Origin of the sequence: Microtetraspora fusca (genome assembly GCF_001570365.1) — a bacterium.
In the GTDB taxonomy this organism is placed as follows: Bacteria; Actinomycetota; Actinomycetes; order Streptosporangiales; family Streptosporangiaceae; genus Microtetraspora; species Microtetraspora fusca.
In genome coordinates, this window is record NZ_BBYK01000039.1 from 339,484 (window position 1) to 393,063 (window position 53,580).

Genomic DNA, 53,580 nt, shown 5'->3' on the forward strand with positions numbered 1-53,580 from the left:
TTGCGGACCATCTCCTGGAACGCGCCGGGCACGTCGAACGCGTTCCGGCCGATCATCACCGGGGCCAGCTCGTCGTGGGCGACCGCGGCGCACGCGGCGGCGCCGTACGTCCAGCCGAGGCCGCTCTGCCCGCCGCCGGTGACCTGGACCACGACGACGGTCGTCCGATCCCAGGCCAGCGTGCCGTCGGCCTCCGGCCGGTCGGTCGGCACGGTGTAGGCGGTCGCGCGCAGGCTCCGGATCGGCGTCATCGCGAGCCGGGGGTCCGATCCGCCGGCACCGGTTCCGGCCGCCGCGCCTGCCGGGGCAGCGCGCCGGAGACGGCCTCCCGCCATGCCTCGTCCAGCGCCTCGGCGAGATGGATCGGCCGCCGCCCGATCTGCGCCTGCTCGATCTGCGTACGGCAACTGAACCCGTCGGCGAGGACGAGCGCGTGCGGCGGGGCGGCGCGCAGCGCGGGCAGCAGTGCGTCCTCGGCGCACGCCATCGACACGGCGTGGTGGCCGTCCTCGAACCCGAAGTTCCCAGCGAGCCCGCAGCATCCGGCGTCGAGCACGGTCAGCCGCGCCCCGGCCGCCTCAAGCAGCCGCCGGTCCGCGTCGAACCGCATGACCGCGTGCTGGTGGCAGTGCGGCTGCGCGACGACATCGCGGTCCATCGGGGGCGGCTCCACGCCGTGCTCGTCCAGCAGCTCGGCGAGAGTGCGCGTCTGGTCGCGCAGCCGCCTGACGTCGAGGTCGTTCGGCATCAGTTCCGCGGCGTCGGCGCGGAACACGGCCGTGCAGGACGGTTCGAGGCCGACGATCGGGAGCCCCGCCCTGATCTCCTCGCGGAGCACCCCGAGAGTCCGCTCGATCACCTTGCGCGCGACGCCGAGCTGCCCCGTGGAGATCCAGGTCAGGCCGCAGCACGCCGCCGCGCGCGGCAGCCGTACGGTGAACCCGGCCCGCTCCAGGACCCGGACCGCGGCCACACCGACCTCCGGGTGGAAGTTGTCGGTGAAGGTGTCCGGCCACAGCAGCACCTCGCCGCGGTGGCCGTCGCCGTGCGGCCCCCGGCGGCGGTAGGACCGGCTGAACCTGGCGGCGGCGAAGGGCGGGAGCGCCCGCTCCCGCGCGATGCCGCCGATGCGCTTGACCAGGGCGTCCAGCGGAGGCGTCCCGGTGACGAAGTTGACCAGGTCGGGCGCGATCGCCGCGAGCCGCGCCCACACCGGCAGCCATCCCATCGAGTAGTGGGCGCGCGGGCGCAGCCGCCCGGCGTAGTGGTGGGCCATGAACTCGGCCTTGTACGTCGCCATGTCCACGTTGACCGGGCAGTCGCTCTTGCAGCCCTTGCAGGCCAGGCACAGGTCGAGGGCGTCCATCACGGCCTCGGAGCGCCAGCCGTCGTCGATCACGCCGCCGTTCACCATCTCGAACAGCAGCCGGGCCCGGCCTCGGGTGGAGTGCTTCTCCTCGCGGGTCGCGCGGTAGCTCGGGCACATGACGCCGCCCTTCTCGTGGCGGCACTTGCCGACGCCCACGCAGCGCAGCGCCGCCCGCGCGAACGAGCCCCGGTCGTGCGGATAGGCGAAGTGCGTGTCGAGGTGGGGCGGCGCGTAGTCGGTGCCCAGGCGCAGGTTCTCGTCCATCCGGTACGGCTCGTCACCCGAGAGGCGGATCAGCTTCCCGGGGCTCATCCGCTCGTGCGGGTCGAAGATCGCCTTGAACTCGGTGAACGCCGGCATGAGCTCGGTGCCGAACATGGTGGGCCACAGCTCGCCGCGGGCCTGGCCGTCGCCGTGCTCTCCGGACATTGAGCCGTTGTAGGAGACGGCGAGGTCGGCCGCCCGCTCCACGAACTCCCGATATTTCCTGATCCCCTCGGCCGTGACCAGGTCGAACGGGATCCGGGTGTGCACGCACGCCTGCCCGAAGTGTCCGTACAGCGAGGACGCCTCGGCGTAGTCGTACTCCTCCTGGAGCCGGTGCAGATCGCGCAGGTAGGAGCCGAGATCCTCCGGGGCGACCGCGGAGTCCTCCCAGCCGGGCCAGGTGTCCGGTTCGAGCGGCACCCAGGCGGTCGCGCCGAGGCCGGCCTCGCGGATCTGCCACAGCTCGTCCTCGCGCCGGGGGTCGTCGAAGAAGCGCACGGCGTGGCCGAGCTCCTCGGCCAGGTCCCGCGCCCTGGCGTCCGCCTCGTCCTGGGTGTCCCCGCTGAACATGACGATCAGCCATCCCGCGCCCTCGGGCAGCAGGCGCAGCGCCTCGGCGTTGAGGTGCTTGCGCTTCTCGAAGCCGATCAGCTTGTCGTCCAGCCCCTCCAGGACGAGCGGCTTGTGCGGCAGGATCGAGGGCACCGCGTCCGCCGCCTCGAAGATCGACGGATAGCCGAGGACGACCATCGCCCGCGCCTTCGGCCGGTCCACCAGCCGCATCCGCGCCCGCAGGATCGTGACCAGAGTGGACTCCGACCCGACCAGCGCGTTCGCGAGGTCGAAGCCGTTCTCCGGCAGGAGGGCGTCGAGGTTGTATCCCGAGACCCGGCGCGGGATGGCCGGGAATCGACGCCGGATCTCCTCGCCGTACCGCTCGGCGATCGAGCGCAGCCGCGCGGTCATCTGCGCGGGCACGCCGTCGCCGCCGCCCGGCCCCGCCCAGAAGCGGTCGCCGTCGTACGTCAGCACGTCGAGGCCGAGCACGTTGTCGGACATCTTGCCGAACGCCTGGGCGGTGGAGCCGCAGGAGTTGTTGCCCAGCATCCCGCCGATCGTGCAGTGGTCGTGCGTCGCCGGCCGGGGCCCGACCATGAGGTCGTGCTCGGCGATGCGCGCGTTGAGCGTGTCGAGCACGATGCCCGGTTCGACCGTCACGCTCTTGGCATCGGGATCGAACTCGACGACCCGGTCGCAATACTTGGACCAGTCGATGACGACGGCCGCGTTGCAGCACTGCCCGCCGAGGCTGGTGCCGCCGCCGCGCGACAGCACCGGGACGTCCTGCTCGCGGCACACCGCCACCGCCTCCACCGCGGCCTCCACGGTGTGCGGGACGACCACGCCGACCGGCACCTGCCGGTAGTTGCTCGCGTCGGTGGAGTACAGCGCGCGGCTGCCGTCGTCGAACCTGACCTCGCCGTCCACGCGGCGGCGCAGCTCGCTTTCGAGCAGGAGGTTGCGGGAAGCCATGATCTAGTCGCCCATCTGCTGGATCCGGTCCTTGAACAGCGTGGTCGCGATCGCCACCTTGTGCGGCTGGCCACGGAGGAACGCCTGGGTGAACTTCTTGGCCTGCTGATAGGTCACCTTGCCCGGCATGGGCGGTTCGTTCGGGTCGACGTTCACGTCGACCAGCGCCGGCCCGTCGTGCGCCAGCGCCTCCGCCACGGCCGACCCGACGTCGGCGGCGCGGGTGACCTTCGCCCCGAAGCCGTGGCAGGCGCGGGCCCAGATCGAGAAGTCGGGCCAGGGCTCGTCGAAGCGCACCCCGTGCTCGGGGTAGCCGAGCACCATCTGCTCCCACAGGATCTGGCCGAGCGAGTTGTTGTTGTTGATCACGACCTTGATCGGCAGGCCGTGCTGCGCGGCGGTGAGGAACTCGGCCATCAGCATGGCGAAGCCGCCGTCGCCGACGAACGCGATCACCTGCCGCCCCGGGAAGGCGTGCTGCATCGCGACCGCGTACGGCAGGCCGGGCGCCATCGTGGCGAGGTTGCCGGACAGGTAGAAGCCGCGGTTGCCTCTGATCGTCCAGTGCCGGGCCGCCCACGTGGCGATGGTGCCGCTGTCGCAGGTGAGGATGGCGTCGTCGCTCGCCTGGTCGTCGATGACCGACATGAGGTACTGCGGAGCGATGGGGTCGCGTTCCGGGTTCTCCAGCGCCTCCATGTCCGACCGCCAGGACCTCATCTTCTCCTGATATTTCTGGAGATGGGCGTGGTCGTGCTCGTCGAGCAGCGGCAGCAGGGCGCGCAGGCCCTCCTTGGCGTCCCCGATCACGGGCACGTCGGTGGGGATGCGGACGCCGGCCCGTGACGGGTCCACCTCCAGTTGCACCACCTTGACCTTGCCCGCCGGCGGCAGGTGCTTGGTGTAGGGGAAGTTCGTGCCGACCATGAACAGCACGTCCACGTCGTCGACCAGTTCCTCGCTCGGCCGCGTGCCGAGCAGCCCGATCCCGCCCGTCGTGTACGGCGAGTCGTCCGGGATCACCGCCTTGCCGGGGAGCGTCTTGATCACCGGCGCGCCGAGGCGTTCCGCGACGGCGAGGACCTCGTCGCGCGCGTGCAGCGCGCCCGCGCCGACCAGCATCCCGGGCCGCACGGCGGAGTTGAGCACGCTCGCGGCCTGCTCCAGGTCGGCCTCGCGCGGCCGTCCCGGCGGTCTGAGGTAGATCGGCGCCGTCTCCGGCGGCCGGGCCGGGGCCACGTGCTCCCAGGGGTCGGCGCCCGCGGGCGCGACCTGGATGTCGTTCGGCAGGGTCAGGTGGGCCACCCCGCGCCGCGCGTACGCCGTCCGGATCGCGATGTCCACCAGCGCGGGAAGCTGCACCGGGTTGTAGATCATCTCGTTGTAGACCGTGACGTCCTCGTACAGGCGCTCCAGGTGGACCTCCTGCTGGTAGCCGGTGCCGAGCACGGAGGTCTCCTGCATCCCGGTGATCGCCAGCACGGGCACGTGGTCGAGCTTCGCGTCGTACAGGCCGTTGAGCAGGTGGACGCCGCCGGGGCCGGATGTGGCGAGGCACACCCCGATGCGGCCGGTGGCCTTGGCGTGGCCGGTGGCCATGAAGGCCGCCGCCTCCTCGTGATGGACCAGGAAGAAGCGCACTTTGTCCTGGTGGCGTCTCAGCCCCTCCATGATCCCGTTGATGCCGTCGCCGGGCAGGCCGAAGACCGTGTCGACGCCCCAGGCGGCCAGCCGTTCGATCAGAGATTCCGACGCTATTTGGGCCATGGGCCCGCACTTACCCCTGTCGGCCCACGTCATACCCGCGCGTACGTCCGGGGCTGTGCCGTAGGGATTCCGATGCCTACGCTCGCGGCCTCACCTAGATTGCGATCCTAACTAGCTTGTTCTACGGTTTAGATCGTCACGCAACAAGTGAAGGGATCACCGCGATGACGATCTCCCCCGAGTTCTCGCCCTTGGCCGCCTGGCTCGCCGTCCCGCTGGTGGCGTACCTGCTGTTCGTCACCCCCTGGCTGGGCAAGCGCGCGTACGAGAAGCTGGCCCGCCAACGGGATCGCGACCCCCGGGCACTCGTACGGATGTTCCGCTCCTGGATCGCCGAGACGTGGGCCCTGATGGCCGTCGCGCTCGTCCTCGCCGCCATGTCGCCGGGCGTCGGCCTCGCCGACCTCGGCCTCGTGGCGCCGTCCGGCGGTGGTTCGCGGGTCACCGGAATGGTCGTCGGGGCGACGATCGGCCTGGTCGCCGTGACCCTGGTGTTCCGGCGCCGGGCGAAGTCGGGCCGCGCCGTCCCCGGCCAGGCCGCCTTCAGTGCGATGCTGCCGCGTACGACGGCCGAGCGCTGGGCCGCGGCCGCCATGGCGGTGACGGCGGGCGTCTGCGAGGAGGTGCTCTACCGCGGCTTCCTCATCGCGCTCGGCGTGGGCGTGCTCGGTCTCGACGTGAAGGTCGCGGCCGGCGCCGCCCTGGTCGTCTTCGTCGCCGGCCACTGGTACCAGGGGTGGAAGGGACTGCTGATCGTGACGGTGGCCGGATACGGCCTCACCGCGTTGTACCTCGCGCAGGGCAGCCTGCTCCTCCCGATCGTCGTTCACGTCCTCGTCGACCTCCGCGGGCTGCTCTTCGTGCCCGCTCCCGCAGGGCCGGTCGGCGCCGACACGGGATCGGTCGAACCGGTGCGAGGATGAGCGCATGGCCACCGACCGACGCGCGAGCTGGCTCAAGGGCGTCCTCGACCTCCTGGTGCTCGCCAGCCTTACCGAGGGCGAGAGCTACGGATACGAGATCGCCAAGACGTTGGCGGGGACCGGGCTGGGCCAGATCAGGGGCGGCACGCTCTACCCCGTGCTCAACCGGCTGGAGGAGGCGGGGCTGGTCGCCGCGGAGTTCCGGGCCACCGAGCGCGGACCGGGCCGCCGCTACTACCGCCTCACCGAGGAGGGGCACCGGACCCTCGACGAGCAGGGCCGGCTGTGGCTGGCGTTCGACGACTCGGTGCGCGCCGTGCTGTCCAAGGGAAAGATCGGATGACGGACCACTCTGACGACTACTTCGAGGAGCTGGCGGAGCGGCTGCGCGCCGCGGGCGTCCCGGCGGACCGGGTGGCCGCCACGATCGACGACCTGGCCGCCCACCTCGACGAGACCGGAGCCGAGGCCGAGGCCGAGTTCGGTCCCGCGGCCGACTTCGCCGCCGAGCTCACCGCGCGTACGGCCGACGAGGGCGAGGCGCCGCCGCAGGCGAGCGAGTGGCGGTGGACCGCCGACATCTTCCAGGACCGGCAGATGCTCGATCACTTCGGACGGCAGGGCTGGGAGGTCGAGCGGGTGGACGGCCTCGGCCGCTTCGTCTGCCGCCGTGACGCCGAGCGCCCGCTCCAGTGGGAGTACCGCCGCGAGCGGGTCCCCGTCGGAGGACGCCGCGTCCTGAGTGACCGCCTCGCTCCTGACGGCTGGGAGCCGTGCGGCTCCTGGATGTACTTCGAATACTTCAAGCGCCCCGCCTCCGCCAGCGCGGGCCCGGCCGCCGAGGTCGTCTCGCCGCCGGACGCCCCGGGGAGGCGCACCTTCTTCAGCCGCCGCTTCTACGTCTTCTCCGCGACGTATCTCGCCTTCCTGGCCGTGGTCGGTGTCGTCCTGATCAAGACCGGCGTGAGCGACGGCGGGTCGGGCTTCCTCGTCGGGGCCGCCTTCGGAGTGCTCCTCGCGGCCGCCTTCATCGCCGTACGCGCCCGCGGCGTGCGATAGCCGTACGCCGGAGTTCTGCCGATTCGGTATATCAGGGGCATTGCCGGTGCATGTACCGATGCACGTGCAAATGTAAAGAGTCGTATTCTTGCCCATGATCAAGAGAGAGTGAGGCATGGATGACCGATTTCCCCAACGGAGTGCCGTGCGCCGAACTGGGCGACCTTCCCTGGCGCAAGAGCCGGTACAGCAACCCGAACGGCAACTGCGTCGAACTCGCGCCGCTGCCCGGCGGCGGCGTGGCGATGCGGAACTCGCGGCACCCCGAGGGACCCGCGCTCGTCTACCGAGCCGCGGACCTGCGTCTCTTCGTACACGCCGTCAAGGCTGGCGAGTTCGACGATCTGCTCGGCGGCTGAGCTTTCCTCAGCCGATTGTCCGCAGGACGTGTCAGGTGGCCCTCGTCGGTAAGTAGAAGTAACGGCAAAAGAGACGAAAGCCGCAGACGGCGAGAGGCGGTGATGAGGTGTCGGCCACCCTCCTGAGCCTGGAGTTCGACCGCAGCACGATCACTATGGTCCGGCACATGGTCACCGACTCGGCCCGCAACGCCGGCCTGACCGGCATGGCGCTGGAGGACTTCGTTCTCGCCGTCCACGAAGCGGTCACCAACGCCGTCCGGTACGGCAACGCCCCCCGAGGCATCGCCATGTGGAGAGAGCCGGGCGTGCTGCGGTGCGAGGTCACCGACAGCGGGCCGGGCATCCCCGACCGCACGCTGCACCGCAAGCGCATGGCCCGGTTCGACTTCGGCGGCCGCGGGATCTGGCTGATGCACCGGCTCGCCGACGTCACCATTCGCACCGGCCCCGAAGGTACGAGGGTGCTTCTCTCCACCCCCATCTCCTGAGAACGTTTTTTGCTCAGGGCGGATCCGGTGATGGCTGTCCGAAAAACCGGGGACCTCGCTCGCGTCGCCGGGATTAGCGCGTCCATGACCTGGGCAATCTCACGTAGTACACCGTGCGTCGCGAGTTGTACGGCCTGCCATACGGACCGATCGGGCCTTGAGATAAGGTCCAACCGGTTCCATGGTCGGCAGGGCTGAACGTCGATCCCTTGCTAGGCTGCAGGGAACCGTAGAACCGGGGCGTTGTCTCACCCGGCAGGTGAGACCGTCAAGAAGTGGGGTCACACCGTGAAGAAGCTGCTCGTTCTGGCGCTGGTCGCTCTTGGGGGACTGCTCGTCTGGCGCAAGGTGCAGGCGGACCGCGCCGAGCTCGACCTGTGGACTGAGGCCACCGGCAGCGAGAACTGACCACCAGAGGTGGACATTGATCGTGGGGAAGGAGCGGGCATGACGCCCGTACGGCTGGTCTGCCTGGACCTGGCCGGCACCACGATCGGCGACATCGCGATGGTGGAGAGGGCGTTCGCTGAGGCGATCGCCACCCAGGGCATTGTCCCCGGGACCGGTGCGTACGCACGCGCCATGGTGCACGTGCACAGGTCCCGGGGCTGCCCGACGATCGACGTCTTCCGCGGCATCTTCCCGGGCAACGAGGCCCAGGCGCAGGCGGCGAACCTCACGTTCGAGCGCGCCTACGAGGGGGCCATCGAGCGGACGGGACTGTTCCCGCTTCCCGAGGCCGTCGAGGCGCTGCGACAGCTCCGCGAGGCCGAGGTCAAGGTCGCCTTGATCACCGGCTTCAGCCGGTCCACTCTCGGACGTGTCCTCGGCACGCTTGGCTGGGCCGCAGAGCTCGACTTCGCCCTCTGCCCCGAGGACTGCTCCGGACGGGGCCGCCCCTTCCCGGACCTGATCCTCACCGCCCTGCTACGCGCCGGCCTCGAGGACGTACGCGAGGTGGCCGTCCTCGGCGACTCGGAGAACGACATGCTCGCGGGCAGACGCGCGGGCGCCTCGATCGTCGCGGGGATGCTGTCCGGCGGTCACAGCCGTGAGCGCCTCATCGACGGCGGCGCCACCCACATCGTCGAGTCGATCGCGGAGTTCCCCGCTGTGCTCACCGCCACCGACGGGGTCGGCGCGCACCACGTTGCCACTTCCGCCCGGTAAGCTTTCCCTAGCACCAGGGGCCTTAGCTCAGTTGGCAGAGCGCCTGCTTTGCAAGCAGGATGTCAGGAGTTCGAATCTCCTAGGCTCCACCAGCCAAAACGCCGCTTCCTCGATCAAGAGGAGCGGCGTTCGGGCCATTAGCGGGCCATTAACCCTTGGAGACCGGCACATCGGCCGCGTCCTCTTCGTCGTTCTTCCGCTCGGCCTCGACGCGAGCACTTAGCGCGTCGGCGATCTTCTGGTCAGCGTCGCGGGTCGCGTGCTGGTAGATCAGCGCCGCCCGGTCGCTGTCGTGCCCCATCCGGGCCTTGAGGTCGGCGAGACTCGCCCCTGACTGCGCGGCGAGCGTGTTGCCGGTGTGCCGAAGGTCGTGAAAGTGCAGGCCGGAGACACCCATCTCCTTGAGCGCGTTCGCCCACTTGGCCTCACGCCGAAAATTGCCGCCACGCAGGAACGCGCCCCGCTTGCCGAGGAAGACGAACGCGTCCTCCGCCTCGTCGACGTACTTGGCGAGATGCTCGGACAACGCCGGAACGATCGCCGAGGGGATGCTGATCGTGCGTTTCCCCGCCCGCGACTTGGGCGGGGCGAGCACCATCTCTCCCCCGTCCAGCTCGATGAGCTGCTCCCTTACCCGGACGGTGCGCGCCTTGAGGTCGAGGTCAGACCGGCGCAGCGCGATCACTTCGCCCCATCGGAGGCTTGCGAAGGTGGTGAGCAGGATCAGCGCACGAAAGCGGCGACCGGCCATCCGATCGGACAGCTCGAAGACCTGGGCCACGGTGAGGATGGGCCGTTCCGGAGTCTGCTCATTGTCCGCGCCCTTGATACGGCAGGGGTTCCGGCTGATCAGCTTGTCCTCTTCTACCGCCGTCATGAGCACGGCCCGCAGCAGGCGGTACGCCTTGGCCGCGGTGGACACCGAGACGCCTTTGTCGATGAGTTCGGCCCGCCATGAGCGCACCATCGGTGTGGTGAGCTTGCCGACCGCCACCCCACCGAGGCCGGGAACGATGTGCCGCTCCAGGAGCCAGGTGTACAGCTCGACCGTCTTGGGGCGCAGGCCGGGCCGCTCTTTGATCCACATCCGGGCGTAGTCTCCGAGGGTGATCTTCCCGCGCTCGGGGTCCGTCCACTCCCCTGAGATCATCTGCGCTTCGATGAGGGTGAGTGCCCGATCGGCGTCCGTCTTCGTGGCGTAGGTCGTGGTGCCGCTGTGCATACGGCCATCCGGGCCGGGATAGCGGATCTGATAGCGCCCGGACTCTCGTTTCCTGATGTTGCCGAAACGGCGGCGACCGTCTCTGTTCGCCATTACGCGGCCCTCCCGCGCTTGGAGGTCACGTCAGTGGCGTGCATCGGCGCGACAGTGCCGGCGACGACGAAGGCCATCAGCGCCGACTCGGGGATACGCACGTGTCGGCCGAGCTTGACGAACTCGATCCGCCGTTCTGCGACCAGTCGGCGCACGAACCTGACCGACGTGTGGAGAAGGTCCGACGCCTCCTCAACGGTGAGCAGCTTGTCCATGTGGGGCCTCCTCTCTACGCGGCTTCCGGAGTTGCCGAAAGTTCTTGTCCGTCTGCTTGGGCTTGGAGTTGGTTCATGTGGTTGCGCCATCGCTGGCGTTCGTGGACCGACCGCAGGAGCCGAACGCTGATGGGGTCGAGGCCGGGGTCACCGGGCTTGACCGTCCGCCAGACATAGCGGTGCGAATCGATCGGCTCGTCTGGCAGGCCGAGGGCTTCCAGGACCCAGGTACGCCGGTCGTGCTTGTGTTCGGTCAGTGTCTTGTTCGACCACTTCCGCGAGACCAGAACGCGGCGACCGGCGTAGCCGAGGTGTTCAGGCTTGTGCGCCTTGCCCCGGCACCGGCCCGGGATCATGCCCGACTTGGCCCCCTTGGGCTGGACCCCGTAGCGGAGCCAGTTCGGGCAGGTCGGCGAGCACGGCTCATAGCGGAGGGCGTTGCCGAGGCGTTCCGCGTGCTCCCGTTGCGCGGAGTCGTCCGGGTCGATCGCGTCCCCGATGCTTTTCGTGAGGTACTTGGACAGGTACCGGATGCACGTGTCGGCATCAGTGGTCCCGGCCAGTACGCCTTGGACGTCGAGTTGAGGACCGAAGGTCAGCACGTGCAGCGGTTCGGCCTCGTCGTCCTGGTCAAGGTCGTCGAGCGCTTCATCCCAGGTAGGCAGGACTTCCCCAGTCGTCGGGTCGAGGTAGCCGACCCCATCCGCCCACACCGGCAGGTGATCAGCCTCGAACTTCACCGTGTCGACAGACGGCCACCACACTTGGTGGTACGTGGCCGCCGCGATCTGCTTGATCTCCGCACGCGGGAGATGGCCCCGGATGGCCATGTGCAGATGCGGCGCGAGCCGCTTCTGAGGCTCGACGCTCGCGAAGTACTGGACATCGAACCCGGCGACCCGGCGAAGGTTCTGCACGAACCGGTCCACCAGCTTGGAGAAGTGCAGAGCGTCCCGAGCCGCCCGCGAATAGTCGTACGTGGCCGGGTCGACGGGCGCGCCGTTCTTCCTGACCCGCCCGTAGGAGGGCAGAGTGAGCGTGATGAACATCGACGGCCGGAACGTCTTGCCGTCCGCACCGGTGAAGGTCCGCCCGAGCGTCGTGGCGCTCATGGTTCGCTTGGGCAGGTCCGGCGCGTCCTGTCGCCGCCTCGTCGAGCGCGACCGCTTACCCGTCGTACGGCCGAGGACGGTGCCACGCATCCCGGCCCGGTTGATCTCGTCGTCCAGGTCGCCTATCGCCGCTTCGAGGTCGGTCGTGTCTTGGCCGGCCTTTTCCGCCTCATCTCGCCAGGCGTGGGCGTCGGCGCGGAGTTCGACGAGGTAGCGATGATAGTCGTCGGCTTCGTTCGGGGTGTTGACCGGTTCGTGGTCGAGGTGCCAGCCCTCCCGGCACTGGGCCATACGCAGTTGCCGGTTCCGCTTGGCACACGGCGGGCACTTGCTCTCCAACGTCGCCCCGCACGGCACGTCAACGGTTTCGACCTTGCCCGTGTAGGTGTCGAGCCGCCGGAGGGCGATGGGGCGGATGCACACGCCGTATTGCTTGGCGATCTCTTCGACGACCTCACGGGCGAGTGGCTGAGCCATCCGCAGGGCGCGGGGCGTGGCCCGATTGGCGAGCTGGGCTGAGGTTGAGGAGTCGGAGGTGGGGCCAGGGGAGATCGTGTCGTCTCCCCCGACCTGGTGGGCGTCGGTGGTGTCGGTCAACTGTCCTCCTTTCCGATCTCGGGGAAGGTGAGCGCGGTCTGTCCGCATTCGTGGCACTCGATCAGGCCGCGCACGGGGTCGAGCCACAGCACGTCGAGTACGGAGCAGCCGGAGCAGCGCAGGCCGTGGAGGAGGTGAGCCAGGGTCACGGTGCCACCTCTCCCACGACCGGCATGCGGGCAGTGACAGGCGTGGTGTCCGGGACAGAGTTCAGGGTCGCCGTATGGTCCGCGACTGGCACGGTGTCCACAGCCTGTGCGTACTCGGCGACCATCGCGCGAATGTCGTCGTCGGAGACGTAGGCGGCCCGCACCCGGATCGGGTCGGGTGAGGTTTCGAGCCGAACGTATCCGACGCCCGCGCCGAGTTCGGGAACCGGTGAGATGTGGTCGGCCAGTGCACCGCGATCACGTGCGCCGTCGCCGAGGACCATGTCGACCTGTTCGGACTCGTCGAGCCGGAGCGCGATCTTGTCGGGGAACAGGTTGCGGATGTTCATGACTTCCTTGCGCGGGTCCTGCAACGCGGCCATGACTCCGACGCCGACCGCCCGTCCTTGGGTGGTGAGCGTGGCGAGTGCGGCCGTGATGCGCTGCTTGAGTGTGCGGTCGGACTGGTAGGCGGTGAGGAACGCGACCTCATCGACGAGCACCAGGACGAACGGGTCCGCCACCGTCGGGACGTGGTTGCGCTGCTGTCCGGCGAAGCGTCCGGCGCGTTCCTGCATGACCGTGACGGCCTGGTCGAGCAGGTCGGCGCACTGCTCGGGGTCGGCCGCGTACCGGGTGAAGAGGTCCCGGCCGAACGAGAGTTCCATCAGTTTCGGGTCGAGTGCCCAGAGTTCGACCAGGCCCGCCCGCAGCGCGGGGAGTAGGCCGCGGATCGTCGACCAGAGGAACGAGCCTTTGCCGGCCCCGGTCGCTCCCGCGATCAGGACATGTGTGCCGTGGACCTTGAGCCGGTACGGGGTGCCGTCCTCACGAGCACCGATCTCGACCGGCCCAACCGAGACCACGTCCGGGATCGGGACGGCAGGCAGGGCAACGGCGAGCGGGTCACGCCGAGGGAAGGTCAGGACGAGGCGACCGGCCCGCGCGATGGAGACGCGGCAGGTTCGGGAGTCGAAGCCGTGGGCGAGTTGGTCGGTTCGGTCGGCCCAGTCTTTGACCGCTTGGCCGTTGAGCATCTTCACGGTGACGTGGTCGGCCCAGCCGTCGCAGTCGACCCGCACCAGTCGGGGCAGGTAGTCCCGGCCGCGTAAGTGTCGCCCGAGACCGGAGACGATCATCACGGGTTGCCAGTGACGGCGGTAGATCCAGATCCGTCGCCAGAAGGCGAGCAGCCGCCAGGCGACCAGCCGCGCGAACGAGGCCCGGTGAAGCGATGCCCAGGACAGGCCCGCCAGGAGGACGAGGCCGACGAGAAGCAGGGCGAGACGCCAGCCGTACAAGGTCCAGATCACACCGGGTACGGCCGGGCCGGCGACGGCGATCGGGTGCCGCCAGACGATCCGGATCAGGCCCGCGACCAGGCGGGACAGCCAGATCACGATCGTGACGAACGCCGGGGTCCGGACGACGGCCGGACGGAACACGACAGCGGTGTCGGGTGTGGTGGAGACGAGGTTGCGCGCCTCGTCTCCGGGAAGCTTTCGGAACATTAGGCTTGGTTTCCTCTCTCAAGCATTCGCGTGTGTGGGAGATCAGGGGCCGCCGGAAGGACCAGTTCCAGCGGCCCCGCTTCATCTCTCAGGCCGCCTCACCGGGGACCGGAGACGTGGCCGACTGCTGCTCGTCGTTGTGCAGGCGCTCGCAGTCGGCCAGGTACCGCGCGGCGGCGTTGAAGATCTGCCGGGCGATGTCGACATCGGTCGTGCTGACCGGCCCTGCTCCGCTGGTCGAGACCGCGATGTCGGCCTCGTTGGACTCGATCGACAGGTACGGCCGCCCGGAGTCCAGCACCGAGGCCCCCACCCGCAGATCAGGTGTGTAGAACGAGACCGCGAGCCGGGGCGGCTTGCCCGGATCGATCGACATCGTCACGTAGGTGTACGGGGTGCGCTTCATCAGGCCGCCACCCCTCGACCGTCCGGAAGGCCGTGGAACATGCGCTCCACCGACCGGGCGAACGAGGCCGCCTCACGCGCCAGAACTCGCGCGAACTCAACGTCCTCGGCGGTGACGTGGTCGGCGGCGGAGGTGGTGACGAGCACCTGAACTCCGCCGAAGACCAGCCCCAGCACCGGGGAGCGCTGCGGGTACGGGTGGTTGACCGCCGAGGCGCCCGGACCCGTCTTGAGGCTGATCGTGCTCACCGGGTGAGCCGCCCGCCGCCGCATCACGCCGCGTCCTTCGCGCTCGCGGCGGCCTTGCCCATCCGAACGGCGCGCATTTCGCGGACCCGGATCGAGTACGCCAGCCGGTTGGTGTTGCTGTTGACGTACGGCGTGACCGTGACGCCGTCGAACTCGACCGGCGTGAACGGCACCCCCGGCACCGGGGCCGGCGGAACCGGCTGCACTGCGGCGAGGATCTTCACCGCCACCGTCTTCTGTGACGGCTTGAGCGTCGGGTCCGCGTCCATCACGGCGACCTGCCAGACCAGTTCCCTTGTCTGCTTGTCGCGGGCCTGGACGAAGCGGCCGTTGGTCGAGGCGTCGAAGTCCTTGACCGCCTCGACCTCGCCCACCAGGTAGCAGCCGTGCGGGAACACCATGTCGAACGTGACCGGGATAGGTCCCTGTAGAGCCATGTCGTGTACCTCCTCTTCTGTCGACCCCCCTAGACATTTCGGCTGCGTCTCGCCCTGCGCGAGAACTGTCTAGGGGGCTATGCGGATGACGATAGCTCCGTCCTACCCCAACTGTCTAGGGGGGTAAACATAAGAGCGGTCCGATCGCTTGTGAAGAAATTGCGCAAAAGACGTGAATATCTCTGCTTGAGAATGGCGGCCCCTCTTCAGCTCTAGGAAACTGCGCCCGTGCCCCCCATGCCGAAGACTGCCCGATCACCCAAGCGGCCCCTCTTCATAGCGTTGCTCGGCTGGTTCCTGCTGACCGCTGCGTCCTATCTGTGGATACCGATGTTTAGGGTGATCGGGCCGCTCAACAGGCTTGTGCTCCTGGCGCTTTGGATATGGGTCATCCGCTCAACCTTCACTGCGGTGGCTTCCTGCCTCTCGCTCAAGGCCTACGCCCGAGCTTTCACCACACTGGTGATCGTGCTGACCATTGGCCCAGCCATCTGGTGGGCTGACTGGAAAGCCATCTATGTGGATAGCCAGTTCTGGTTGCATCGTGAGGAGTTCGCCGCTCTCGTCGATGCCCATGAGAACCACCGGCCGCTCATCGTGCCCTGGTGGATGGAGTACCTGTCGATAGACGGTCAAGTGCGGCAGCAGGGACAGACTCTCTACCTTCCGGTGTTCGAAGATCCCTGGCGCTCGGAAACCGGTGCTGGGATCGCTTACCTGCCGGGCACGCCGGATTCCCAGACAATCGTTCAGACCGCTGCCGGTGATATGGGCAGTCCAGTTCGTGACCTTGGGAGCGGCTGGTGGTGGGTGGAGTAGGGATCAGACACCGCAGTATGCGGCCGTGGCATCGTCAAACACCTTGCCCCGAGGCCAGCGCTTGCCATTGAGGTCGGACCGTTCTGCATCGCGGACCCGGCGGACAAGTTCGGCGGGGCCGCCCTGGGCGAGGATGTCGAGGGCTTGCCGCCAGGTGGCGAGTCCGAAGCGGTCGACGAGGCGGGATGCGCCATCGCTGAGGAGCGCCGCCGCGCGAACCTGGTCAGCGGGGAGTGTTCCTGTGAGCGCTTGTTCTGCGACGAGGGGGTCGGATGAGGCGACCCAGAATCCGCCGTCGCGGTTGCGGTGCGCTCGCATGGCTTCCACGTACGTCCGCAGAGCGGCGGTGTGATCGGTAGTGCCAGAGTCGAGCGCATCCATGGCCGTCCGGTAACGCTTGCCTACCTGGCCTTCCCGGTCGTCGGTGATGACCACCGGATCCTCTGTACCGATCACGTCGAGCACGAGGACAGAGTCTGCCAAGACGAGATAGTCCAGATCGTCACCGGTACGGCGGAGCATGACGACGGTGGCGGAAGGTGAGCCGGGATGGTTCACGTCGCAGGTGAAGTCATGCAGCGACGTTGCGGCCTTGATGCACTCCGCCAGGATTTCGGTCAAGGTGCCGGCGCTTTGCGTCAGAGATGCGATCAGTATTGAGCCGAGGGTTCGCGCGTACCAGGCCACTCCGTGGGAGCATCCAGATTCCGAGCCCGCAGGCGTACCCGCGCCATCCAGGAGGACCACGGCATCCGGGATCGCGGCGATGAAGTCCTCGTTGGGCCGGTCAGGGGATGCGGGTTCGGTGGCGAAGGTGACGTGCATCAGGTGTCCTCGTGGCGGTAGAGCGGACTGGCGAGTTCCGCTGTAACCGGTTCCCCCGTCTCCAGGTCGTATTCGACGCCGACCACAGTGGAGAAGCGCCCGTCCCCAGCTTGCCCCCACAGGGTGGCGATCTCGGTGGTGATGAGCTGGACGACGCCGAGGGTTCCTTGCGGGTGGATGCCGGTGAAGACCAGGACGTTGCCCTTGCCGTCCGGCCGGGGCAGCCGACCCAGGTACGCGTAGTCGACCGGGCGGGCCGGGTCGCTGTCGGAACCCGAGCGGTAGGTCGTGCCGGTACGGGTGTCACGGAGGGTCCAGGCGCCGTCCTTGACCCACTCCAACACGGGATCAGTCTCGTACAGCCCTCCCATGACGGGGGAGAGCTTGGGTCCGCAGATCACGATGAGGTTGGGCCGGTTGAGGTCGATCTCGCCGCCGAGGGGGACGTGTTCGAGCTCCATTGACAGGCCGAAGCCGCGCGCGAGGTCTTCCAGCCGCTTTGCGGCAGCGACGTCTTCCATCGCGACCACGGGCCGGGCGTTGGTGGCCTCGCGCTTGAGCGGGGTGGCCAGGGTGATGGTGCCGGTGCCGAGGAAAGCGCCCTCAGGTGCCGGGCCGGTGTGGCGGATATGGTGGATACGGCCACGGGTGAGCCCAGCCGCCTGGGCGATCTGCGCATAGGACATGCCTTGCGCGTGCAACTCTTGGATCACACGACGGCGGAGTCGAGCAAGTTCGGTGACCTCTTGCTGAGCGGCGTTGAGCCGTTCGGTGGCGGTCCGTAGCAGCAGGTACGGATCGTCGATGGCGGCTATGCGCTCAAGGTCGTTCGGTGGCATTGCTCCCCCTGGGTTGAACTCCGCTGAGTCTAGACCCCTGGACAGAATGCCGTCGATCCCCCTAGACGGTATGACTTCGCCTGTTTTGGGATTCGTTGCCCGTATGGCGGAGCGTCGGTTGGGGACACCGCGAGGGCTCATCTCGCCCGTCCGGCCATGATGTCCGCCCAGACCTCGCGGGCCTGCCGGAGCGGCCAGCGGTTCGTCTCAACGATCGAGACCGGAGTTCCCTGGATGGTGCGCCGGATGAAGCCGACGCCGGCCATCTCGTACAGCTCGTAGAACCGGGCCGTGCAGTCACACGTCCACGCCACCACCCGGCACCGGTCGCCGGATACGAACTCGAACCATTGCAGCTCGCGGCAGTTGGGCTGAGGCAACGACAGGTGCGGTGCGACGCAGTCGCTCATCTGCCGGTCGCCATGGCGGTGGCGGGGTCGAGGACGGCCCACACGGTCCGGCCGTTGTGGTCGCCCAGGACGCCCCAGCCGGTGGCGAGGGTGGAGACGAGCATGAGGCCGCGCCCTCCTTCGGCCTCTTCGTAGGCGGGGAGCAGTTCCGGAGAGCGGGGGCCGCCCTCGTCGGCGACGCCGAGCCACAGCCGCCGATGGTTGACGCGGATCGTGACGATGAACAGCCCGCCGAACCGGCCGCTGGCCGAGTGTCGTACGGCGTTGGTGGCCAGTTCGCTCACGATGAGTTCGGCCGATTCCAGGGACGGCCAACCCTTCAAGAAGGTGGTGACGAAGCGGCGGGCTTCGGTGATCGAGGCGGGGGAGCCGAGGAAGTGGCGGGACATTCGCCAGCCTGACATGGGCGTACTCCTGTGTATAGGGGGCTATACATGCATGTCGGCAGCGTATGACCAACGCTAGAAGCTACTCAAGGCATTCGACGTATAAATGCGCCAGAACTGGCTACTTGCTCGCGAGAGCGCGGTAGTCCGCCCCGATCTGCCCCAGAAGATCCCGCAGGGCATCGTCATACACAGCGGCAGCCGCGAACGCCTCGAAGACATCCATATGCGTGTCGATCTCGCCGGTCTCCGTCAGGGTGAGATCACCCGTCAGGCTCTCGACCACGCTCACCGAACCGTCGAAAATCGTGAACCCGTGGAGAGGGAAGGCCGGCGCTTCCACGCTCCAGGGCACGACCCCCAGGCGCACATGGGGAAGCGTGGACACCTGGGTAAGCCGGTCAAGCTGCGCCGGCATCAACGACGGCGATCCCGGCCACGTCCGCACCGCGCCCTCCGTCAGCACGAACGCGAACTTCCGACCAGGCTCGAACACGACGGCCTGAGACTCGACCCGTACGGCCGCCGCCTTGGCCGCGTCCTCTGGGTCCACATCCTGGCCGATCGAGAGAGCGAGCCGGGCATATTCGGCCGTCTGCAACAGCGGCGGAATCATCGCCGAGGAGAACACGGCCATCCATTGAGCCGAGCGAACCCGTGCGGCGTTCGCCGCCTCTCGACCGGCAAGCCCACTCTTCAACCGGGACACCTCATCACGCAGCCGCAGCAGCAGCGCGTCCAACTCACGCCGCCTGTCCTCGTCGAGGGTAAGCGCCGCGGATACCCGCTCAACCGTCTCCGGAGTCGGCAGCAATCGCCCGGTCTCCATCCGAGAAATCGTCGGCTGAGCCACCCCGGCCCGCTGCGCCAGGTCCTTACCAGTCAGCCCCGCATCCTTACGCAGCCGCCGCAGCAGCTCCCCCAGCTCCCGCAACCGATCCCGCCGCTCCTCCATGACCAACGGTCTACCACCGGACGTAGACAGCTCGGCCGATCATTGCCGAATTGAGCTTTTAAGGATCAAGGGCGGCGCTCCGCGCCGCCTCGCGGCCCTACGCCCGCTCGGCGGCCGAGCATGCGGCCTGGGGGCCGGTCCCGGCCGCCGGCAGCTCGGGCCGCCCACCGCACGCCTATCACGCCACAACCAGCGCCCTCACCGCTCACATTGCCGCGCCGTCGCGAGGAAGGAGCCACCGCGCGCTACCGGACTCGAACCGGCTCACCCCAATTACCGGGAAACGAACGCACAGGGCGTTGGCCTGAACTCCCATTCAGCATTTGCCCGCGGCGGCACGAAAAGCGTACGGCGACATAGGGCTGATGTCGAAGAATTAGCCTCCGGCGGGGCCTCGGCTCCGGGATGATCGCCCGGCCGTGAGCCCAAGTCCGTAGCTGGCTGAGGTGGGAGCCTGATCGTCCCGCCCGCCACGACCCAGGCAAGCCCAGCAGACCGACTCCTACGGCTCAAGCCCGTCTGTGGCCGTTGGCGTCCGATGATCGAGGAATGGGGACCGGCTCGCGTACACGCGAAGACGGGCTTGCCCCTCCGTCGCCGGCCCGCTGCCGCTTCGCGGTGGGTCGAGGCATACGGGACGATCAGGGGGAAGGCGTGCGCGGGCGCGCCACTCTCCTTGCCTTCTCAGCCGTAAGCCGTCAGATTGCTTTCAGACCTTCGAGAGGAGTTAGATGACCGAGGCATCTGCATCAAGGCCGAAAAAGCGGTCGCTACGTAAACCGGTGCTCTTGGTGCTGGCCGTCGTCATTGTGCTCCTTGCGGGGTTGGCTCTCTTCAACCGCGATGATTACGAGCAGGCCGATCTTCCGTTCATCGTCAAGCAGATCCAGGAGCACAAGGTCTGGAGCGCCACTGTTCGTGACAAGGAACAGCGCATCGAGATCACCATGATCGACGGCAAGCGCTTCCAAGCCGAGTGGGAGAAACCCGACAAGGCGAGAGAGCTGACTGACGCCCTGCGGAAAGCCGAGCCCAAAAGCGGATACACCATCGAAGTGTCGACGACCCGGCTCCTGCTCGGTCCCTTTGAGATCTTCGTGGGAGCGGTTCTAGCTGCGGTTCTAGTTGCGGTTCTAGTTGCAGTTTCACGCCGTCTGAGGCGGTTCCAGAAGGACCGCTGAGCGCCGCTGGTCCTGGTGGAACAGATCGGGACGGGCAAGATCCGAGCTGCTAATGCGGTTTGGCTGTACAGCCACGAGTACAGCCAAGGGGCGAGCGACGGCGGAACTCGGCGGACGTCCACGGACACCGCACCCGCAGGTCGGAGCCTCGGACCTCGATCGAATCGACTTCTTTAATCTGTAGGTTCAGGGTTCGAATCCCTGGCGCCCCACCATCAATGAGCTGGGCAGACTCCCGAATGGTGATCTTTCGGAAGGCTGCCCGGTTGCAGTTGTGCGCTTGTCTGTTCAGTCGGCCCACAGCGCGCGGCCAAGCAAGAGGAGAATGCATGAATGCATACAGCCCCTTGGATGGTCCTCATTGGTCCGGCCGCAGCAGGGAAGAGCACACTCGGTGACGGACTGGCCTCAGCGACAGGGCGAAGTTTTCTCGACGTTGACACCCTTGGCGAGACCTATTACGCCGAAGTGGGATGGAACATGGACAAACTGCGTGACCGAATCCAGGCCGTGGGCCGAGTGGCAGCCGAGCAGGAGTGGGAACCTGCGCGCGCTCATGCCGTGGAACGCATTGTCGCTGACCACCCCGGAACGATCATTTCCCTGGGAGCCGGCCACAGCCACTACACGCAATCTGAACTGTTCCAGCGTGTTCAGGCTGCCCTTCGCTCTGTCAACCATGTGGTGCTTGTACTGCCCTCCCCTGACCATGAACGATCCGTCCAGGTCCTGCGACAGCGCAGCCTCGCCACGAAGGGGACCAACTGGATCAGCAGGGACGGGCACGACTTCCTCTACCAGTGGGTACACGATCCGGGAAATCACGCTCTTGCGACGACGGTCCTCTATACCGAGGGTGACGAACCTGCGCAGAGCATCAGTCGCCTCATAACCATGTGCGACTGACCTCAAATGGGCCTGGATGGAACCAAACGCCTGCCAGCCGCACCGCCCATGGCCTGGCCGCCCGCGCGCGGAGTGTAGATCCGGAACATGCTCGGAATGATCTTGGCCAAGCCTCAGATGCCTGAAAGCCACGCGCAGGTCGACACGGTCTCACAACAAGAAACGGCGATCCACTTCTAATCCGATGCCCTTTGTCCTCCTCGCTGCGTGAGTGTCCCGGCCGTGCCCGCCGAGTCAAGGGCGCCTGCGGCGTCGCTTCGCGATCAACTTCGTTGACCCCTGACACGGCGGTCCCGTCCTGGGGGTCGGCAGCTACGAGGAGGACGGGGGCGGACCAGGGGACGGGCTGCGCATGGCACGCCGCCGCAGATCGCGAGCGTGATCGCCGGGCCATTAGCGGGCCATTAAGGGCGGTCAACAGGGGGCACTCACGGTCACTCGCGGAGTGCCCCTCGCCCAGGTCACGGCCGTTTCCCCTGCAGATCAGGCCGATTTGCAAGCAGGATGTCAGGAGTTCGAATCTCCTAGGCTCCACTCATAAGAAAGCCCAGGTGAGGGATAGTTTCCCCGACCTGGGCTTTGATTTTGGCGATCGATAGCGACAGATCGTCGGCTAGGACAAGCGGCCTCGGGACAGGATTCCTTACTCGCCATCCCACTGTGGCCGGGTAACCGGAACCACTGTGAGCAAGTGATCCAGCCCTTTGAAGTCCTTCGGGTTGCATGTGTAGAGCGGCAGGCGGTTCGCGATGGCGACACAGGCGATCATGAGATCCGCCGTCCGGGGACGTGGGTTGCGGCCTGAGGAGATGACAGCGGTCCAGAGTTGGCCGTACTCGCGGGCGGCGGTCTCGTCGAAGGGGAGGGGGTCGAACTCGGCCTCGGCTGCCTGCAGGATCTTCATTCGCTGAGCGAGTTCTTGCGGTCCGGACGCCACCAGCACGCCGACCGACAACTCTGCGGTGGTGATGGCGCTGATCATCATCTCGTCGGGTAGCTCATCCGGGTCGATCCCAGCCCGCAGGATGAGGATGTTGGTGTCGAGCAGCCCTTGATTAGGGGTCATTCCCCGTCCTCTGTGAACTCGCCCCTGCCGTAGGCGCGATCGTACGGGTCGTAGAGATCGTCATTGACGTGACGGTCCATATCCTTGCGGTACTTCCGGTCGTCCAAACGGGGCATGCCGCGGGACATCGCCACGAATTCGGCACGTGACACGGCCCGGCGTCGGCGCCGAATAGGGACCAGATCGCCGATGTGGTGGCCATTGCGGGTGACGGCGTACCGCTCCCCGCGTTCCAGCCCATCCATGATCTCCGCGGAGCGGTTACGCAGGTCGCGTTGAGAGATCTGGTGGGAGGGGTCAGGTTCAGAGATGCTCACCCCTCAAGTCTATGTCCGTGTGCTACGACGTGCTACTAAGTGGCACATCTCCGCCACTCGACTTCGTTGAGGCAGGTTGCGGCTTGATCGCGAGGCCATTAGCGGGTCATTAAGGGCGGCCAACAGGGGGCAGTCACGGTCACTCACGGACTGCCCCTCGCCCAGGTTGCGGCCGTCATCCCAGAAGATCGGCCCGATTTGCAAGCAGGATGTCAGGAGTTCGAATCTCCTAGGCTCCACCGCACGTCAAAGGCCACTTCCCATGATCAGGAAGTGGCCTTTCGATCTTGTGAGGTGGCGAAGTGCGGAACCGACGCAGGGGCAATCGGCCTCCGGCGGATTGCGTTTCCGCTATCAACAGGCCGGTTCTGAAAGTCACCCTGCCTTGAGGAACTGCTCGAATGCTTCTCGGGCCAGTGCGGACACCGTCTTACCCTCTTGCTCGGCTCGAGCCTTCGCGCGTTCGCGTAGTTCTTCGGGTACCCGGAAGGAGACCCTTGGTGAGTGCGTCCCTTCGCGTGTCAGTGAGGGACGCCCGCCGCGGCTGGTCGGGACGGGTACGCGGCCCTCATCGATCGCATGGTGAACATCGGCGATCGCATCATCCACATACTTGTCGGTGATCCGATTGCCCTTGCTGTCGTAGATCTCTTCGACGTCACTGTCGATCTCGGAGTCGTGATCCAGGACCAACTCGATGTCGTCGGGCGGCCACGCTTCTCGGTGCTCGGTCATGGCTTCCTCCTCCTCAACGCGGTCGGCATCACGTGAATGATCACCAGGTACTTATCGGTGAGGATGCCGATCACTTCCAGTTCGACGCCCCTATCATCTGGGCCGATCCATACCCATCGGTCCTCCAAGTTAGGGTCGGCAGCCGGAACGATGGCCGGCGGTCCGGATCGAACCACGTGAAGAGCACGCGCCTGCCCGATGCGGTGCTTGCGTGCCGACCGGTAGAAGCGCAACTTCCTCATGCCCATATTATGTCCGACACAACCACGATGGATAGGGCGTTCCGCAGACAGGCGCACATGGTGGGCGTGCGTGTCCCGGTGGTGACTCGGGATCCGCGCGGCTGAGCTGATCGTCGGGCCATTGGCGGGCCATTAGGGGCGGTCAACAGGGGGCAGTCACGGTCACTCACGGACCGCTCCTCGCCCAGGTCGCGGCCATCCCCCTGAAGATCAGGCCGATTCGCAAGCAGGATGTCAGGAGTTCGAATCTCCTAGGCTCCACCAGCCAAAACGCCGCTTTCCCGATCAAGGGAAGCGGCGTTCGTGCCATTAGCTTGCGGCCACAGCCTTCTGAGCCCTTGCGCTCAGCTTCCACCCGGGCGCTCAGCGCATCAGCGATCTCCTGATCAAGGTCGCGCGTCGCGTGCTGGTAGATCAACCTATTGCGCTCATGGCGCGTTCGATCTTCTCGCTCGGATACGGCGTTGTCCTACTGGTGCCGAACAGGTCCCAGTAGAAGTCGTTCATGGCCGCCGCCACGGGTGCGTACCGGCGGATCACTGCGGCTACAGTCGGCGGAGCATCAGCGGGGTCCGCGCCGTCCGCGCACGCGCGGATGTACTCGTTGCGTTGTACCGGTCCGCCGTTCTGCGGCACCTTCACCCCGCAGACATTGGTGACGAGCCAGTTGACCAGCCGCATCAGCGCGTACCCGATGTCGTGGGTCCGGTTGCGCTCCAGGAATTCGATCTCCTGCTTGGACAGGTCGAACCGAGAGGAGGTCGCCAATCCGAGGTCGGCGATGTACAGGCGTTCGCCATCGGTGAGAATGTTGCCGAAGTGGCCGTCGAAGTGCATCAATTGCTGGCCGTTCATGAAGGCCACGTCGGTGAGCAGGCACGACTCGACCATGGCGCTTGCCGCTATCGCAGCCTCCTGGCCGGCGGTGAGCTGAGCGGCGAGCCAGTTGTTGAGGCTGTAGGGGATGAACTCCTGGAACAGCACGATGCTGGCCGAGGCGCGGGCAAGGGCGTGAAGACGATCCCGTACCGCCGGTGATCTATCCCAGTACTGCACGACCGCCTCGACGTCGGCGTGCTCATCGCTGGGTGGCGGCGCTCCCGGCAGCACCCGCCAGTGATACAGCAGCGGAAAGGCCGCACTGCGCCCGGCCAGGACCCAGTTGGTCGTCATGACGTTGGCCGCAAGTTCACGCCACGCACCGAAGCCTGGCCCGCCGAACTCGACAAGTCCGTACTGGCAGAACGGAGGCACCCCGAACAGGTTCGCGGTGGACATCACATTGCCCGCGCGGCGCTCCAGGTCGGTCAGTGGGATTCGCTTGGCGAAGACCGGTACGCCATCGATCGCCAACACTGCCGAGGTACCACCGATCCCCGAGCCCAGAATCTGCGCCTGCTCCAGTGACTCGCCGAGCTGCCGGTCACTGTGCAACGCCAACGCGCTCGCGACATCGCTGTATCTGCTGACACGCTCACCTTGAGACATGTCCAACCGTGTGTCTTGCAGTTCCAATGGCAGGTACCCCTCTGATCAACTTCGCGTGTTAGACGCTATACCCGTCGGGGATGGGCTTCTCCGGGTCCATTCCGCGCGATCGCGTCGAATGGGACCGGGATCGGTCCCTGCGGAGCCATGTCGCACACCTCCTCTTCTGTCGACCTCTAGACACTTCGGCTTGCGTCTCGCCCGAGCGAGAACCGTCTGGGGGCTATGCGGATGACGATCGCCAGACGACTGTCTCCGTCGTAGCGCTGATCTCGGGCGCCGGCCTGACCGCCAATGCGATCGAAGCGCTCCCAGCAGCTCCCGATGCATCCCACAAAGTGTCCCAGGCGTGAACATTGAGCACTAACCTAGCCAAATCCGAGATCGCTATGTGATTCAAAGGCGGCAAGGTTTCCGTTGCTTGCTTTAGCTCAAGGAGCGATATGAAGCGTCTCAGCGTCGTCGTCGTGCTTGGTATGCTCGCGGCCCTGCTTACTGACACTGGAACTGCTCTTGCCGCATCGCCTGTCAAGCCGGTTCAGACTCTCAGGCAGCAGTTCGTGGTCGGACGCGGAGTCCTGGTTTCCGAGACGCACCAGACGATCTCCAAGGGGTCCAAGCGGGCCTATATCAACCGGACCACTGGCGTGATCGGGTTTGGGAAGTCTGGAGTGGTCGGTTATGACCTCACATCCAAGGTGAAGATCACGCCCGAACTCGAGGCCACCTTCAGTGACGAAGAGTTGGAAGGCATACGCACACCCCTTCGTGCAGTCAACGTGGGACGCTACACCTATGTCCAGGGTTTCGACTGGGGGCCGATGCCTGAAGGAACGACCTGGATCAGGTTCGGCAAGAGCGCATCCTGGCAAAATTATGGCCAGCGCGGCGATCAGCTTGTTGACATCCTTAGCCCCGCAAGGCTGAAGTTCGTGATCTCGAAAGCCACTTCTCTCCGCTCGGGCGAGTATCGCGGCACCCTCAAAGCTGAGGATCTGTATGCCGAGCTGGGTCCCATGAACCCAGAAAAACAAAAAATTTCTTTCAGGTTGTTCACCGACAAGGATGGGTTGCCTGTCCGCCTGGTTACGCAGTACGACGCAAAGGAGTATGAACGCGGCTCCGACGGCAAGCTGACCAGGAAAATGAGTGCTCACGTGGTGGATACTCGGTACCACCATTGGAACGCAAAGGTGAAGGTCATTGCCCCTCCGGCATCCGAAGTTGTGGACTTCGGTGACCTGCCGATAAATCAGTCGGACCAGAGTGGAGCACCATTGGTCCTTAATTCTGCAGGGCCGGCTGCAAAGTGCGGTAACCACACTCTCTGTCAGCGCCTAACAACTCGCCCATACAACTGAACGAAAGTCGGACGGAATCGTCGAATCAGAGCGTTTGCGAGACTGATCGGCGGTGCCGAGTTTTCTTTCCGTGCTGCCTGAGGCCATTGACCCGGATCGGGCGGGAAGGATGGTGATTTGGCCGAATGGCGCAGAGTGCCGACACGGAAACGTTCTGTCTCTTGTTGTCCTCGTGCGAGGTTGTCTATCTGCTTCGCCACCTGGTGCCGCCGCTCGTCGGTAACGCGCCGCCCTGTGCTCGGCCGCATGCTGCGCGTGCGGCCTGAGGGCCGTCCTCGCGTGAACCATGCGGCCCGTGCGCGGTTACCGAAGATGCCAAGCACCACAAGCATCACGGTCGAGCGTTCCGCCACCGAGTTCAACCGCATCGCGGCCCTTCGGCGCTTCACGTTGGCGTCGGCCGTTCCCGCCTCTCGGCCCACACCGCTTCAACTCAGTGCCTCCGGCCGGAGGACAGGCATCGGTGTGATCGGCATACGCGACCGGAGGTCCATGGATGGCTGAGGTGGGGACCTGACGTCGGGCAGCGGGGCGCAGACAAGAAGATGCGCCGGCCGTACAGTTCGACCATGACCCTCGACATGCGCCCAAAACGCCTGTCCCTCAGCCGTATGCAGTTAGCCTTGATCGCAGTCGCCGCTGCCCTCCTGGGTGGTTTCGTCGCGACATACCTTCCATTCGGGACGGTCCCTCTGCGCGTGGCGGAGGGGCAAGCATGGCTGATGGCTGATGGCGAGGAGGGGTCCTTCCAGGCGGACAACGGGGTCACGGCGGCCTTCCGCGCAAACATGGTGTGGACAGACGCCGGCGGCCAGACCACAGTAGGTGGTCGCCCGTCCTGTCTCTGGGATGCCCAGGCCCATGAGCCACGCAGTAGAGGGGCCAGGGTCGAAGCCGGGTACCGCTGGGTCAAGACGCCGGATGGGATCAGCTTCCCCATTGCTGCCTGGCTGAAGTGCCTGTAGCCGGCTCATTGGAACACCCGCAATATGCGGGGCGCTGAACGGGGAGCGTTGCCCCGACATGTGGCTCGGGCTCACGCCGTACGCGGTGCCGGCCGACCCCAGGGCGTCGCCGAGTCGAGCGGCGTGCTCGCTCCCGAGCGCGGCACCTCGGAGACCACGGTGCCGCGGCTCTGCGGGACCATTGGACTGCGCGGCTACCCGAACTGCGGCTCGCGCTCGCCCGCGAGGCGACTACCTTCGTCAGCAGCCGCCGCCGCGAGTGAGTACGCGCCGAGCAGGCAGGGCTCAAGCCTGCTGCTCGGCTCCGACCCGCAACTGCGGGTCGAGCGCTGCACGCGCTGAGCCGCGCACCGTCAGCACCCCGATGGTGAGCAGCGCGGTGAAGCACAGGTAGTCGGCGATCAGCGCCCAGCCCCCGGGCAGGCCGAGGAAACTGGCCACCGGCGTGACGATGAACAGCACACCGGTCCACCATGGGTACACCTTGGCCCGCAGCACGGCGATGCCCAGGCAGATGAAGCCGGCGAGCATCAGAACCAGCGCGCACGTCTCGTAGACGGCGTAACCGGCCGGCGGGTCCGACGGGATGCCGCCGTGCCCGACCAGGTACGGCTTGACGAAGGCCTCGATGACGCCCTCGGCGACGTTCAGCATCACCAGCGCGGCGAAGGTGCCGATGTACCCGAACATGGTCAGTTTCTCCGCGCGGCGCCCGTGCCCGGTGAGGATCGCCGGCAGGCCGAGTACGACGAGGATGTCGCCGCCGATGGCGATGCCGTTGAGCAGCGGCCAGTGCGGGCTGGTGAACCGGGCGTCCCCGGTGCCGCTCGCCAGTGCGTTCGCCGTCAGGTATCCGGCGCACGCCACCACGGTGCCGACGATCAGCGCCCAGCCGGCCAGGCGTGTCCGCATGTCGTTCATGATCACCCTTCCGCCGCCGCGCCCCGGTGGCGCGCTCCGGCGCACCCAGGGTCGCCCCGCGGCCGGGGCCGGGGCATCGAGCTGGGGTCGCCTCGTGCCGATACTCGCGGATGACCCGGGAGATACCCGGGGATGACGTGCGACGGCCGTGCAGGTCGGTACATTCGCCGCATGACCGACCGGCGCCAGGCGCACCTGATCGGCGACGGTGTGCTCGCCCTGGTGCTCACCGTCTTCGCCCAATTGGACCTGCGCTTCAACGTCGAGCAGGCGGACCACTACGGCTCCGAGCCGGTCCGCGCGATCACCACCGCGGTGGCCACCGCCGTGCTCGCGCTGCGCCGCCGCGCGCCGGTCGCGACGGCGGTGTGCGTGGCGCTGGCGAGCGCCGGGCCGCAGCTGTTCACCACGCTCACCGTGCAGCTGTGGGGCGATTTCCTGCCGCTGCTCATCGCCACCTACTCCGCCGCCCGGTACGCCGAGGGCCGCCGGGTGATCCTGGGTGTGCTCGCGCCCTGCGCGGCGATGACGGTCGCCTGGCTGCTGGTGCCGGCCGTCCACAGCACGCCCAACCTGCCGATCATGTTCCTGCCGTACCTCTTCTGCATCGCCGCCGGCCGGATCGTGCGCCGTCAGGTGCACGGCCACGAGGCGGCCCGGGCCCTCGCGCGGCGGCTGGAGGACGAGCGTCAGGAGTCCATCCGCGCCGCGATCTCCGAGGAGCGGGGCCGGCTGGCCCGGGAACTGCACGACATCGTGGCGCACTGCGTGAGCGTCATGGTCGTGCAGGCCGGTGCCGCCGAGGACCTGCTCGACCGCGATCCGGATGCGGCCCGGGCCCCGCTGCGCTCGGTCCAGGACACGGGCCGGCAGGCGATCACGGAGCTCAGCCGGATGCTCGGGCTGCTGCGCGGCGCGGCCGGTGGGCCGGGCCTGCGCCCCCAGCCCGGCACCGCCGACCTCGCCGACCTCGCCACCCACATGAGCGAGATCGGGCTGCCGGTCACGGTCTCCGCGACCGGCGCGGTACGCCCGCTCGCGCCCGGCGTCGAGCTCACCATCTACCGTGTGGTGCAGGAGGCGTTGACCAACACGCTCAAGCACGCCGGTCCCGCTCAGGCCCGGGTGCTGCTGCACTACACGGAGAGCGAGGTGACCGTGGAGGTGGTCGACGACGGGCGCGGCGCGATCGGCGCCGGGACCGGGCACGGGCTCGTCGGCATGCGGGAGCGGGTCGGCCTGTACGGGGGCACGCTCAGCGCGGACGCCGAGCCGACCGGCGGGTTCGCGGTGCGGGCGAGTCTGCCGCTGACCGAGCCGCCCGCCCGCGCCGGTGCGGCTCCGCAGCCGTGATCCGGGTCCTCCTGGCCGACGACCAGGCCCTGGTGCGCGGCGGCTTCCGCTCCATCCTCGAGGGCCAGCCCGACATCGAGGTCGTGGGAGAGGCGGCCGACGGCGGCGAGGCGGTGGTCGCCGCGCTGACCGGCGACCCGGACGTGGTCGTGATGGACATACGGATGCCCCGGGTCGACGGCATCGAGGCCACCCGGCGGCTGCTCGCCGACGGGCGCAGTCGGGCGCGGGTGCTGATCCTGACCACGTTCGACCACGACGAGTACGTCTACGAGGCGCTGCGCGCCGGCGCCAGCGGCTTCCTGCTCAAGACCGCACCGCCCCGGCAGCTCGCGGACGCCATCCGCACCGTCGCGGCGGGCGAGGCGCTCCTCGCCCCGGAGATCACGCGGCTGCTGATCGAGGACTATGTACGCCGCCCCCGCCCCTCGGCCGCCGCCCCTGCGGGCTTGAACCAGCTGACCCCGCGGGAGCTGGAGGTGCTGGTGATGATCGCCCGTGGACTGTCGAACGCCGAGATCGGCGCCGCCCTGTTCCTCAGCGAACCGACCATCAAGACGCATGTGACCCACGTCCTGGCCAAGCTGACCCTGCGCGACCGCGTTCAGGCGGTGGTGTTCGCCTACGAGTGCGGACTGATCCGCCCCGGCGGGCCCTGATACGGCCTCGGTCCCGTACCGAACGCGCCGAGGCGCCGGCCACTACGACGAGCTACGCCGGCACACCTCGGTGATGGTCACGTGCTCATTACCGCCGCCCGCCGAACTCCCAGTCGTGGACCTCGATGTCGGCGTACCGGTCCGGGGTCAGGACGGCGCGTGCCGCATCCGGGTCCGGCGCCCGGACCAGCAGCGCCGTACCCAGCCAGGTGGTGCCGTCGTCGGACAGCAGTGGCCCATACGCGATCAGTTCGTCCTGGCCGGACGGCGGGACAAGGTCGGCAGCCTGCCCGGAGCCGAGGCCCAGCACGAGATACCGGTTGCCGCCCTCTCGGCCGCCAGGGAAATCCCACATGGTGCGCCCCAGCACGTTGCGCCATCGGCGCAACACCACATCCCGATATACACCGGCCTGATAGTTGGGCTCGTCGAAGACGAACGCACGCGCAGTGGCGACATCTGGCAGGTCGAGGATGTGCACGCTGCCGGTGGCCGTGTCGCTGCCGGGGCCGAAGGTCGGGCCACGGGCGATCATTTCCGCCGCGTACCGGTCCATGTAGGACCAGTGCTCTTCCAGCAGCTCGTCGCGCAGCGCCGCGGAGTCAGGCCGATCACGGTGATAACAGAAGAACTCCATGCCGAGATTACCTACCACGGACTCGGCGACAGCTACGAGGAGGGCGGGGACAGGCCGGGCATGGCACCTCTGTCAGAGCAGCCCGTGCGGGTGATCACGGTGTCAATAGCGTGCCATTAAGGACGTTCAGTCACGGTCACTCGCGGGCTGTCGGCAATACGGAGCCCAGAGCCTCACCCAGGCGTAGGCCGGGCACGTCTATTCGGGATGCGATGACAGATCGCGCGCAGGCAGACTGTGCGGATGAGCGTGGACACGTCTACGTCGCCGCAGGAGCGAGCCCTCCGCCACGTCGAGGCCCTGTCGTCAGGGGACCCGCTCGACCCTCGGTTGCAGGTGACGCTCAACTTCCACCCTGACCGCTTGGTCGGCGGCCGGCAGATCCTGCTCAGGCTGGCCGACGACGGCGTCTACGTGTCGCAATTCGTCACCGGAACGAGCAACGGGGGACTCACCGCTCATCCCGGCGGCGACCGGTGGCGCTGGGAAAGCAGGATCTTCGGTGGCGCGTACGACCATGCGCCTGCCGAGGAGCGCCCCGTCTACGGTGCGCTGAACTTCCGGCGCAAGTCCATCGGCGCCGCGCCGCGGTTTGGCTCCGCCCACTTCAAGCTGACGGCCGAGACTCTTCGGCGAACCACATTCTGCTACCCAGACAGCTTCTTCGAACCCTCGGCGTTCGGCGTCGCGTCCCGCATGGCGCTGATCGAACTGGCCGAAGCTGACGACCAGGACCTCCTGGACGACTACATCGAGGCGCAGGTGCACGGGCCGGTCAGGCTCGACCGGGACGTGGAGGCCCTGTTCCTCGACCCGAGCTATCGCGGCACGGCCGTGGAGGCTGCGGCCCGCCGGCTTCCGTGCGCCCTGAAGTGGCATTCCGGATTTCGTCTCACGATCGATCATCTGCGGCGCCACCCGAACTACCGGGGACAGGAGTACGTAGCGCTCGGCGCCGAGATCGCGGTCGACGGCCTGCTCGATCCGCGGATCATCGGAGACGCTGCCCGCACTGGACGCTACGACGTGCAGGCGCTGAAGAAGGTCTGGCACTGCGTGGCGTGCTTCGGCTCGCCTCTGCTCCCGGCCGGCGAGTGCTGATCACCGTCTGCTGACCGCCGTCTCGACCTCTCGTCGCGGTTGCGGTGCGCTCGCATTACCCAAGGGAAGCGAAGGCCACGCGATGGTTGGCCAAGCAGCAAAGAAGGTGCGGAACGCTGCCGAGGGCAGCTGATCGGCGCCGCGCCGGGCCGCAGGTCAGAAGCCCACTCCCCCCAACATGATCAATTCCACGAGGTTGGGCGGCGTGCTGCTCGGTGTGAGCCCGGCGAGGTTTGCCGTGATAACGGCGAATCCTTTCGCGGTGTGGGGGCCTCTTATGGGGTGATGGCCACACTGGCGAAGGAGATGGGGATGAGTGACGTCGTGATGCCGACTGTGCGGCTGGCGCTCTTCGGGACCTCGTTTCGGCGGCGAGGGCGTGGACGTGGCTGACCGCTCTTGGGCGAGCACGCAGCTCATTGAGGCCGCACAGGCCGGTGATCGCGAGTCGATCACTGCGGTGCTCCATGGTGCCCATTCTCATGTGCGGCGCTTCGCGGAGCATCTTTGTGCGTCCCCGCAGGATGCCGAAGACGCCGCGCAGGAAGCGCTGATCATCCTCTACCGGAAGATCGGCTCCCTGCGCGCCACCAGGGCACTGGCATCGTGGATGTTCCAAATCGTCCGGAACGAGTGCCTGCGCCGCGCTCGAGTGCTGTTCGAGCGTCCTGACGAGGCCGAAGCCGGTCTGGTGACCTCAGCCGAGGACGAGGTCATCCGGCGTCTGGAAGCCGAACTCGTCGCGAAGGCGATCCAGGAGTTGCCAGATGTTCAGCGCAGAGTATTGATCATGCGGGATGTACTGGGCTACCCGGGGCGGAGCGTCGCAGGGGCGCTCGGCTTGAGTAACGCCGCGATGAAGTCCCAGCTGCACCGGGCCCGCAACAGGCTTCGCCTCAGCTTGGGCGGCACGACCGGCCCCATCGACGGCCGGCATGACCCCGGAACCACCGGCACCTGGCCTGTGTAGACCGCATTTCCACAACCCGAGTTAGAAGGGGAAGCTTCGCCATGCTCGAAACCGGATCGCCCGCACCCGACATAGCGCTGGAGGACACCGACGGCCGGGCCGTCCGCCTGTCCGACTTCCAGGGCAATCATGCCGTGCTGATCTATTTCATGCGGTCGACGTCATGCGCGGTCTGCAACAGGCACGTCCACGACCTCATCCGGCGCCGCAACGAGTTCGCAGCTGACGACGTTCAGGTGCTTGTCGCGGTTCCTGAGGACCGTCAAGAAGCGGCGGCGTGGAAGGCCAAGCGCCAGGTCCCGTTCCCCGTCCTCGTCGGCCGCCGGGGCACCCCGCACGAGATGATCGGCTTGAGCAGAAAGGTCTTCGGCTCCCTGCAGCAGTCAGGCAGCATCCTCATCGACTCCCGAGGCGTCATCCGCCACGCTCACGGCGCGACCATGCCCACCAGCGGCTACGACAAGAAAAGGATCATCGCCGCCGTCCAGGGTCTCCGCACCCGGAAGGGCACCTAGACCAGCCGCCACCTCGTTCCCGAGCTGCGCTACTTCGTCCAAGGCCCCTACCGCACTCGACCTCCGGTTCCTCCCAGGACAGCTGTATCAGCGTCGTGTCGGCGAGCCGCTCATCTTTCGCGGGTAGTCCGGGCATGGATTGCTTGCTCCTTCATTCGATGCCTTTCGACACGTGAGCACGGTTGCCTGTACTTACCGCTGATTCCGGAAATGGTTCACGGCAGGGTTGCGGCCGTCGCCGGCCAACTCGGTGTGCATGGGAAGGCGTGGCGCGGCCAGGTCCGCCAGGCCGAGAGCGACGACAGGAAACGGCCCAGCACCTTCAGCAGGGACGTGGTTGGGTCTGCTCGGGCCGGCTCACGCGGAGACGGTTACGACAAGGCTCTGGCCGAGAGCCCCACCGACCCGTACAAGACCGATGGGACGGGCCTGGATGATGTGGAGATCGCCACCATGGAATAGGTGGACTGCTGCAACAGTCCGCGGTTGCGCAGAGCTTGCCGGGATCTCCCGCCTGCCGAATTCGAGGCGCTGTATCCGCAGAGAAATCAACCCGGCGCTCTCCGCGCCGGAGCCAACTGCCGTGCCATTACCAGGAGATGAAGCTCGCAGGTCAGGGGCCCGCGCCGCCTCCACTGCCTGCCCGAGATCGGCGTTGTGATGCATTGCGAGAGTGGTCACTGGCAGTTGGCCGGATCCTGGCCTTGGCGGTCGAATTCTTTCCGTGTGATCACGACATCAACCCAATCGGGCACCGACCGTTTCTCGTCGTAACGCTGGACCAGCACCGACCCTGGCTTCAGCGTCGCCACACTGTCGGCGGAGAAGCTGACGTAGTTGGTGTTGACCTGGTTGGAGCCCCGTCCCTGATAACCGAATGCGTGATAGGAAACCCCCGGGCGCAGTACGAACGGCTTTGGCTCCACCGTCCAGCCGTCATCGGGGGCGTCCAGCCGGAAGGATGCGCTCTGTCCGTCAAGGGACGGTGCGATGAAGTCCACATCGTCCGCGACCGTTGCGCCTGATGAAGGGCCGGGCATGGCATCCAGCGGGCCCGAGGCGTCCTCGTAATGAGAGATGCTTACGCCTTCAGGAGTCGCTCCCTCACACCATGCCAGGACGACGATCGGATGCCCCTCGGCGTCGACGCTGACTCCGGTCGACCCGGCTATGGGAGGTGAGCAACTCGTAACGCCCATGATCCCGATGATTATCAGCAAGACCCCGCATAAGCGCCTCATATTTGCAGGCTAAGCAGGACCGAATGTTACTGCCATGAGCCGTGATCAGATTGCCGTCCAACCGTATCGGGGCTGTGTGGGGATGGTGAAGGAGGTCGGTTTGCGGTGGGCGCTCATGCGGGAGCCCAGCATGCCGCCGTGCTGACGGCGATTCTCGAATTAGTCACACTTCGGGTTGCGGTACAGGACCGTGCGGAGCCGTTCAAGCAGGCCGATCATGTCCACCTTCAGAGCACCCCATGCCGGGCGACGAGCGTGGCGAGCAGGACCGACGGGCGGAACCGTCGGTCAGCCATGTGGTCGGGTCTGTGAAGCGCTTGTGCTCTCCGCTTTCAGGCCCCCGCCGAATTGTCGGTCGGTCCGGCTAGCCTCTGTTCCTCCAAGGGAACGGGCTAATCCGCTATTCCTTGTCGCGACCGCAAGAGAGGAATCCTGTGGGTCTATTAGGGAGAACTGGACGCCGAATCGGCGGGCCGGTGGTTGTTATCGCCCTGGCGTCCGGCACCTTTGTCCCGGCGGCGCATGCCGCCCCGAAATCATGGAACACCGTGTCCGCCTCCATCGAGGACGCCGACACGCCGCCTGAGCAGGGTGGCGACCCGACTCAGAACCTCGTTCAGAAGCTCACCATCAACTTCGAGCGGATTACCGCGTCGAAGTGCCCGTTGACCTTCAAAATCCACGGCTCCTTCGAGGGGCTTCCCGCCGGCCCGCAGGTTATCCAATATCGCCTCGTCGGCACCGACGAGTGGAAGACCGTCAACGTGCCGGCCGACCACGGAGCCGTGTTCACCACCGTGCTGGAGACGCTCGACTGGGATTGGGAGTGGGACTGGGAGACTACGGCCAAGACCTCGATGCAGATCGAGATCAGACAGCCGAACGGTCTGAAATCCAACACCCTCTACTACTTCAAGTGCGGTTCGCCGGGTGCGGAGGAAACGTTCGGCGCGACCGCCGAGAACATTGGACTGACCGCCAGCGGTGGCCCGCTGGTCGAACTGGTCGCTGACGCCTACCTGGACGCGGTCCAGGCCCTCTCCGGCGCGGAGGTCGCCCTCGTCAGCAGGTACGGGTTCCGGACGGACCTGAACGCGGGGCCGGTCACCTACGAGGAACTGTGGAACACCCGGCCGGCCGGGCTCGCCGTAGACGTGAACGCGATGACCGGCGCGCAGCTCAAGAAGCTGCTGGCGTATCCGAACCCCTCGGGCTGGGTGCTGACCCCGTCGGCCTCACTTCGCTACACGCTGGAGGGTGGCGTCGTGACCGAGATCACGTTGAACGGTGCTCCGGTGACCGACACGCAGGTGATCAAGGTTGCGGCCAATTACACGCTGATGGGCGGCTGGGAGGGCTTCCCCCAATGGGAGGGAAGCACCACTGTCTACCACGGCGGGCCGGACGACACCGGAGCGCTGGCGTCCTACATCGTGAAGAACTCACCGGTCAGGGCGCCGGAGGGGGATCGCGTCACCATTCGATGAGTGACACCCGACCGGTCGGACGGGCATAGCGCCCGACCTCCGGGCTGATCGCCGGGCGGAGCACATTCCGTCCGGCGATTCGTTCTCGGTCAGGTGAGCGCTCGCGTGGAAAGCCGACCGGCCGCAAGGCTGTCCCTCTTCGGCGCTGGCGGCCAGGCCGTTCAGTTTTCGGCGGGCTGGTAGACGAGGGACAGCACACCCGTCTCGAAGGTCGTCGAGGAGGTGAGCTTCATCGGGATCTGGACGCCCTCCTCGAACAGCCGCTGGCCGGTGCCGACCACGATCGGGTGTACGAGCAGGCGGAGTTCGTCGAGCAGGCCGTGTCGCATCAGCGAGCGTACGAGGGTGGTGCTGCCGCTGATGCTGATGCTCTTGCCCGGCTCCTGCTTGAGCTTGGTGATCTCCTCGACGAAGTCGCCGCTGACCAGAGTGCAGTTCTGCCACTCGACCTTGTCGAGGGTCGATGAGACGACGTACTTCTGGATGTTGTTGATGAAGGGGGCGAAGGGGTCGTCCGCCTCGGTCTTGCCCGGCCAGTAGGCCGCCCAGTCCTCGTACATGACCCGACCCATCATCATCGCGTCACTCTCGGACATCTGTGCGCCGATGGCCGCCCCCATCTCGTCGTTGAAGTAGGGGAAGTGCCACTTGTCGGGCGACTCGACGACGCCGTCCAGCGAAATGAAGAAAGCCGCGACGATCTTGCGCATCTCTCGATCTCCTCTGTCTCTCGTTGTGTGACCCACCTTGGCAGCCGACGACTTCTGCTGTCAAGACAAAATTATTTTTCGGTGCCGGGCTCGGATCGGACGTGCCCGCATGGACTGCTCGCCATGGACGCCTCCCGGCCTGTCGGTAGAGGCAGCAGGCGGGACGGACACCTTGGGAGATCAAGGCGGTGGGCAGGGCACGTCCGCCGGAACGCGGCCTCTCCTCCGCCCGTCTCTGGGCGCGCCGAGGCCGGAAGCGGCTACGGACAGCCCGCCGTACCGGCGTGCCGCCCGCCCTCTCAAAGGCCGGTTTTCGTGATGCTGGATAACTCGCGCAGGAGCACGGAGACTTGGGCCGTGATCGACATCACCGCCGACCTCGTACGCACCTTGATCTCCGAACAGTTCCCCGAAGGGGACGGCCTCCCGATCGAGCCCGTTGCCCGCCAAGGCTGGGACAACCGGACCTTCCGGCTCGGGGATCGGTTGTCCGTACGCCTGCCCAGTGCGGAAGGCTACGTAGCCGGCATAGAGAAGGAAGACCGTTGCCTGCCCATCCTGGCCGAGCATCTGCCGCTACCCGTGCCGACACCAGTGGCGACGGGACGCCCGGCCGCTGGGTACCCGTTCCCCTGGTCGGTACGCCGCTGGATCGCGGGAGACACCGTCGAGAGCGCCGCGAACGTCGATCGAATCGACTTGGCACGCGACCTCGGGGGATTTCTCACCGTTCTCCGGAGGATCCCCACGGATCAGGGACCGGCCTGCGGTCGTCACTCCTGCTTCCGAGGCTGCCACCCGAGCGTATACAGCGATGACGTCGAGTATGCCCTCGACAAGGTGGGGCACCTCGTCGATGCCGCCGCCTGCCGGGCCGTCTGGGCGAGTGCGCTGACCTCGGCCTGGCCGTTTCCGCCGACGTGGTTCCACGGTGACCTCGCCGTCGGCAATCTGCTCACCGAGGACGGAAAACTGTCCGCGGTGATCGACTTCGGCACCTGTGGCATCGGCGATCCGGCATGTGACCTCGTCATGGCATGGACCTACTTCGTCGGTGACGAGCGGAAGGTCTTTCGGGAGGCCGTCGGCCTTCCCGACGACACCTGGCGACGAGCACGCGGGTGGGCGCTGTGGAAAGCGCTCATCACCATGTCCGGTTCCGACCCCGAAGGCATTCAGGGTCGGATCCTCATGCACGTCCTTGCGGACCCTGTCATCGACTGATGGGACCGAAATGCCGCCGAACGCCTACTGTGTCGAGCGGGACGTTACCTGCACGAATACACCGGATAGGACGGATGCCTCCGACGGGATCCTCCGGTCCATGAGATCGCGGCTGATCTCCGGCGTAGTGGCCCAGGTCAGCCTCAGCGACGCTCGATCGCTGTCATTACTTCAGGCCGGCTCGGCCTCGGACTGTGCGGCGAGGACCGCGCCGCCGACCGCGGTCGGGAGCCGGGACGGTGCGTTTCTTGTCGGCCGGCGCTGTTATGTTCGCGATCATGGCAAACCGCTCCTACCTCTACTCCGCGGACTCGCTGCCCAGCGAGGAAGACATTCCGAAGCCGGTCCGGTGCATCTCTGAGCACAACTGGAGCATCCCGCTCGCGCACAAGTTGCTGGTCGGACGTGAGACGGCTGTCGTTCCGTCCATGATCTGGAACCCGCGCATCGGCATCGCCGCGGATTTCGCCGGTGGCGCGGAACTGCTCGGAGACCTCCTCCAGGTGGTGGGCCAGGGGATCGCGGACCGCGACTTCGCCGCATGCGTCGACAAGACCATGGCCCACTTGGAGAAACAGCGGGGGAAGTTCTTTCTGCTGGAGACGGGCGAGATCGTCTCGCTCGGCGGCGATGATCCCGAGGATGAGGTACGCCACCTGGTCGCCCACGACATCCCCACTGCCGTGGCCCAGGCCGAAGCGGCGCTCGCGGGCGGCAACGATGAGTGGCTCGCCTCCGTACGTGCCGACTGGCAGGACCACTTCGCATCCTTTTACAGCGAGTGGCTTTACTTCTCCTTCCTGGTTGACTAACCGTGATCGACGCATGCCCGGTACGAGCAGGGGATAGGTATCCGACACCGGACGATGATCGTTGTCGGGCAGGCGGCGGTGCGTCAGCATGAGGCGGTGACCGAGCCATCGCTGCACTCTTCTGGCGCCGAACTCCTGGAGGTTCACCGGCTCCGCCTGGTCGAAGCCCCCGCTCCTCACGTGTCGAGCGAAGATCGACTCGCTTTGGACCGCGCCTGGGAGGAGGCGGTGCGGGCGAACCCGAGCTTCTTCGACGGGCCGGTGGTGGCGTCCGCGGGGCTGACCTGGGAAGGGCCGCACAGCGTGGTCCTCGCCTGGGTGAGGACGACCTACCGGCACTACGCCCTGCGTCGGGTCCCGGGTGCGGCGTCGTGGCTTCCGTCGCTGTTCGTCGCGATTGTGCAGCCGACCGAGGACGGCCGTCTGCTGGCCGGACGGATGTCGCCGACGACGGCCAGTCCCGGTCGCTGGCAGCTACCGGGCGGATCAGTCGAACCGCCGGACGACCATGAGCCCCTCGATGTGGCGGCGCTCCGCCGACATGCCGCCCGGGAGCTGGTCGAGGAGACGGGCATCGACACGGCGTCCGACGACCTGACCCTGTGGGGCGTCACGCGTGGGGAGAACGGGAGCATCGGTGTCCTGTTCCTTGCTCCGTGTCAGCCGGCGGCGCTGCTGCGAAAGCGGTTCGCAGCCCTGGTGTCCGCGGAAACGGCACTGGGGCGTGAGCCGGAACTGGACCGCATCGCCTTTGTGCGCTCCCCCGCCGAGTTGGCCGACCTTGGCGGGGCGCTGGTGGACTACCTGGAGCCGGTCGTCCGCCGGTACGCGGAGGAGCGTTCCGGTGCGATGTCCGATCCGAATCGATCGCTCGATGACGGCGGATGACCCGCTGTCCATGAAGCCCGAGCGCGCGCGGCAGGTCGGCCGGTTCCCGACAAAAGGCTCTCGCGAAGGCCACCACGTGTCCTGGAAAACCCGACCGTGGGGGAGCTCTACTCGTCGCGGCGGGCGATCAGATGCGTGAGAGCGGCCACCTGACGGTAGGGATCCGTACGGCCCGCCCGCTCCTCGCAGGCCAGCAGAGCGGCGAAATCCTCGGGGACGGGCGCGTCGTCCACCTGATCGGTGAAGACGCGTACGCCGTACCAGTTCTCGGTCCGCAACCCGTGGTCGGCGAGCACCGACCGCAGGTCCGACAGCCGATCCGCCCGGGCCGTGACGCCGATGCGGTTGACGTAGGTCATGTCGTCGAACGCCTGACCGGTGCGGGCCCAGTCGCCCGCCAAACCCGGCCGCATCGCCAGGGCGTCGCCGTTCCTGACCAGGAGGGAGACCAGGCCGCCGGGCCTGATCACGTCCGCGATCGATCGCACGACCGGGGCGGGATCGTCGAAGTACATCAGCACGCCATGGCACAGCACCACGTCGAAGGGGCCGTCGGGCAGTTCGGTGGCCGAGCCGTGCACCGTTTCGACCCGCATTCCAGGCGTGATCTCAGCGGTCACCAGGGCCAGCATCTCCCGGGAGGAATCCAGCGCGGTGACGTGATGCCCCCGCGCCGCCATCCGCAAGGTCTGCGTTCCCTGCCCGCATCCGACGTCGAGAATGCGCGCCGGCTGATCCGGAAGGTACGGCGCCAACTGGCGGGTGACCAGTTCCTGGCGTACGGCGTCTCTGAGTTTGCCCAGACGCGCCCGCCATTTCGCCTCACCTGACGCGAATTCCATTCGGCAGCCCTCCAAAGCCGCGTCGTCGACGGCTCATTCCTTGAACGCGAAGGCGATCGCAGGTCACGTACGAGAATTTCTTTTATCCGAATTCATGCCTTCAGATCGGGGACCTTTGACGGGTTGACGCCGTCCCATTCGTCGAGCGGAGCACAGTGCCACTTCCAGTCGACCTGACGCTCGTGGCCGGGGAGGTCGGCGCGGCCGTTGGCCCAAAGCAACATGGTCCACCGGTCCGTGTCGGTGGGAGCCCACGGGAACAGGCGGCGCACGGTGGCGTCACTGAGTTCCGCCGAGGGGGCGAATTCGCGACCGAGACCGTGACCCACGTCCGCCGTGTGAACGAGCATCTCGTCACAGGCCATGGCCGCGAAGCCGGACGCGTCGGCGCGGCCGTGGGGGTGCCATCCGCGGGACTCCGGCGGCATGCCGTCCACGACGCGGGCCAGCACTCCGGCGGCGGATCTCAGCGTGGCGACGAGGTCGATCGCCTCGGACTCCGGACGGACCCGCATCTCCATCGTGTCGAGCACCCGCTCGCCCGCGGCCAGGTCGATGGAGTACCACAGGACGCATTCGCTCATGTGCGCCACCACCTGGGCGACCGTCCACTCCATGCCGGGGATCGGGGCCGTCCAGTCCTGATCCACCACCGAGTCGAGGAAACCCGCGCATTCGTCGGCCACCCGTAGAACAACGCTTCCGTCCATCCCGGCATCCTCGCATACGGCATCGGTGCCCTCAGCCGGCGGAATCGTCCAGTGCGGAGCGGATGTCGAAGCATTCATCGAGCAGTTCCAGCAGGGCCGGCGTACGATCCGGGAAAATCGCGAGGGCCCATTTCTCCACGGCATTCAGGAAACCGAGGAGATCGCGTTGCACGCCACGGAGCAGGCCCGGCAACTCCCTCGCCGGAATATCGATGAAGAGATCCCCCGCCGATCGTCCGTCGTCCGGCCAGACCCGGAACCTGTCGCTCAAGATCTCGATCCACGGCGACGGGTCGTGGCCCAGGAACGGCCAGTAACCCTGGGGCAAGGCGCCCCATTCTCGCCAGTCCTCAAGCCCTGAACAGCACGATGGGCTGATCGTGAGGCCGGTCGCGCTGTCATACACCTGGAGCCCCCCCAAGGGCGACGAGTCGGTCCAGGCTCAGGAGTTCGTCGGCGATTTGAGCAGGGGAAACACCGTCGTCCCAGCCTTCCGGCGTCAGATTGTCGACCGCCAGCGCGTGCAGGAGGGCGCCGATTTCGTCTGCCGTCAGGCGACCGGAAAGAGGGACGTGACCCGCCAGGTCCGCTACGGGCCAGCGGTTGGAGGTCTCAGGTGGAAGGACCTCGATGACCGGTGTGAGCGTGACCATATGGACGTCATTCTAGGATCTGCGGCTTTTCGTGGTACGGCCACGGAAACGCCGCTTTCCGGGGCGAGGAAAGCGGCGTTCGTGTCGTCAACGGGTCATCGGCGGGCATGGCGCTGCCGACCTCGCCATGTCACACCCGCAACGAGTGATCAGCGGTTGTCGGCGATGTGGTTGGCGGCGATGTAGCCGAAGGTCATGGCGGGGCCGATGGTGGAACCGGCGCCGGCGTAGCTGTGGCCCATGACGGCGGCACTGGAGTTCCCGGCCGCGTACAGGCCGGGGATGACCACGCCGGACGGAGAGAGCACCCGGGCCTTGGCGTCGGTGACCATGCCGCCCTTCGTGCCGAGGTCGCCGGGGACGATCTTGAATGCGTAGAACGGCGGCAGCCACAGCGGGGCCAGACAGGAGTTGGGCAGGACCGCCGGGTCGGTGTAGTAGTGATCGTAGGCGCTGTCGCCGCGTTTGAAGTCGAGGTCCTTCCCCTTCAGCGCGAAGCCGTTGAATCGGGTGATCGTGTTCTGCAGGGCCGCGGCGGGGACGCCCATCTTGGCGGCCAGGCCCGAGATCGTGCTCGACCGGACCAGGGTGCCGTTGCTGTACCACTTGTCCGGGAACGGCAGGGTCGGCACGAGATCCTTGAACAGATAGCGGTTCCGGTAGTTCTGGTCGACGACCATCCAGGCGGGGATGTCCGGCGCGGCGGCGTTCTTCTCGTACATGACGTGGACCACGTCGCTGTACGGCGCGGCCTCGTTCACGAAGCGCACCCCTTGCTGGTTGACGATGATGCTGCCCGGGAGGGTGCGCTCGGACAGGCAGAAGTACGGCTCGTCGGGCAGCGGGATCACCGGCCCCCACCAGGAGTCGTCCATCAGCGCGACCTCGGCGCCGGCCGCCAGACCGGCCGCGATGCCGTCCCCGGTGTTCGACGAGGCGCCGACGGTCCAGTCGGTGCCGATGGGCTGCTGCTGGTAGCGGTTGCGCATCTCCCCGTTGTGCTCGAAGCCGCCCGACGCGACCACGACCCCGTACTTGGCCCGGATGAGGGTCTGCGTGCCGTTGCGCGTGACCAGTACGCCCGTTACACGGCCCGCGTCCACGCGGAGATCGACGAGCGGCGTGTTCAGCCAGACCGGGACGCCGGCCTGCAGCAGTCCGGCCCGCAGCGCTCCGGCCAGCGACTGCCCCATGGTGAGCGGCTTGACGCCCTGAGCGGCGGCCTTGAGCCAGCGGTCGTACGTTTCGAGCGCGATGGCCGCGCCCTTGACGTTCACCAGGGCGAGATTGAGCCATTTGTAGTCACCGCTGAACACCACCTGTCCGTTCGGAACCGGGATGTACGCGGGATTCAGGTTGGCCAGTTCCGCGCCGAGGAGGTTTCCGTCGAACATGTCCGGCTCGATGGATCGGCCGTTCGCCAGGCCGCCGGGTAATTCCGGGTAGTAGTCGGAATAGCCGTCCATGAAACGGAAGCGCAGCGGGCTGTTCCGCATGACGAACGAGATCATGTTGGGGCCGTTGTCGAGAAACGCGGCCTGCCGGTCCGCGGGGACCTCGCTGCCGACGACCGCCGACAGGTAAGCCGCGGCTTTGGCCCGGGTGTCCGGCACGCCCGCGGCGAGGATCACTTCGTTGTTCGGAATCCAGATGCCCGCTCCCGAACGGGCCGCCGAGCCGCCGAATTTGGCCGCTTTCTCGACGACCAGCGTGTTCAGCCCCCGCTTGGCCGCGACCAGCGCCGCGGTCATCCCGGCCGCGCCCGCCCCGACCACGACGACGTCGTATTCCGGTGCGTCGGAGGTATCGGCGTGAGCGGCGACACTGCCGAGAATCCTTGAGCCGAACGCGATCCCGACCCCGGCGGCGGCTGCGCCGCGGAGAACCTCCCGGCGGGTCGGTTGAGAACGGTGTGCAGGCATGGAGAGACCCTTCGCGTTAAGAGAGCGACCGCGGCGGCACCCCACGTTCGGGTACCCGCTGGTCAAGAGCATGATCTGGCGCCGCCGACCAATCATGCGCTTGGTTGGTATAGCTGTCAACGACGAACCGGGGCCGATCTCGGCGAACCCGGATTCCGATTCGCCACCCGATCCGTCCGAGCTCGGACCATTCCCGGAAAAGCGGCGGAACGATTTCGCGGAAACGACCGTCCGATCACTTGACCGTGCTGTTAATACGCCCGCTGAAAGAGGTCGGCAGTGGTGCTCTTCGGCGACGACCCGCCCCCTCTCGTGATCGACGCCCGACGCGCGCGGGAACGGGGACACCGGATCTACGTCGCCCGGATCGTCTCCGAGATCAAACGCCCTGGTGAGAGCGCGACGGTCTGGGACATCGCCGAGGAGATCGAAATCATCGAGCAGGAGGGATGGCGGCTCGATCGCATGGTGGAGAGCATCCACGGCTCCTCCATGCTGCGCGAGCGCCAGGCGTTCACCTGCCTCTTCCGGCGGGACGGCTGACCGCTCGGATCGCCCGCCTCCGCGGTTCTGCACCGCACCGATCTTGGATAGCGTCGGTGTCATGCGGCTTCACGTGGGATGTGCGATGTGGACTCACGCGCCCTGGCAGGGGCGCTTCCTGCCGCATCCGCTGCCCCCTGGCGAGCGCCTGCGCGCGTACGCGACCTGGTGCAACGCGGTGGAGGGCAACACGACCTTCTACGCGACGCCGGCGAGGAGCACGGTGGAGTCGTGGGCCGGGCAGACCGATCCCGGCTTCCGCTTCGTGATCAAGCTGCCCAAGACGATCACGCATGAGCGCCGCCTCACCGGCGTCGACGAGGAACTTCGTGCGTTTCTCGACACGATGGAGCCGCTGGGGCCGCGGATCCACGCCCTCTGGATCCAACTGCCGGGTTCGTTCGGTCCGACCGACCTCGGCGCCCTGGCGGGCTTTCTCCGCGGGCTCCCCCACTCGCACAGGTACGCCGTCGAGGTCCGCCACCGCGCGTTCTTCGACGACGCGCGATCCGCGCGGTTTCTCGAAAGGGCCCTCGCCGGCGTCGATGCCGAGTGGATCCCGTTCGACACCACCGCCCTCTTCCAGCGGCCGCCGACCAGCGACGCCGAACGCGACGCGTGGACGAAGAAACCCCGGGTGCCGCGCCGTTCGTCCGCCCTCACGGAGCGTCCGATCGTCCGCTACATCGGCCGGGACGACACCGCCAGTACGGTCGAGGGCTGGAGGCACTGGATCGACACGGTCGTGGAATGGCTGCGCGAGGGCCGTTCGCCGACGGTGTTCGTCCACACCCCCGACAACGCCGACGCGCCGGAGCTCGCCCGTCGCTTCCACGACGAGGTGCGGGAGCGGCTGCCCGAGGTCGAGCCGCTGCCCGAGCCCATGCCGTCCGAGCCGCTGACTCTCTTCTGACCAGGGCACGGACTTCGCGTTCAACTGGTTCTTCAGAGAGCGACAAGTGCAGATCGGTACCTTCTGGGCATGGCCCAACGATCTTTCGTTCTTGCCCTGGTGGCCGTCGCCGTACTGGCCGCCCCCACCGCTGCCTCCGCCTCCGCCGCGACCGCAGCCTCGGCGGCTTCAAGCCGTGACTTCTCTTTCCGCGGGATGAATCTGAAGCTCCCCTCCGGCTGGAAGGCGCACCGTGACGGCGACAGCATCGTGGTCGTGACCGGAACGTGCGCGAACCCGGAGCCTTTCGCGTCGAACTGCCAGTCGTTCTGGGTGTTCGGTCCGAAGGCGTTCACCAATCTCCCGGTAGGGGGCGGTTCCCTCACCTATACCGGCAAGTGGCAGTTCCACCCCTTCAGCGGCGTGGTGCCCTGCCCCTTCAACCCCAAAACGAGCTGGTACCAGGGGGAGAAGCCGAGCTCGACGGGCCTGCGCCAGGTCGGCCGCGGCCACAAGGCGCTGTACAACGCCTGGCCCAACCGGTGCGTGACGAACAACGGCGCCCGGCAGACGATGCGCTTCACCCAGCGGGAGTGGTTCCTGCCCACATCGAAGATCCTCATCGTGGACGTCTGGAACACTCCGGGACTGTCGGGCGTGCTCAAGCGGGCCACCTGGAGCTGACCGAGCCGGGCCGGGGTTAGGGGTGATTTGTCACACCCTGTCGGTACGGTCGCCTCATGGAGGACGACCTCGGAAACGGCCTCATCTGGTGGTCCACCGACCGTGCCACGGTGGGGTTGGTCGTGCGCGACGGCGTGGTGGTCGAGGCCCCGCCGTACGCGCGGCGCTGGGCGCAGGGGCGTGACGCCGGAGAGGTCTACCGCAAGGGAGAGGGGCGCGAAGGCGTCACGGTCGCCTGGATCCCGGCGGACGAGTCCGTCACGGCACCTTGAGGAAACCCGCGCCGGGCAGGCGCCGCCCCGCCGTACCCCGTCCGGCCGACCGCAGGGCGCCCCGCGTGCGGGACGCCCTGCGCCGCTCGTTCACCCTGCGTCGTGCCGGAGCACCTCCGCCGCTCCGGAGCCGGCATGCCGTACGCGCGAGGGGTCGGCGATGTCACCGCGCGGTGGCGGGCTCCTCCTGCTTCGTCGCCTCGGACAGGTCCACGGTCTCCCGCAGCTTGACCGGCTTGAGGAAGAGGGCGGCGACGATGCCGACCACCGCGATGCCCGCGGAGATCAGGAAGATGTGCCCGGTCGCGTCGCCGTACGCCGCGCGCACGATCTGCTTGATCGGCTCGGGCAGGGCCGCGATGTTCAGGCTGCCGGTCCCGGAGCCGGTCGGCTTGACGCCGATCTTGGCCAGGCCCTCGGCGATGTTGGTCGCCACCTTGTCGGCGAGGACGGCGCCGAGGACCGAGACGCCGATGGTGCCACCGAGTGAGCGGAAGAACGTGATGGCGCCGCTGGCCGCGCCCAGTTCGCGCAGCGGGACGGTGTTCTGGATGGCCAGGACGAGGTTCTGCATCGACATGCCCACCCCGATGCCGACCAGCATCATGGAGCCGCCGATGAGCACGAGCGACGTCTCGTGGTCGATCGTGGACAGGCACAGGAAGCCGACGGTGAGCACGATGGACCCGACCACGATGTACGGCTTGATCCGCCCGCTCTGGGAGATGAGCCGTCCCGAGATCGTGGACGACACGAGCACGCCGAACATCATCGGGATGGTGAGCAGGCCCGCCTCGGTCGGGCTGTAGCCGCGGCCGATCTGGAAGTACTGCCCGAGGAACACCGAGCCGCCGAACATCGCCATGCCCACGGCGAGGCTGGCCAGGATGGCGAGGGCGGGGGTGCGCATCCGCACGATGTGCAGCGGCACGACCGGCTCCTTCACCCGGGACTCGACCAACGTCGCGAGAACAAGGATGATCACCGCGCCGCCGACCATGACGGCCGTCTGCCACGACAGCCAGTCGAAGGAACCGCCGACGAAGGTGACCCAGATGAGCAGGAGGCTGACGCCCGCGGCGATCAGGGTGGCGCCGGCGTAGTCCACCTTGGCGTCGGGCCGCCGCACCGTCGTGATCTTCAGCGTCTTGTGCAGCAGGACGAACGCGATCAGCGTGAACGGCACGGCGATGAAGAAGCACCACCGCCAGCCGAGCCAGGAGGTGTCCGCGATCAGGCCGCCGAGCAGCGGGCCGCCGACGGTCGCGACCGCCATGACACCGCCCAGGTAGCCGTTGTACTTGCCGCGCTCCTTCGGGGGGATCATCGCGGCGATGATCACCTGGACGAGGATCTGCAGGGCGCCCATGCCGAGCCCCTGGAAGGCGCGGAAGGCGATGAGCTGCCCGGTGTTCTGCGCGAAGCCCGAGGCCAGCGAGCCGAGCAGGAAGATCACGATCGAGATCTGCAGCAACGCTTTCTTGCTGAACAGGTCAGCGAGCTTGCCCCAGATGGGCGTGGACGCGGTCGCCGCGAGCAGGGAGGCGGTGACGACCCAGGTGTACTGCGACTGCGTGCCGTTGAGGGCGCCGATGATCTGGGGGAGCGCCACCGACACGATGGTGCTGCTGATCATGGCGACGAACAGCACCAGGAGGAGGCCGCTGAGGGCTTCCAAGATCTGCCGGTGGGTCATCTGTGCCGGGCCTGGCGGCGAAGCGGTCTGCGCGCTCAAGAACTGCCTCCGTAGCAGGTGGAGTGGGGATGCGAGCGATCGCATAATATATGCCCACTGAGCAACTTTGCTCAGTGGGCATATATTCCCTGGGCGCTAGGATTGCCGGAACATGGACACGACGGTGGGGCTGCGCGAGCGCAAGAAGGCCGAGACCCGGCAGGCCGTCCACGAGGCCGCCATGCGGCTCACGGTTGAGCACGGCCTGGACAACGTCACCGTCGAGGCGATCGCCGACGCGGCCAACATCTCCCGGCGTACGTTCTCGAACTACTTCGCCGGCAAGGAGGACGCCCTCCTGTACGGCGAGCAGCGCCGCGTCTGGTCCTTGGTCGAGGCGTTCCGCGAGCGGCCGGCGGAGGAGCCCACGTGGCAGGCGCTGCTCAACGCGGCACGCGGCCTCTACGAGGAGATGGGCGAGCCCAACCGCGAGTGGGCGATCCAGACGCGGCTCGTCAAGCAGCACCCGTCTCTGCTGGCCAGGCAGATGGCCAACCACATCCGCGTCGAGCGGGAGCTGGCGCGGGCCATCGCCGAGCGCGAGGGGCTGGAGCCCGGCGCCTCGCGGCCGCGCGTCCTGGCGGCCGCGTTTCTGATGGCTCTCCGCATCGCCGCCAATCTCTGGATCGACGGTCAGTCGGACGAGTCCCGGCCGCGCAGCCTCATCGAACTGGCCGAAGAGGTCCTCGCCGAGGTCGCCCAGCCGTTCCAGTAACGGTCCCAGACGGGATCGGGGCCCCGTTCCCGCGTGGGAACGAGGCCCCGGTGGGGACGCCGCGCTCACATGAAGTAGCGGAGCCAGACGTAGATCCAGGCCAGCACGGTGCTGAGGATCGTGACGACGATGCCGTACTTCGTGAACTGCCAGAACGAGATCCGGTGACCGGTCCTGGCCGCGATGCCCATCGCCACGACGTTGGCGCTCGCGGCCACCGCCGTGCCGTTGCCGCCGAAGTCGGCCCCCAGGGCGAAGGCCCACCACAGCGCCTGCCCGATGCCCGCGTCCGGCGCCTGGGCGACCAGCCCCTCGACGACCGGCGTCATGGTGGCGACGTACGGGATGTTGTCGAAGAACGCGCCGAGCACGGCCGAGCCGAACAGCAGGGAGGTCGCCGCGCCGAAGAAGTTGTCGCCCACGGCGCCGATCGCCCACGTGCCCACGGCCGAGATGACCCCGGTGTGGACGAGCCCGGCGACCATGACGAACAGGCCCATGAAGAACACCAGAGTGGGCCACTCGACCTCGCGGAGCACCTCGGGGACGTCCGGGCGGGCCACCATGATCATCAGGCCGGCGCCGACCAGGGCGACGATCGAGGGCTCGATGTGGACGACCGCGTGCAGCCCGAAACCGGCGATGACGAGCCCGAGCACGACCAGGCAGCGCGCCAGCAGGCGCGGGTCGGTGATGGCCCGCCGTTCCTGCAGCGCCATCACCGACGCCACATGGTCCGGGTTGTACTGGAACGACTTCCGGAACAGCACGCCGGTGAGCATCACGAACGCCACGAAGATCACCACGACGATCGGCGTCATGTGGACGAGGAAGTCGTTGAACGTCAGCCCGGCCCGGCTGCCGATGATGATGTTGGGCGGATCGCCGATCAGCGTGGCCGCGCCGCCGATGTTCGAGGCGAGGACCTCCGCGATGAGGTACGGCTGGGCGGGGATGCGCAGCCGGTCGCAGACCAGGACGGTGACCGGCGCGACCAGCATGATCGTGGTGACGTTGTCCAGGAACGGCGAGGCCACCGCGGTGATGACCATCAGCATCACCATGAGCCGGTACGGCCGGCCGCGTGACTTCTTGGCCGCCCAGATGGCCAGGAAGTCGAACAGTCCCGTCTGCTTGATGATCCCGACAATGATCATCATGCCGAGGAGGAGGAAGACGACGTTCCAGTCGATGCCCTCGTGCTCGGAGAAGAAGACCTTCGCCCCGGGGATCAGCCCGAGGACGGCCATCGCCCCCGCCGCGACGAGCACGACTTTGACTTTGTCCACCTTCTCCGTGGCGATGAAGAAGAATGCGACGACGAAGATGGTGAGCGCGGCGACGGAGGTCATCCGGTCCACCCCGGCGGGCCCGCCGGCGCGACGGTCGCGGCGCGGGCCGCGGGGCGCGCGGTCGGTACGGCTGGGCGGAGTGACAAGGCGCGCCGGAACGGCGTCGCCGCGGAAGACGCGGAAGAGCGGTGCACGAGATGGCCTCCGAACGATATGCGGGCATGCGCCACCCACCGCGCCGCCGATTCACGGAGCGGCGTGAGTCCGTGCGCGAGCGGGAGTCTGTGCGCGAGCGGGAGTCTGTGCGCGAGCGGGAGTCCGTGCTCGAGCGGGAGTCCGTGCTCGAGCGGGAGTCCGTGCTCGAGCGGGAGGACGGCCGTGAGCGGCCGGGCCACGCCGGACCACGGGGACCGGTCCTGGACGTGGCCCGGACGCGCGCGAACGCCCCAGGGGCGGACAGCCGTCGACGCCTGGGTGGCGGTGTTTTCAGGGATTCAGGGTGAGATGCAGGGTGAACAGCTCGGGGAGCGGTTTCAACGGCGCCGGGTCAGACGTCCGAGTCCGAGACGGCCATGCCGGTGAGCAACCCGTCCAGCGTGATCGCTCCGGCGAGTACACCCGAGCGGTCCACCACCGCCACGAGGGGGCTGCGCATGGACGCCATCACGGCCGCCACCTCGAGGAGCGTCGCGTCCAGGGCCACGATCACGGGCCGGAGCGACTGCGGCGGCAGGCAGTCGCCCACCGTGCGGGCGCCGAGCTCCTGCCAGAAAATGTCGGCGTGCGCCTCGTCCACCGTCCGGGCGAGGGCCGGATCCTCCTGGTACGTCCGCGGAACCGCCAGACGGAGCACCTGCGTCCCGGGCAGCACCACGCGCGGGCGGCCCATGCCGTCCACGACGATGAGTCCCGGCAACCGGCCGAGGGTCATCACCCGAACCGCCCTGGTCACCGGGTCGCCGACGGTGACCGTCGGCAGTTGTACCGCTATGTCACGTGCCCGCATGTCACCGTCCCCTCGCCTCTCCTTCTCCGGCCGCCGTCGCCGTACGGGCCGGTCATGACTTCTCCGCGAGCTCGGCGAGCCGCCGTTCGAGTACGGCGAGCCGGTCGGAGACGGACCGGTCACCCAGGATCGCGGCGACCTGGTCGGCCTCGTCCCGGTCCATGACGATGGTCTGTCGCGGCACGTCCGGGTCGCCCGAGGGTTCGTAGATCAGCAGTGAGCGCCGCTCGTCGTCGTCGACCATGACGCCGAAGCGCTGGCCGGCGCGCGTCCCGCAATGGTGCAGCACGCCGACGCCGGGGACGGTGGTGCGGGTGATGTCCATTTCCGTTGTGTCTCCGTTCCTCGTCCCTGCTGGTGGCCGGGGTGACGTCAGCACGTTGATCGCGCCGCTGAGGTCATCGCTCTCCTCTCCGGCACCGGGGGCGTGTGGCGGCGGGAGCCCGGGCACCCGCCGCCTCAAGTCTTGCCGCGCGCGGCCCTGGGCACCATCGGGTCCAGCACCCATCCCGGGTGGGGGACGGCATGTAGAAACCGCAGATGGGAGGGCGCGGCACCCGCGCCCGGATACGCGAGGGGCCGGATGGACAAACACTCCTCGCCGCCACCACGGTGGGGATATGAGCAATTTCGCCGACCGGCAGACGGGCGGGCCGCCCCAGGCGTCCCGCTCGCGGTGGAGGGCCCCGCGCACGCTGTTCTGGCGGCTCTTCATGATCAATGGCTTGGTCTTCACCGCGGGCACGCTGATCCTCGCGGTCTCCCCCGCCACCGTCTCGTCCCCGGTCCTTTTGAAAGAGGTACCGGTCCTGACGGTTGGGCTGGCGGTGATCCTCGGCGCGAACGCGGTGCTGCTGCGGGCGAGCCTCGCGCCGCTCGGCGCGCTCGCGACGCTGATGCAACGGGTCGATCTGCTGCGGTCCAGCGGCGACCGGCTCGCGCTGCGCGGCACCGGCGACCTGACCCACCTGGTCGAGACCTTCAACGCCATGCTCGACCGCCTGGAGGCCGAGCACAACACCAGCAGCGCGCACGCGCTGGCGGCCCAGGAGGCCGAGCGCGGCCGCATCGCCAGGGAACTGCACGACGAGATCGGCCAGACCCTCACGGTCGTGTTGCTCGGGCTCAAGCGCGCCATCGACCGCGCGCCGGAGGACCTGCGCGACGACCTGCACGCGGTCCAGGAGACGGTCCGCTCCAGCCTGGACGAGGTACGGCAGATCGCCCGCCGGCTCCGGCCCGGCGTCCTGGAGGACCTGGGCCTGCTCAGCGCTCTCAGCGCCCTCGCGACGGACGTCGCCCAGGTCAGCAAGCTGTCGGTGGTGCGCAGGACGGATCCCGCCCTGCCCGCCCTGTCCGGGGACGTCGAGCTCGTCATATACCGGATCACCCAGGAGAGCCTCACGAACGTGACCAGGCACGCCGGGGCCACCCGGGTGGAGCTGTCGCTGACGGCCGAGCCCGGCGCCGTGGTCCTGCGCGTCGCCGACAATGGCCGGGGCGGGGTGCTCCAGGAGGGCGCGGGCATCCGGGGCATGCGCGAACGGGCGCTGCTCGTCGGCGCGTCGCTGACCATCACCTCGCCTCCCGGAGAAGGCACGGAGATACGGCTCGTCATTCCCGTCCCGGCGGAGAAGACGGCGGAAATCACGGCGGAACGGAGTTGACCCGGTGGACACGCCCACGACCCGGATCCTGCTGGCGGACGACCATGCGCTGGTGCGCCAGGGCCTCCGGCTGATCATCGACGCGGAGCCCGACCTCACGGTCGTCGCGGAGGCGGCCGACGGCGCCGAGGCGGTCGAACGCGCCTCGGAGAAGGAGGTCGACCTGGCGATCCTGGACATCGCGATGCCGCGCATGACCGGGATCCAGGCGGCGCGCGAGATCTCCCGGCGTGCCCCCGGCATCCGCATCCTGATGCTGTCGATGTACGACAACGAGCAGTACTTCTTCGAGTCGCTCAAGGCGGGCGCGTCCGGCTACGTGCTGAAGTCGGTCGCCGACCGCGACCTGCTGGAGGCGTGCCGGGCGGCCATGCGCGGAGAGCCGTTCCTCTATCCGGGCGCGGTGGCCGCGCTGATCCGCGACTATCTGCAGCGCGACCGGCAGGGCGAGGCCGTGCCGGACAGCATCCTCACGCCGCGCGAGGAGGAGATCGTCAAGCTGATCGCCGAGGGGAACTCCTCCAAGGAGATCGCGGAGACACTCGTCATCAGCGTCAAGACCGTCGACCGGCACCGCGCCAACATCCTGCAGAAGCTCGGCATGCGCGACCGGCTCGAACTGACCAAGTACGCCATCCGGGCCGGGCTGGTCGAGCCCTGAGGGCGCGCGGACAAGCGCGCCGCCCGGCACCCTCGTAACCGGTGC

63 protein-coding genes and 2 tRNA genes (1 of these 65 only partly in view) are annotated in these 53,580 nt (G+C 67.4%); 31 read left to right on the forward strand and 34 right to left on the reverse strand.

All coding sequences use genetic code 11. The annotated features are described in order from the left end of the window. The 3 genes in view from AWQ68_RS04620 to AWQ68_RS04630 are tightly spaced (at most 3 nt apart) and all read right to left on the reverse strand, a layout consistent with a single transcriptional unit that may run on beyond the window. On the reverse strand, window positions 1–251 hold the 5' portion of the coding sequence (locus AWQ68_RS04620; protein ID WP_066935622.1) for an enolase C-terminal domain-like protein. It extends 862 nt beyond the left edge of the window; the window shows 251 of its 1,113 coding nt (coding positions 1–251); it begins with the start codon at window positions 249–251; its stop codon lies off the left edge, out of view. Next, window positions 248–3,169 (reverse strand): FAD-binding and (Fe-S)-binding domain-containing protein, encoded by a 2,922-nt coding sequence (locus AWQ68_RS04625; RefSeq protein ID WP_066935086.1) that lies wholly within the window; start codon window positions 3,167–3,169, stop codon window positions 248–250. The genes AWQ68_RS04620 and AWQ68_RS04625 overlap by 4 nt, the downstream gene beginning before the upstream one ends. Before the next feature lie 3 nt (window positions 3,170–3,172). Beyond that, entirely contained in the window at window positions 3,173–4,936 is a 1,764-nt protein-coding gene (locus tag AWQ68_RS04630; RefSeq protein ID WP_066935089.1) for a thiamine pyrophosphate-dependent enzyme, read from the reverse strand. 164 nt (window positions 4,937–5,100) lie between these two features. Here AWQ68_RS04630 and AWQ68_RS04635 point away from each other — a divergent pair, with 164 nt between their 5' ends. The 8 genes from AWQ68_RS04635 to AWQ68_RS04665 all read left to right on the forward strand — a co-directional run bounded on the left by AWQ68_RS04635 (window position 5,101) and on the right by AWQ68_RS04665 (window position 9,030). Beyond that, the gene (locus AWQ68_RS04635) at window positions 5,101–5,859 is read left to right on the forward strand and encodes a CPBP family intramembrane glutamic endopeptidase (protein WP_066935092.1); all 759 of its coding nucleotides are present in this window, start codon (window positions 5,101–5,103) and stop codon (window positions 5,857–5,859) included. Between the two features lie 4 nt (window positions 5,860–5,863). Further along, window positions 5,864–6,202, forward strand: a complete 339-nt coding sequence (locus tag AWQ68_RS04640) for a PadR family transcriptional regulator (protein ID WP_066935095.1) — start codon at window positions 5,864–5,866, stop codon at window positions 6,200–6,202. Continuing rightward, window positions 6,199–6,918 (forward strand): hypothetical protein, encoded by a 720-nt coding sequence (locus AWQ68_RS04645; protein WP_066935098.1) that lies wholly within the window; start codon window positions 6,199–6,201, stop codon window positions 6,916–6,918. Before AWQ68_RS04640 ends, AWQ68_RS04645 begins: the two co-directional genes overlap by 4 nt. A 119-nt stretch (window positions 6,919–7,037) precedes the next feature. Beyond that, entirely contained in the window at window positions 7,038–7,277 is a 240-nt protein-coding gene (locus AWQ68_RS04650) for a DUF397 domain-containing protein (RefSeq protein WP_066935101.1), read from the forward strand. Window positions 7,278–7,384: 107 nt separating this feature from the next. Further along, entirely contained in the window at window positions 7,385–7,768 is a 384-nt protein-coding gene (locus AWQ68_RS04655) for an ATP-binding protein (protein WP_066935104.1), read from the forward strand. A gap of 243 nt (window positions 7,769–8,011) precedes the next feature. After that, on the forward strand, window positions 8,012–8,176 hold the full coding sequence (locus AWQ68_RS42025; RefSeq protein ID WP_157529994.1) for a DLW-39 family protein: 165 nt from the start codon (window positions 8,012–8,014) through the stop codon (window positions 8,174–8,176). A 39-nt stretch (window positions 8,177–8,215) separates the two neighbouring features. Further along, window positions 8,216–8,938 carry an HAD family hydrolase gene (locus AWQ68_RS04660; protein ID WP_066935107.1) on the forward strand — a complete coding sequence of 241 codons (723 nt, stop codon included), beginning with the start codon at window positions 8,216–8,218 and terminating at the stop codon, window positions 8,936–8,938. Window positions 8,939–8,954: 16 nt separating this feature from the next. Beyond that, a tRNA-Ala gene (locus AWQ68_RS04665) sits at window positions 8,955–9,030 on the forward strand. A 56-nt stretch (window positions 9,031–9,086) separates the two neighbouring features. Here AWQ68_RS04665 and AWQ68_RS04670 read toward each other — a convergent pair. The 8 genes from AWQ68_RS04670 to AWQ68_RS04700 form a co-directional block, all read right to left on the reverse strand. Continuing rightward, window positions 9,087–10,253, reverse strand: a complete 1,167-nt coding sequence (locus tag AWQ68_RS04670) for a tyrosine-type recombinase/integrase (RefSeq protein ID WP_084463641.1) — start codon at window positions 10,251–10,253, stop codon at window positions 9,087–9,089. After that, on the reverse strand, window positions 10,253–10,468 hold the full coding sequence (locus tag AWQ68_RS04675; RefSeq protein ID WP_066935113.1) for a helix-turn-helix domain-containing protein: 216 nt from the start codon (window positions 10,466–10,468) through the stop codon (window positions 10,253–10,255). The genes AWQ68_RS04670 and AWQ68_RS04675 overlap by 1 nt, the downstream gene beginning before the upstream one ends. Before the next feature lie 14 nt (window positions 10,469–10,482). Next, window positions 10,483–12,057: a replication initiator gene (locus tag AWQ68_RS04680; protein WP_066935625.1), complete on the reverse strand. Its 1,575-nt coding sequence runs from the start codon at window positions 12,055–12,057 to the stop codon at window positions 10,483–10,485. Window positions 12,058–12,173: 116 nt separating this feature from the next. Beyond that, window positions 12,174–12,326, reverse strand: a complete 153-nt coding sequence (locus AWQ68_RS42030) for a hypothetical protein (RefSeq protein ID WP_157544879.1) — start codon at window positions 12,324–12,326, stop codon at window positions 12,174–12,176. Continuing rightward, complete coding sequence (locus tag AWQ68_RS04685) at window positions 12,323–13,837, reverse strand: FtsK/SpoIIIE domain-containing protein (RefSeq protein ID WP_084463642.1); 1,515 nt, start codon at window positions 13,835–13,837, stop codon at window positions 12,323–12,325. The genes AWQ68_RS42030 and AWQ68_RS04685 overlap by 4 nt, the downstream gene beginning before the upstream one ends. 88 nt (window positions 13,838–13,925) lie before the next feature. Then, on the reverse strand, window positions 13,926–14,243 hold the full coding sequence (locus tag AWQ68_RS04690; RefSeq protein WP_066935115.1) for a hypothetical protein: 318 nt from the start codon (window positions 14,241–14,243) through the stop codon (window positions 13,926–13,928). Then, on the reverse strand, window positions 14,243–14,491 hold the full coding sequence (locus tag AWQ68_RS04695) for a hypothetical protein (protein ID WP_157544881.1): 249 nt from the start codon (window positions 14,489–14,491) through the stop codon (window positions 14,243–14,245). The genes AWQ68_RS04690 and AWQ68_RS04695 overlap by 1 nt, the downstream gene beginning before the upstream one ends. 23 nt (window positions 14,492–14,514) lie before the next feature. Next, window positions 14,515–14,928 carry a plasmid replication, integration and excision activator gene (locus AWQ68_RS04700; RefSeq protein ID WP_066935121.1) on the reverse strand — a complete coding sequence of 138 codons (414 nt, stop codon included), beginning with the start codon at window positions 14,926–14,928 and terminating at the stop codon, window positions 14,515–14,517. Window positions 14,929–15,165: 237 nt separating this feature from the next. Between AWQ68_RS04700 and AWQ68_RS04705 the strand changes: the two genes are divergently transcribed. Continuing rightward, entirely contained in the window at window positions 15,166–15,747 is a 582-nt protein-coding gene (locus AWQ68_RS04705) for a hypothetical protein (protein WP_066935124.1), read from the forward strand. A gap of 3 nt (window positions 15,748–15,750) precedes the next feature. On the opposite strand, the gene AWQ68_RS04710 is transcribed toward AWQ68_RS04705, so the two are convergent. From AWQ68_RS04710 to AWQ68_RS04730, 5 genes are all read right to left on the reverse strand, one after another. Beyond that, the gene (locus AWQ68_RS04710) at window positions 15,751–16,572 is read right to left on the reverse strand and encodes a protein phosphatase 2C domain-containing protein (RefSeq protein WP_066935128.1); all 822 of its coding nucleotides are present in this window, start codon (window positions 16,570–16,572) and stop codon (window positions 15,751–15,753) included. After that, window positions 16,572–17,411, reverse strand: coding sequence for a sigma-70 RNA polymerase sigma factor region 4 domain-containing protein (locus AWQ68_RS04715; protein WP_066935129.1), 840 nt, complete (start codon window positions 17,409–17,411; stop codon window positions 16,572–16,574). Before AWQ68_RS04715 ends, AWQ68_RS04710 begins: the two co-directional genes overlap by 1 nt. 137 nt (window positions 17,412–17,548) lie before the next feature. Beyond that, window positions 17,549–17,821 (reverse strand): hypothetical protein, encoded by a 273-nt coding sequence (locus AWQ68_RS04720; RefSeq protein ID WP_157544883.1) that lies wholly within the window; start codon window positions 17,819–17,821, stop codon window positions 17,549–17,551. Beyond that, window positions 17,818–18,225 (reverse strand): ATP-binding protein, encoded by a 408-nt coding sequence (locus AWQ68_RS04725; protein ID WP_084463643.1) that lies wholly within the window; start codon window positions 18,223–18,225, stop codon window positions 17,818–17,820. The genes AWQ68_RS04720 and AWQ68_RS04725 overlap by 4 nt, the downstream gene beginning before the upstream one ends. 103 nt (window positions 18,226–18,328) lie before the next feature. Then, window positions 18,329–19,162: a helix-turn-helix domain-containing protein gene (locus AWQ68_RS04730; protein ID WP_157544885.1), complete on the reverse strand. Its 834-nt coding sequence runs from the start codon at window positions 19,160–19,162 to the stop codon at window positions 18,329–18,331. A 731-nt stretch (window positions 19,163–19,893) separates the two neighbouring features. Here AWQ68_RS04730 and AWQ68_RS04735 point away from each other — a divergent pair. The 3 genes from AWQ68_RS04735 (at window position 19,894) to AWQ68_RS42040 (ending at window position 21,249) form a co-directional block, all read left to right on the forward strand. Next, window positions 19,894–20,343: a hypothetical protein gene (locus AWQ68_RS04735; RefSeq protein WP_157544887.1), complete on the forward strand. Its 450-nt coding sequence runs from the start codon at window positions 19,894–19,896 to the stop codon at window positions 20,341–20,343. A gap of 87 nt (window positions 20,344–20,430) precedes the next feature. Beyond that, window positions 20,431–20,558 (forward strand) — tRNA-OTHER (locus tag AWQ68_RS42035). Between the two features lie 136 nt (window positions 20,559–20,694). Then, the gene (locus AWQ68_RS42040) at window positions 20,695–21,249 is read left to right on the forward strand and encodes a shikimate kinase (protein WP_169808854.1); all 555 of its coding nucleotides are present in this window, start codon (window positions 20,695–20,697) and stop codon (window positions 21,247–21,249) included. A 643-nt stretch (window positions 21,250–21,892) separates the two neighbouring features. Here the strand turns inward: AWQ68_RS42040 and AWQ68_RS04745 are convergent. The 5 genes from AWQ68_RS04745 to AWQ68_RS04765 all read right to left on the reverse strand — a co-directional run bounded on the left by AWQ68_RS04745 (window position 21,893) and on the right by AWQ68_RS04765 (window position 25,097). Beyond that, window positions 21,893–22,315 carry a type II toxin-antitoxin system VapC family toxin gene (locus AWQ68_RS04745; protein ID WP_066935141.1) on the reverse strand — a complete coding sequence of 141 codons (423 nt, stop codon included), beginning with the start codon at window positions 22,313–22,315 and terminating at the stop codon, window positions 21,893–21,895. Further along, window positions 22,312–22,632, reverse strand: coding sequence for a type II toxin-antitoxin system Phd/YefM family antitoxin (locus AWQ68_RS04750; RefSeq protein WP_157544891.1), 321 nt, complete (start codon window positions 22,630–22,632; stop codon window positions 22,312–22,314). Before AWQ68_RS04750 ends, AWQ68_RS04745 begins: the two co-directional genes overlap by 4 nt. A gap of 375 nt (window positions 22,633–23,007) precedes the next feature. After that, complete coding sequence (locus AWQ68_RS40470; protein ID WP_084463645.1) at window positions 23,008–23,367, reverse strand: YlcI/YnfO family protein; 360 nt, start codon at window positions 23,365–23,367, stop codon at window positions 23,008–23,010. Next, window positions 23,364–23,609, reverse strand: a complete 246-nt coding sequence (locus tag AWQ68_RS40475) for a hypothetical protein (RefSeq protein WP_157544893.1) — start codon at window positions 23,607–23,609, stop codon at window positions 23,364–23,366. Before AWQ68_RS40475 ends, AWQ68_RS40470 begins: the two co-directional genes overlap by 4 nt. Before the next feature lie 414 nt (window positions 23,610–24,023). Continuing rightward, on the reverse strand, window positions 24,024–25,097 hold the full coding sequence (locus AWQ68_RS04765; protein ID WP_066935634.1) for a protein kinase family protein: 1,074 nt from the start codon (window positions 25,095–25,097) through the stop codon (window positions 24,024–24,026). 443 nt (window positions 25,098–25,540) lie between these two features. Between AWQ68_RS04765 and AWQ68_RS42045 the strand changes: the two genes are divergently transcribed. From AWQ68_RS42045 to AWQ68_RS42050, 3 genes are all read left to right on the forward strand, one after another. Then, entirely contained in the window at window positions 25,541–26,458 is a 918-nt protein-coding gene (locus tag AWQ68_RS42045; protein ID WP_157544895.1) for a hypothetical protein, read from the forward strand. Between the two features lie 569 nt (window positions 26,459–27,027). Further along, on the forward strand, window positions 27,028–27,423 hold the full coding sequence (locus AWQ68_RS04770) for a hypothetical protein (RefSeq protein ID WP_157544897.1): 396 nt from the start codon (window positions 27,028–27,030) through the stop codon (window positions 27,421–27,423). Window positions 27,424–27,483: 60 nt separating this feature from the next. After that, window positions 27,484–27,765: a hypothetical protein gene (locus AWQ68_RS42050; protein WP_157544899.1), complete on the forward strand. Its 282-nt coding sequence runs from the start codon at window positions 27,484–27,486 to the stop codon at window positions 27,763–27,765. Here AWQ68_RS42050 and AWQ68_RS04775 read toward each other — a convergent pair. Beyond that, window positions 27,709–28,335 carry a hypothetical protein gene (locus AWQ68_RS04775; RefSeq protein ID WP_157544901.1) on the reverse strand — a complete coding sequence of 209 codons (627 nt, stop codon included), beginning with the start codon at window positions 28,333–28,335 and terminating at the stop codon, window positions 27,709–27,711. The two genes, AWQ68_RS42050 and AWQ68_RS04775, sit on opposite strands and share 57 nt — an antisense overlap. Before the next feature lie 180 nt (window positions 28,336–28,515). Between AWQ68_RS04775 and AWQ68_RS04780 the strand changes: the two genes are divergently transcribed. Both AWQ68_RS04780 and AWQ68_RS04785 read left to right on the forward strand, forming a co-directional pair. After that, window positions 28,516–29,697 (forward strand): sensor histidine kinase, encoded by a 1,182-nt coding sequence (locus tag AWQ68_RS04780; RefSeq protein ID WP_066935158.1) that lies wholly within the window; start codon window positions 28,516–28,518, stop codon window positions 29,695–29,697. After that, entirely contained in the window at window positions 29,694–30,356 is a 663-nt protein-coding gene (locus AWQ68_RS04785; RefSeq protein WP_066935161.1) for a response regulator, read from the forward strand. The genes AWQ68_RS04780 and AWQ68_RS04785 overlap by 4 nt, the downstream gene beginning before the upstream one ends. Before the next feature lie 88 nt (window positions 30,357–30,444). Here the strand turns inward: AWQ68_RS04785 and AWQ68_RS04790 are convergent, their stop codons facing one another. Continuing rightward, window positions 30,445–30,993, reverse strand: a complete 549-nt coding sequence (locus AWQ68_RS04790; protein ID WP_066935164.1) for a YciI family protein — start codon at window positions 30,991–30,993, stop codon at window positions 30,445–30,447. Window positions 30,994–31,236: 243 nt separating this feature from the next. Between AWQ68_RS04790 and AWQ68_RS04795 the strand changes: the two genes are divergently transcribed. From AWQ68_RS04795 to AWQ68_RS04805, 3 genes are all read left to right on the forward strand, one after another. Then, window positions 31,237–32,094 carry a DUF3626 domain-containing protein gene (locus tag AWQ68_RS04795; protein ID WP_066935167.1) on the forward strand — a complete coding sequence of 286 codons (858 nt, stop codon included), beginning with the start codon at window positions 31,237–31,239 and terminating at the stop codon, window positions 32,092–32,094. 379 nt (window positions 32,095–32,473) lie between these two features. Then, on the forward strand, window positions 32,474–33,064 hold the full coding sequence (locus tag AWQ68_RS04800) for an RNA polymerase sigma factor (RefSeq protein ID WP_245655742.1): 591 nt from the start codon (window positions 32,474–32,476) through the stop codon (window positions 33,062–33,064). A 41-nt stretch (window positions 33,065–33,105) separates the two neighbouring features. Next, window positions 33,106–33,579 carry a peroxiredoxin family protein gene (locus tag AWQ68_RS04805; protein ID WP_066935170.1) on the forward strand — a complete coding sequence of 158 codons (474 nt, stop codon included), beginning with the start codon at window positions 33,106–33,108 and terminating at the stop codon, window positions 33,577–33,579. 677 nt (window positions 33,580–34,256) lie between these two features. Here the strand turns inward: AWQ68_RS04805 and AWQ68_RS42055 are convergent. Next, window positions 34,257–34,778: a hypothetical protein gene (locus AWQ68_RS42055; RefSeq protein WP_157544903.1), complete on the reverse strand. Its 522-nt coding sequence runs from the start codon at window positions 34,776–34,778 to the stop codon at window positions 34,257–34,259. Window positions 34,779–35,296: 518 nt separating this feature from the next. On the opposite strand from AWQ68_RS42055, the gene AWQ68_RS04820 reads away from it, so the two are divergent. Continuing rightward, window positions 35,297–36,307 (forward strand): 5'-nucleotidase C-terminal domain-containing protein, encoded by a 1,011-nt coding sequence (locus AWQ68_RS04820; RefSeq protein WP_218006765.1) that lies wholly within the window; start codon window positions 35,297–35,299, stop codon window positions 36,305–36,307. 161 nt (window positions 36,308–36,468) lie between these two features. Here the strand turns inward: AWQ68_RS04820 and AWQ68_RS04825 are convergent, their stop codons facing one another. After that, on the reverse strand, window positions 36,469–37,017 hold the full coding sequence (locus tag AWQ68_RS04825; protein ID WP_066935182.1) for a dihydrofolate reductase family protein: 549 nt from the start codon (window positions 37,015–37,017) through the stop codon (window positions 36,469–36,471). Window positions 37,018–37,374: 357 nt separating this feature from the next. Between AWQ68_RS04825 and AWQ68_RS04830 the strand changes: the two genes are divergently transcribed. The 3 genes from AWQ68_RS04830 to AWQ68_RS04840 all read left to right on the forward strand — a co-directional run bounded on the left by AWQ68_RS04830 (window position 37,375) and on the right by AWQ68_RS04840 (window position 39,941). Beyond that, window positions 37,375–38,241, forward strand: coding sequence for an aminoglycoside phosphotransferase family protein (locus AWQ68_RS04830; protein ID WP_066935185.1), 867 nt, complete (start codon window positions 37,375–37,377; stop codon window positions 38,239–38,241). Between the two features lie 278 nt (window positions 38,242–38,519). Then, complete coding sequence (locus AWQ68_RS04835) at window positions 38,520–39,053, forward strand: DUF7822 domain-containing protein (protein ID WP_066935641.1); 534 nt, start codon at window positions 38,520–38,522, stop codon at window positions 39,051–39,053. Window positions 39,054–39,149: 96 nt separating this feature from the next. Beyond that, on the forward strand, window positions 39,150–39,941 hold the full coding sequence (locus AWQ68_RS04840) for an NUDIX hydrolase (protein WP_066935644.1): 792 nt from the start codon (window positions 39,150–39,152) through the stop codon (window positions 39,939–39,941). Between the two features lie 107 nt (window positions 39,942–40,048). On the opposite strand, the gene AWQ68_RS04845 is transcribed toward AWQ68_RS04840, so the two are convergent. The 5 genes from AWQ68_RS04845 to kstD form a co-directional block, all read right to left on the reverse strand. Beyond that, on the reverse strand, window positions 40,049–40,783 hold the full coding sequence (locus AWQ68_RS04845) for a methyltransferase domain-containing protein (protein WP_066935188.1): 735 nt from the start codon (window positions 40,781–40,783) through the stop codon (window positions 40,049–40,051). Window positions 40,784–40,875: 92 nt separating this feature from the next. Then, window positions 40,876–41,493, reverse strand: a complete 618-nt coding sequence (locus AWQ68_RS04850; RefSeq protein ID WP_066935191.1) for a maleylpyruvate isomerase family mycothiol-dependent enzyme — start codon at window positions 41,491–41,493, stop codon at window positions 40,876–40,878. 31 nt (window positions 41,494–41,524) lie between these two features. Then, a complete protein-coding gene (locus AWQ68_RS04855) occupies window positions 41,525–41,899 on the reverse strand; it encodes a hypothetical protein (RefSeq protein ID WP_157544907.1) in 375 nt (124 codons plus the stop codon). Beyond that, window positions 41,892–42,146, reverse strand: coding sequence for a hypothetical protein (locus AWQ68_RS42060; RefSeq protein WP_157544909.1), 255 nt, complete (start codon window positions 42,144–42,146; stop codon window positions 41,892–41,894). Before AWQ68_RS42060 ends, AWQ68_RS04855 begins: the two co-directional genes overlap by 8 nt. 149 nt (window positions 42,147–42,295) lie before the next feature. Beyond that, window positions 42,296–44,068 carry a 3-oxosteroid 1-dehydrogenase gene (gene kstD / locus AWQ68_RS04860; RefSeq protein ID WP_066935197.1) on the reverse strand — a complete coding sequence of 591 codons (1,773 nt, stop codon included), beginning with the start codon at window positions 44,066–44,068 and terminating at the stop codon, window positions 42,296–42,298. A gap of 279 nt (window positions 44,069–44,347) precedes the next feature. On the opposite strand from kstD, the gene AWQ68_RS04865 reads away from it, so the two are divergent. From AWQ68_RS04865 to AWQ68_RS04880, 4 genes are all read left to right on the forward strand, one after another. After that, window positions 44,348–44,611, forward strand: a complete 264-nt coding sequence (locus tag AWQ68_RS04865) for a hypothetical protein (RefSeq protein WP_066935200.1) — start codon at window positions 44,348–44,350, stop codon at window positions 44,609–44,611. A gap of 61 nt (window positions 44,612–44,672) precedes the next feature. Further along, on the forward strand, window positions 44,673–45,524 hold the full coding sequence (locus AWQ68_RS04870; protein WP_066935203.1) for a DUF72 domain-containing protein: 852 nt from the start codon (window positions 44,673–44,675) through the stop codon (window positions 45,522–45,524). 195 nt (window positions 45,525–45,719) lie between these two features. After that, entirely contained in the window at window positions 45,720–46,187 is a 468-nt protein-coding gene (locus tag AWQ68_RS04875; RefSeq protein WP_157544911.1) for a hypothetical protein, read from the forward strand. Window positions 46,188–46,243: 56 nt separating this feature from the next. Continuing rightward, on the forward strand, window positions 46,244–46,459 hold the full coding sequence (locus tag AWQ68_RS04880; RefSeq protein ID WP_066935209.1) for a hypothetical protein: 216 nt from the start codon (window positions 46,244–46,246) through the stop codon (window positions 46,457–46,459). A 163-nt stretch (window positions 46,460–46,622) separates the two neighbouring features. Here AWQ68_RS04880 and AWQ68_RS04885 read toward each other — a convergent pair whose 3' ends face one another. Beyond that, the gene (locus tag AWQ68_RS04885) at window positions 46,623–48,155 is read right to left on the reverse strand and encodes an MDR family MFS transporter (protein ID WP_084463648.1); all 1,533 of its coding nucleotides are present in this window, start codon (window positions 48,153–48,155) and stop codon (window positions 46,623–46,625) included. Between the two features lie 151 nt (window positions 48,156–48,306). Here AWQ68_RS04885 and AWQ68_RS04890 point away from each other — a divergent pair, with 151 nt between their 5' ends. Beyond that, complete coding sequence (locus AWQ68_RS04890) at window positions 48,307–48,909, forward strand: TetR/AcrR family transcriptional regulator (RefSeq protein WP_066935216.1); 603 nt, start codon at window positions 48,307–48,309, stop codon at window positions 48,907–48,909. 65 nt (window positions 48,910–48,974) lie between these two features. Here the strand turns inward: AWQ68_RS04890 and AWQ68_RS04895 are convergent, their stop codons facing one another. The 3 genes from AWQ68_RS04895 to AWQ68_RS04910 form a co-directional block, all read right to left on the reverse strand. Further along, on the reverse strand, window positions 48,975–50,261 hold the full coding sequence (locus tag AWQ68_RS04895) for an ArsB/NhaD family transporter (protein WP_066935219.1): 1,287 nt from the start codon (window positions 50,259–50,261) through the stop codon (window positions 48,975–48,977). Window positions 50,262–50,748: 487 nt separating this feature from the next. Further along, a complete protein-coding gene (locus AWQ68_RS04905; RefSeq protein ID WP_066935223.1) occupies window positions 50,749–51,207 on the reverse strand; it encodes a CBS domain-containing protein in 459 nt (152 codons plus the stop codon). 52 nt (window positions 51,208–51,259) lie between these two features. Continuing rightward, complete coding sequence (locus AWQ68_RS04910) at window positions 51,260–51,532, reverse strand: cation:proton antiporter regulatory subunit (RefSeq protein ID WP_066935226.1); 273 nt, start codon at window positions 51,530–51,532, stop codon at window positions 51,260–51,262. Between the two features lie 295 nt (window positions 51,533–51,827). On the opposite strand from AWQ68_RS04910, the gene AWQ68_RS04915 reads away from it, so the two are divergent. Continuing rightward, the gene (locus AWQ68_RS04915) at window positions 51,828–52,874 is read left to right on the forward strand and encodes a sensor histidine kinase (RefSeq protein ID WP_084463649.1); all 1,047 of its coding nucleotides are present in this window, start codon (window positions 51,828–51,830) and stop codon (window positions 52,872–52,874) included. Window positions 52,875–52,878: 4 nt separating this feature from the next. Beyond that, window positions 52,879–53,535: a response regulator gene (locus AWQ68_RS04920; protein ID WP_066935229.1), complete on the forward strand. Its 657-nt coding sequence runs from the start codon at window positions 52,879–52,881 to the stop codon at window positions 53,533–53,535. Window positions 53,536–53,580: the final 45 nt, after the last annotated feature.

Coding starts and splice junctions, on each gene's coding strand:
- AWQ68_RS04625 (WP_066935086.1), bottom strand. CDS start 3,169: ATGGCTTCCCGCAACCTCCTGCTCGAAAGCGAGCTGCGCCGCCGCGTG.
- AWQ68_RS04630 (WP_066935089.1), bottom strand. CDS start 4,936: ATGGCCCAAATAGCGTCGGAATCTCTGATCGAACGGCTGGCCGCCTGG.
- AWQ68_RS04635 (WP_066935092.1), top strand. CDS start 5,101: ATGACGATCTCCCCCGAGTTCTCGCCCTTGGCCGCCTGGCTCGCCGTC.
- AWQ68_RS04640 (WP_066935095.1), top strand. CDS start 5,864: ATGGCCACCGACCGACGCGCGAGCTGGCTCAAGGGCGTCCTCGACCTC.
- AWQ68_RS04645 (WP_066935098.1), top strand. CDS start 6,199: ATGACGGACCACTCTGACGACTACTTCGAGGAGCTGGCGGAGCGGCTG.
- AWQ68_RS04650 (WP_066935101.1), top strand. CDS start 7,038: ATGACCGATTTCCCCAACGGAGTGCCGTGCGCCGAACTGGGCGACCTT.
- AWQ68_RS04660 (WP_066935107.1), top strand. CDS start 8,216: ATGACGCCCGTACGGCTGGTCTGCCTGGACCTGGCCGGCACCACGATC.
- AWQ68_RS04670 (WP_084463641.1), bottom strand. CDS start 10,253: ATGGCGAACAGAGACGGTCGCCGCCGTTTCGGCAACATCAGGAAACGA.
- AWQ68_RS04675 (WP_066935113.1), bottom strand. CDS start 10,468: ATGGACAAGCTGCTCACCGTTGAGGAGGCGTCGGACCTTCTCCACACG.
- AWQ68_RS04680 (WP_066935625.1), bottom strand. CDS start 12,057: ATGGCTCAGCCACTCGCCCGTGAGGTCGTCGAAGAGATCGCCAAGCAA.
- AWQ68_RS04685 (WP_084463642.1), bottom strand. CDS start 13,837: ATGTTCCGAAAGCTTCCCGGAGACGAGGCGCGCAACCTCGTCTCCACC.
- AWQ68_RS04690 (WP_066935115.1), bottom strand. CDS start 14,243: ATGAAGCGCACCCCGTACACCTACGTGACGATGTCGATCGATCCGGGC.
- AWQ68_RS04700 (WP_066935121.1), bottom strand. CDS start 14,928: ATGGCTCTACAGGGACCTATCCCGGTCACGTTCGACATGGTGTTCCCG.
- AWQ68_RS04705 (WP_066935124.1), top strand. CDS start 15,166: ATGCCGAAGACTGCCCGATCACCCAAGCGGCCCCTCTTCATAGCGTTG.
- AWQ68_RS04710 (WP_066935128.1), bottom strand. CDS start 16,572: ATGCACGTCACCTTCGCCACCGAACCCGCATCCCCTGACCGGCCCAAC.
- AWQ68_RS04715 (WP_066935129.1), bottom strand. CDS start 17,411: ATGCCACCGAACGACCTTGAGCGCATAGCCGCCATCGACGATCCGTAC.
- AWQ68_RS04720 (WP_157544883.1), bottom strand. CDS start 17,821: ATGAGCGACTGCGTCGCACCGCACCTGTCGTTGCCTCAGCCCAACTGC.
- AWQ68_RS04725 (WP_084463643.1), bottom strand. CDS start 18,225: ATGTCAGGCTGGCGAATGTCCCGCCACTTCCTCGGCTCCCCCGCCTCG.
- AWQ68_RS04730 (WP_157544885.1), bottom strand. CDS start 19,162: ATGGAGGAGCGGCGGGATCGGTTGCGGGAGCTGGGGGAGCTGCTGCGG.
- AWQ68_RS04735 (WP_157544887.1), top strand. CDS start 19,894: ATGACCGAGGCATCTGCATCAAGGCCGAAAAAGCGGTCGCTACGTAAA.
- AWQ68_RS42040 (WP_169808854.1), top strand. CDS start 20,695: ATGGTCCTCATTGGTCCGGCCGCAGCAGGGAAGAGCACACTCGGTGAC.
- AWQ68_RS04745 (WP_066935141.1), bottom strand. CDS start 22,315: ATGACCCCTAATCAAGGGCTGCTCGACACCAACATCCTCATCCTGCGG.
- AWQ68_RS40470 (WP_084463645.1), bottom strand. CDS start 23,367: ATGACCGAGCACCGAGAAGCGTGGCCGCCCGACGACATCGAGTTGGTC.
- AWQ68_RS40475 (WP_157544893.1), bottom strand. CDS start 23,609: ATGAGGAAGTTGCGCTTCTACCGGTCGGCACGCAAGCACCGCATCGGG.
- AWQ68_RS04765 (WP_066935634.1), bottom strand. CDS start 25,097: ATGTCTCAAGGTGAGCGTGTCAGCAGATACAGCGATGTCGCGAGCGCG.
- AWQ68_RS42045 (WP_157544895.1), top strand. CDS start 25,541: ATGAAGCGTCTCAGCGTCGTCGTCGTGCTTGGTATGCTCGCGGCCCTG.
- AWQ68_RS04770 (WP_157544897.1), top strand. CDS start 27,028: ATGACCCTCGACATGCGCCCAAAACGCCTGTCCCTCAGCCGTATGCAG.
- AWQ68_RS04775 (WP_157544901.1), bottom strand. CDS start 28,335: ATGCGGACACGCCTGGCCGGCTGGGCGCTGATCGTCGGCACCGTGGTG.
- AWQ68_RS04780 (WP_066935158.1), top strand. CDS start 28,516: ATGACCGACCGGCGCCAGGCGCACCTGATCGGCGACGGTGTGCTCGCC.
- AWQ68_RS04790 (WP_066935164.1), bottom strand. CDS start 30,993: ATGGAGTTCTTCTGTTATCACCGTGATCGGCCTGACTCCGCGGCGCTG.
- AWQ68_RS04795 (WP_066935167.1), top strand. CDS start 31,237: ATGAGCGTGGACACGTCTACGTCGCCGCAGGAGCGAGCCCTCCGCCAC.
- AWQ68_RS04805 (WP_066935170.1), top strand. CDS start 33,106: ATGCTCGAAACCGGATCGCCCGCACCCGACATAGCGCTGGAGGACACC.
- AWQ68_RS42055 (WP_157544903.1), bottom strand. CDS start 34,778: ATGGGCGTTACGAGTTGCTCACCTCCCATAGCCGGGTCGACCGGAGTC.
- AWQ68_RS04825 (WP_066935182.1), bottom strand. CDS start 37,017: ATGCGCAAGATCGTCGCGGCTTTCTTCATTTCGCTGGACGGCGTCGTC.
- AWQ68_RS04835 (WP_066935641.1), top strand. CDS start 38,520: ATGGCAAACCGCTCCTACCTCTACTCCGCGGACTCGCTGCCCAGCGAG.
- AWQ68_RS04845 (WP_066935188.1), bottom strand. CDS start 40,783: ATGGAATTCGCGTCAGGTGAGGCGAAATGGCGGGCGCGTCTGGGCAAA.
- AWQ68_RS04850 (WP_066935191.1), bottom strand. CDS start 41,493: ATGGACGGAAGCGTTGTTCTACGGGTGGCCGACGAATGCGCGGGTTTC.
- AWQ68_RS42060 (WP_157544909.1), bottom strand. CDS start 42,146: ATGGTCACGCTCACACCGGTCATCGAGGTCCTTCCACCTGAGACCTCC.
- kstD (WP_066935197.1), bottom strand. CDS start 44,068: ATGCCTGCACACCGTTCTCAACCGACCCGCCGGGAGGTTCTCCGCGGC.
- AWQ68_RS04870 (WP_066935203.1), top strand. CDS start 44,673: ATGCGGCTTCACGTGGGATGTGCGATGTGGACTCACGCGCCCTGGCAG.
- AWQ68_RS04875 (WP_157544911.1), top strand. CDS start 45,720: ATGAATCTGAAGCTCCCCTCCGGCTGGAAGGCGCACCGTGACGGCGAC.
- AWQ68_RS04880 (WP_066935209.1), top strand. CDS start 46,244: ATGGAGGACGACCTCGGAAACGGCCTCATCTGGTGGTCCACCGACCGT.
- AWQ68_RS04885 (WP_084463648.1), bottom strand. CDS start 48,155: ATGACCCACCGGCAGATCTTGGAAGCCCTCAGCGGCCTCCTCCTGGTG.
- AWQ68_RS04890 (WP_066935216.1), top strand. CDS start 48,307: ATGGACACGACGGTGGGGCTGCGCGAGCGCAAGAAGGCCGAGACCCGG.
- AWQ68_RS04895 (WP_066935219.1), bottom strand. CDS start 50,261: ATGACCTCCGTCGCCGCGCTCACCATCTTCGTCGTCGCATTCTTCTTC.
- AWQ68_RS04905 (WP_066935223.1), bottom strand. CDS start 51,207: ATGCGGGCACGTGACATAGCGGTACAACTGCCGACGGTCACCGTCGGC.
- AWQ68_RS04910 (WP_066935226.1), bottom strand. CDS start 51,532: ATGGACATCACCCGCACCACCGTCCCCGGCGTCGGCGTGCTGCACCAT.
- AWQ68_RS04915 (WP_084463649.1), top strand. CDS start 51,828: ATGAGCAATTTCGCCGACCGGCAGACGGGCGGGCCGCCCCAGGCGTCC.